This window comes from Aeromonas sp. sia0103 (assembly GCF_963895295.1).
In the GTDB taxonomy this organism is placed as follows: Bacteria; Pseudomonadota; Gammaproteobacteria; order Enterobacterales; family Aeromonadaceae; genus Aeromonas; species Aeromonas encheleia.
The window spans coordinates 56337-112227 of record NZ_CAWQKG010000060.1; the positions used below are offsets into that span (position 1 = coordinate 56337).

General features: G+C 65.9%; 55 protein-coding genes (2 of these 55 only partly in view). 25 read left to right on the forward strand and 30 right to left on the reverse strand.

All coding sequences use genetic code 11. The features are described from left to right. Together cstA and AACW18_RS17900 are read right to left on the reverse strand one after the other, a co-directional pair. Positions 1-1183 carry the 5' portion of a pyruvate/proton symporter CstA gene (gene cstA, locus AACW18_RS17895; protein WP_218389434.1) on the reverse strand. It extends 944 nt beyond the left edge of the window, so only the first 1183 of its 2127 coding nucleotides appear in the window; it begins with the start codon at positions 1181-1183; the stop codon falls past the left edge of the window. A gap of 270 nt (positions 1184-1453) precedes the next feature. Beyond that, the gene (locus tag AACW18_RS17900; RefSeq protein WP_042651975.1) at positions 1454-2359 is read right to left on the reverse strand and encodes a 1,4-dihydroxy-2-naphthoate polyprenyltransferase; all 906 of its coding nucleotides are present in this window, start codon (positions 2357-2359) and stop codon (positions 1454-1456) included. A gap of 210 nt (positions 2360-2569) precedes the next feature. On the opposite strand from AACW18_RS17900, the gene AACW18_RS17905 reads away from it, so the two are divergent. From AACW18_RS17905 to AACW18_RS17940, 8 genes are all read left to right on the forward strand, one after another. Beyond that, positions 2570-3913, forward strand: coding sequence for an isochorismate synthase (locus tag AACW18_RS17905; RefSeq protein WP_218389435.1), 1344 nt, complete (start codon positions 2570-2572; stop codon positions 3911-3913). A gap of 47 nt (positions 3914-3960) precedes the next feature. Further along, complete coding sequence (menD, locus tag AACW18_RS17910; protein WP_218389520.1) at positions 3961-5688, forward strand: 2-succinyl-5-enolpyruvyl-6-hydroxy-3-cyclohexene-1-carboxylic-acid synthase; 1728 nt, start codon at positions 3961-3963, stop codon at positions 5686-5688. Between the two features lie 89 nt (positions 5689-5777). Next, on the forward strand, positions 5778-6521 hold the full coding sequence (gene menH, locus AACW18_RS17915) for a 2-succinyl-6-hydroxy-2,4-cyclohexadiene-1-carboxylate synthase (RefSeq protein WP_339381584.1): 744 nt from the start codon (positions 5778-5780) through the stop codon (positions 6519-6521). A gap of 67 nt (positions 6522-6588) precedes the next feature. After that, a complete protein-coding gene (gene menB, locus AACW18_RS17920) occupies positions 6589-7449 on the forward strand; it encodes a 1,4-dihydroxy-2-naphthoyl-CoA synthase (RefSeq protein WP_218291067.1) in 861 nt (286 codons plus the stop codon). Next, positions 7449-8378, forward strand: a complete 930-nt coding sequence (gene menC / locus AACW18_RS17925) for an o-succinylbenzoate synthase (protein WP_218389436.1) — start codon at positions 7449-7451, stop codon at positions 8376-8378. Before menB ends, menC begins: the two co-directional genes overlap by 1 nt. 10 nt (positions 8379-8388) lie before the next feature. Beyond that, entirely contained in the window at positions 8389-9798 is a 1410-nt protein-coding gene (locus tag AACW18_RS17930) for an AMP-binding protein (protein WP_218389437.1), read from the forward strand. 178 nt (positions 9799-9976) lie between these two features. Beyond that, positions 9977-12721 carry a collagenase gene (locus AACW18_RS17935; protein WP_218389438.1) on the forward strand — a complete coding sequence of 915 codons (2745 nt, stop codon included), beginning with the start codon at positions 9977-9979 and terminating at the stop codon, positions 12719-12721. Between the two features lie 191 nt (positions 12722-12912). Next, complete coding sequence (locus AACW18_RS17940) at positions 12913-13827, forward strand: SanA/YdcF family protein (protein WP_371317046.1); 915 nt, start codon at positions 12913-12915, stop codon at positions 13825-13827. A 68-nt stretch (positions 13828-13895) separates the two neighbouring features. On the opposite strand, the gene AACW18_RS17945 is transcribed toward AACW18_RS17940, so the two are convergent. Both AACW18_RS17945 and AACW18_RS17950 read right to left on the reverse strand, forming a co-directional pair. Beyond that, entirely contained in the window at positions 13896-14510 is a 615-nt protein-coding gene (locus tag AACW18_RS17945) for a superoxide dismutase (RefSeq protein ID WP_218389440.1), read from the reverse strand. A gap of 22 nt (positions 14511-14532) precedes the next feature. After that, positions 14533-14958, reverse strand: a complete 426-nt coding sequence (locus tag AACW18_RS17950) for a DUF2753 domain-containing protein (protein WP_218389522.1) — start codon at positions 14956-14958, stop codon at positions 14533-14535. Positions 14959-15238: 280 nt separating this feature from the next. On the opposite strand from AACW18_RS17950, the gene AACW18_RS17955 reads away from it, so the two are divergent. Beyond that, complete coding sequence (locus AACW18_RS17955; protein ID WP_218328678.1) at positions 15239-16150, forward strand: lipase family alpha/beta hydrolase; 912 nt, start codon at positions 15239-15241, stop codon at positions 16148-16150. Next, the gene (locus AACW18_RS17960) at positions 16147-16899 is read left to right on the forward strand and encodes a lipase secretion chaperone (protein WP_218389441.1); all 753 of its coding nucleotides are present in this window, start codon (positions 16147-16149) and stop codon (positions 16897-16899) included. Before AACW18_RS17955 ends, AACW18_RS17960 begins: the two co-directional genes overlap by 4 nt. A 44-nt stretch (positions 16900-16943) precedes the next feature. Here the strand turns inward: AACW18_RS17960 and AACW18_RS17965 are convergent, their stop codons facing one another. The 3 genes from AACW18_RS17965 to sgrR are packed head-to-tail and all read right to left on the reverse strand — an operon-like array spanning position 16944 to position 19859. Beyond that, positions 16944-17642 carry a hypothetical protein gene (locus AACW18_RS17965; RefSeq protein WP_218389442.1) on the reverse strand — a complete coding sequence of 233 codons (699 nt, stop codon included), beginning with the start codon at positions 17640-17642 and terminating at the stop codon, positions 16944-16946. A gap of 31 nt (positions 17643-17673) precedes the next feature. Continuing rightward, positions 17674-18069: an acyl-CoA thioesterase gene (locus AACW18_RS17970; protein ID WP_042651963.1), complete on the reverse strand. Its 396-nt coding sequence runs from the start codon at positions 18067-18069 to the stop codon at positions 17674-17676. Positions 18070-18119: 50 nt separating this feature from the next. Next, complete coding sequence (sgrR, locus tag AACW18_RS17975) at positions 18120-19859, reverse strand: HTH-type transcriptional regulator SgrR (RefSeq protein WP_218389443.1); 1740 nt, start codon at positions 19857-19859, stop codon at positions 18120-18122. Between the two features lie 100 nt (positions 19860-19959). Here sgrR and AACW18_RS17980 point away from each other — a divergent pair, with 100 nt between their 5' ends. The 3 genes from AACW18_RS17980 (at position 19960) to AACW18_RS17990 (ending at position 22303) form a co-directional block, all read left to right on the forward strand. After that, positions 19960-20136: a hypothetical protein gene (locus AACW18_RS17980; protein WP_126623239.1), complete on the forward strand. Its 177-nt coding sequence runs from the start codon at positions 19960-19962 to the stop codon at positions 20134-20136. Positions 20137-20283: 147 nt separating this feature from the next. After that, positions 20284-21552 carry an O-acetylhomoserine aminocarboxypropyltransferase/cysteine synthase family protein gene (locus tag AACW18_RS17985; protein ID WP_218389444.1) on the forward strand — a complete coding sequence of 423 codons (1269 nt, stop codon included), beginning with the start codon at positions 20284-20286 and terminating at the stop codon, positions 21550-21552. Positions 21553-21676: 124 nt separating this feature from the next. After that, on the forward strand, positions 21677-22303 hold the full coding sequence (locus tag AACW18_RS17990) for a glutathione S-transferase family protein (protein ID WP_218389445.1): 627 nt from the start codon (positions 21677-21679) through the stop codon (positions 22301-22303). Between the two features lie 144 nt (positions 22304-22447). Here AACW18_RS17990 and AACW18_RS17995 read toward each other — a convergent pair whose 3' ends face one another. After that, a complete protein-coding gene (locus AACW18_RS17995) occupies positions 22448-23623 on the reverse strand; it encodes an iron-containing alcohol dehydrogenase (RefSeq protein WP_218389446.1) in 1176 nt (391 codons plus the stop codon). 254 nt (positions 23624-23877) lie between these two features. On the opposite strand from AACW18_RS17995, the gene AACW18_RS18000 reads away from it, so the two are divergent. Further along, positions 23878-24426 carry a hypothetical protein gene (locus tag AACW18_RS18000; protein ID WP_256351938.1) on the forward strand — a complete coding sequence of 183 codons (549 nt, stop codon included), beginning with the start codon at positions 23878-23880 and terminating at the stop codon, positions 24424-24426. 147 nt (positions 24427-24573) lie between these two features. Here AACW18_RS18000 and AACW18_RS18005 read toward each other — a convergent pair whose 3' ends face one another. Continuing rightward, a complete protein-coding gene (locus AACW18_RS18005) occupies positions 24574-25011 on the reverse strand; it encodes a hypothetical protein (RefSeq protein WP_042651958.1) in 438 nt (145 codons plus the stop codon). Between the two features lie 408 nt (positions 25012-25419). On the opposite strand from AACW18_RS18005, the gene AACW18_RS18010 reads away from it, so the two are divergent. After that, the gene (locus AACW18_RS18010; RefSeq protein ID WP_218389448.1) at positions 25420-26892 is read left to right on the forward strand and encodes a C69 family dipeptidase; all 1473 of its coding nucleotides are present in this window, start codon (positions 25420-25422) and stop codon (positions 26890-26892) included. A 63-nt stretch (positions 26893-26955) separates the two neighbouring features. On the opposite strand, the gene AACW18_RS18015 is transcribed toward AACW18_RS18010, so the two are convergent. The 3 genes from AACW18_RS18015 to AACW18_RS18025 all read right to left on the reverse strand — a co-directional run bounded on the left by AACW18_RS18015 (position 26956) and on the right by AACW18_RS18025 (position 28531). Next, positions 26956-27702, reverse strand: a complete 747-nt coding sequence (locus AACW18_RS18015; protein ID WP_042652184.1) for an SDR family oxidoreductase — start codon at positions 27700-27702, stop codon at positions 26956-26958. A 43-nt stretch (positions 27703-27745) separates the two neighbouring features. Then, the gene (locus tag AACW18_RS18020; RefSeq protein WP_042651956.1) at positions 27746-27985 is read right to left on the reverse strand and encodes a DUF3624 family protein; all 240 of its coding nucleotides are present in this window, start codon (positions 27983-27985) and stop codon (positions 27746-27748) included. Positions 27986-28057: 72 nt separating this feature from the next. Beyond that, positions 28058-28531: a GNAT family N-acetyltransferase gene (locus AACW18_RS18025; RefSeq protein ID WP_218389449.1), complete on the reverse strand. Its 474-nt coding sequence runs from the start codon at positions 28529-28531 to the stop codon at positions 28058-28060. Between the two features lie 185 nt (positions 28532-28716). On the opposite strand from AACW18_RS18025, the gene AACW18_RS18030 reads away from it, so the two are divergent. Further along, the gene (locus tag AACW18_RS18030) at positions 28717-30159 is read left to right on the forward strand and encodes a RimK family protein (protein WP_218389450.1); all 1443 of its coding nucleotides are present in this window, start codon (positions 28717-28719) and stop codon (positions 30157-30159) included. Positions 30160-30182: 23 nt separating this feature from the next. After that, positions 30183-30719, forward strand: coding sequence for an MgtC/SapB family protein (locus AACW18_RS18035; RefSeq protein WP_218389451.1), 537 nt, complete (start codon positions 30183-30185; stop codon positions 30717-30719). Positions 30720-30785: 66 nt separating this feature from the next. Here the strand turns inward: AACW18_RS18035 and AACW18_RS18040 are convergent, their stop codons facing one another. Beyond that, the gene (locus AACW18_RS18040) at positions 30786-32399 is read right to left on the reverse strand and encodes an alpha-amylase family glycosyl hydrolase (protein ID WP_218389452.1); all 1614 of its coding nucleotides are present in this window, start codon (positions 32397-32399) and stop codon (positions 30786-30788) included. A gap of 123 nt (positions 32400-32522) precedes the next feature. Then, positions 32523-32777 carry a DUF2442 domain-containing protein gene (locus tag AACW18_RS18045; RefSeq protein ID WP_042651951.1) on the reverse strand — a complete coding sequence of 85 codons (255 nt, stop codon included), beginning with the start codon at positions 32775-32777 and terminating at the stop codon, positions 32523-32525. Between the two features lie 262 nt (positions 32778-33039). Here AACW18_RS18045 and AACW18_RS18050 point away from each other — a divergent pair, with 262 nt between their 5' ends. Further along, the gene (locus AACW18_RS18050; protein ID WP_218389453.1) at positions 33040-35004 is read left to right on the forward strand and encodes an LTA synthase family protein; all 1965 of its coding nucleotides are present in this window, start codon (positions 33040-33042) and stop codon (positions 35002-35004) included. A 71-nt stretch (positions 35005-35075) separates the two neighbouring features. Here the strand turns inward: AACW18_RS18050 and AACW18_RS18055 are convergent, their stop codons facing one another. Continuing rightward, positions 35076-35546, reverse strand: coding sequence for an Lrp/AsnC family transcriptional regulator (locus AACW18_RS18055; RefSeq protein WP_025325515.1), 471 nt, complete (start codon positions 35544-35546; stop codon positions 35076-35078). A 159-nt stretch (positions 35547-35705) separates the two neighbouring features. Between AACW18_RS18055 and AACW18_RS18060 the strand changes: the two genes are divergently transcribed. After that, on the forward strand, positions 35706-36218 hold the full coding sequence (locus AACW18_RS18060; protein WP_042651949.1) for a phosphatase domain-containing putative toxin: 513 nt from the start codon (positions 35706-35708) through the stop codon (positions 36216-36218). 87 nt (positions 36219-36305) lie between these two features. Here AACW18_RS18060 and metA read toward each other — a convergent pair whose 3' ends face one another. Together metA and AACW18_RS18070 are read right to left on the reverse strand one after the other, a co-directional pair. Next, on the reverse strand, positions 36306-37253 hold the full coding sequence (metA, locus tag AACW18_RS18065; protein ID WP_218389454.1) for a homoserine O-acetyltransferase MetA: 948 nt from the start codon (positions 37251-37253) through the stop codon (positions 36306-36308). Between the two features lie 141 nt (positions 37254-37394). Further along, positions 37395-37667 (reverse strand): hypothetical protein, encoded by a 273-nt coding sequence (locus AACW18_RS18070; protein WP_218291047.1) that lies wholly within the window; start codon positions 37665-37667, stop codon positions 37395-37397. A 276-nt stretch (positions 37668-37943) separates the two neighbouring features. On the opposite strand from AACW18_RS18070, the gene AACW18_RS18075 reads away from it, so the two are divergent. Continuing rightward, positions 37944-39107: a competence/damage-inducible protein A gene (locus AACW18_RS18075; RefSeq protein WP_218389455.1), complete on the forward strand. Its 1164-nt coding sequence runs from the start codon at positions 37944-37946 to the stop codon at positions 39105-39107. Positions 39108-39189: 82 nt separating this feature from the next. Here the strand turns inward: AACW18_RS18075 and AACW18_RS18080 are convergent, their stop codons facing one another. From AACW18_RS18080 to AACW18_RS18100, 5 genes are all read right to left on the reverse strand, one after another. After that, on the reverse strand, positions 39190-39705 hold the full coding sequence (locus AACW18_RS18080; protein ID WP_042651946.1) for a metal-dependent hydrolase: 516 nt from the start codon (positions 39703-39705) through the stop codon (positions 39190-39192). Between the two features lie 232 nt (positions 39706-39937). Beyond that, positions 39938-41032 carry an ABC transporter permease gene (locus tag AACW18_RS18085; RefSeq protein WP_218291045.1) on the reverse strand — a complete coding sequence of 365 codons (1095 nt, stop codon included), beginning with the start codon at positions 41030-41032 and terminating at the stop codon, positions 39938-39940. A gap of 112 nt (positions 41033-41144) precedes the next feature. Continuing rightward, positions 41145-41282 carry a hypothetical protein gene (locus AACW18_RS18090; RefSeq protein ID WP_042651944.1) on the reverse strand — a complete coding sequence of 46 codons (138 nt, stop codon included), beginning with the start codon at positions 41280-41282 and terminating at the stop codon, positions 41145-41147. Next, positions 41279-42208, reverse strand: a complete 930-nt coding sequence (locus tag AACW18_RS18095; RefSeq protein ID WP_042651943.1) for an ABC transporter ATP-binding protein — start codon at positions 42206-42208, stop codon at positions 41279-41281. Before AACW18_RS18095 ends, AACW18_RS18090 begins: the two co-directional genes overlap by 4 nt. Before the next feature lie 123 nt (positions 42209-42331). After that, a complete protein-coding gene (locus tag AACW18_RS18100; protein WP_218389456.1) occupies positions 42332-43282 on the reverse strand; it encodes an HlyD family secretion protein in 951 nt (316 codons plus the stop codon). A gap of 268 nt (positions 43283-43550) precedes the next feature. On the opposite strand from AACW18_RS18100, the gene AACW18_RS18105 reads away from it, so the two are divergent. The 3 genes from AACW18_RS18105 (at position 43551) to AACW18_RS18115 (ending at position 47288) form a co-directional block, all read left to right on the forward strand. Then, positions 43551-45218, forward strand: a complete 1668-nt coding sequence (locus AACW18_RS18105; protein ID WP_339381585.1) for a DUF342 domain-containing protein — start codon at positions 43551-43553, stop codon at positions 45216-45218. Between the two features lie 122 nt (positions 45219-45340). Continuing rightward, positions 45341-46150: a sugar-phosphatase gene (gene yidA / locus AACW18_RS18110; RefSeq protein ID WP_218389457.1), complete on the forward strand. Its 810-nt coding sequence runs from the start codon at positions 45341-45343 to the stop codon at positions 46148-46150. 367 nt (positions 46151-46517) lie between these two features. Further along, positions 46518-47288, forward strand: coding sequence for a gamma-glutamyl-gamma-aminobutyrate hydrolase family protein (locus AACW18_RS18115; RefSeq protein ID WP_218389458.1), 771 nt, complete (start codon positions 46518-46520; stop codon positions 47286-47288). On the opposite strand, the gene AACW18_RS18120 is transcribed toward AACW18_RS18115, so the two are convergent. The 7 genes from AACW18_RS18120 to lptM all read right to left on the reverse strand — a co-directional run bounded on the left by AACW18_RS18120 (position 47285) and on the right by lptM (position 52914). Next, complete coding sequence (locus AACW18_RS18120) at positions 47285-47665, reverse strand: hypothetical protein (protein ID WP_218389524.1); 381 nt, start codon at positions 47663-47665, stop codon at positions 47285-47287. The genes AACW18_RS18115 and AACW18_RS18120 overlap by 4 nt on opposite strands. 128 nt (positions 47666-47793) lie before the next feature. Beyond that, positions 47794-48504 carry an HAD-IA family hydrolase gene (locus AACW18_RS18125; RefSeq protein WP_218389459.1) on the reverse strand — a complete coding sequence of 237 codons (711 nt, stop codon included), beginning with the start codon at positions 48502-48504 and terminating at the stop codon, positions 47794-47796. Positions 48505-48791: 287 nt separating this feature from the next. Next, positions 48792-49748, reverse strand: a complete 957-nt coding sequence (gene xerC, locus AACW18_RS18130) for a tyrosine recombinase XerC (protein ID WP_339381586.1) — start codon at positions 49746-49748, stop codon at positions 48792-48794. Continuing rightward, a complete protein-coding gene (locus AACW18_RS18135) occupies positions 49741-50421 on the reverse strand; it encodes a DUF484 family protein (RefSeq protein WP_042651936.1) in 681 nt (226 codons plus the stop codon). Before AACW18_RS18135 ends, xerC begins: the two co-directional genes overlap by 8 nt. Before the next feature lie 82 nt (positions 50422-50503). Next, the gene (gene dapF, locus AACW18_RS18140; protein WP_042651935.1) at positions 50504-51334 is read right to left on the reverse strand and encodes a diaminopimelate epimerase; all 831 of its coding nucleotides are present in this window, start codon (positions 51332-51334) and stop codon (positions 50504-50506) included. A gap of 97 nt (positions 51335-51431) precedes the next feature. Continuing rightward, a complete protein-coding gene (lysA, locus tag AACW18_RS18145) occupies positions 51432-52682 on the reverse strand; it encodes a diaminopimelate decarboxylase (protein WP_218328703.1) in 1251 nt (416 codons plus the stop codon). A 19-nt stretch (positions 52683-52701) separates the two neighbouring features. Beyond that, positions 52702-52914, reverse strand: coding sequence for an LPS translocon maturation chaperone LptM (gene lptM / locus AACW18_RS18150; protein WP_218389460.1), 213 nt, complete (start codon positions 52912-52914; stop codon positions 52702-52704). A gap of 73 nt (positions 52915-52987) precedes the next feature. Here lptM and cyaY point away from each other — a divergent pair, with 73 nt between their 5' ends. Both cyaY and AACW18_RS18160 read left to right on the forward strand, forming a co-directional pair. Further along, positions 52988-53302: an iron donor protein CyaY gene (cyaY, locus tag AACW18_RS18155; protein ID WP_042651932.1), complete on the forward strand. Its 315-nt coding sequence runs from the start codon at positions 52988-52990 to the stop codon at positions 53300-53302. 14 nt (positions 53303-53316) lie between these two features. After that, complete coding sequence (locus tag AACW18_RS18160) at positions 53317-53970, forward strand: alpha/beta hydrolase (protein ID WP_218291036.1); 654 nt, start codon at positions 53317-53319, stop codon at positions 53968-53970. Between the two features lie 82 nt (positions 53971-54052). On the opposite strand, the gene AACW18_RS18165 is transcribed toward AACW18_RS18160, so the two are convergent. Then, positions 54053-55891, reverse strand: partial view of a class I adenylate cyclase gene (locus AACW18_RS18165; RefSeq protein WP_042651930.1) — the 3' portion only. Its footprint extends 681 nt past the window's final position; the window shows 1839 of its 2520 coding nt (coding positions 682-2520); its start codon lies off the right edge, out of view — the gene reads right to left on this strand; the stop codon is at positions 54053-54055.

Genomic DNA, 55891 nt, shown 5'->3' on the forward strand with positions numbered 1-55891 from the left:
TGTTCATGGCGAAGTAGACGCCCGGATCGATGACGCAGGCGGAGACCAGCGCCATGATGGCGACGAAGGACTCCATCAACATGCCACCGTAGCCGATGAAGCAGGCCTGGTTCTCGTTGGCCAGCATCTTGGGGGTGGTGCCAGAGGCGATCAGCGCGTGGAAGCCGGACACGGCGCCACAGGCGATGGTGATGAACAGGAAGGGGAACATGCTCCCCGCCCACACCGGGCCCGTGCCGTCGATGAACTGGGTCAGCGCCGGCATCTGCAGGGTCGGCCGCATGATCAGGATGCCGATGGCCAGGCCGATGATGGTGCCGATCTTGAGGAAGGTGGAGAGGTAGTCACGGGGCGCCAGCAGCAGCCAGACCGGCAACACAGAGGCGACGAAGCCGTAGCCCACCAGCATCCAGGTCAGTTGCACGCCGTCGAAATCGAAATAGGGTGCCCAGGTCGCGCTCTCGGCCACCCAGCCACCGGAGACGATGGCGAAGATCAGGCACACCAGCCCGATGAGCGACACCTCACCGATGCGGCCAGGGCGCAGATAGCGGGTGTAGATCCCCATGAAGAGCGCCAGCGGTATGGTGAAAGCGACCGTATAGGTGCCCCAGGGGCTGTGGGTGAGCGCCTTGACCACTATCATCGCCAGCACCGCCAGGATGATCACCATGATCATGAAGGTGGCGACCAGGGCGATGACCCCGGCGACCGGACCCATCTCCGACTTGATCAGCTCGCCGAGGGAGCGACCGTCCCGGCGGGTGGAGACGAACAGCACCATGAAGTCCTGCACCGCCCCCGCCAGCACCACCCCGGCCAGCAGCCACAGCATGCCGGGCAGGTAGCCCATCTGGGCCGCCAGCACGGGGCCGACCAGGGGGCCGGCGCCGGCGATGGCGGCGAAGTGGTGGCCGAACAACACCTTCTTGTCGGTCGGCACATAGTCCAGACCGTCGTTGTGACGCACCGCCGGGGTCATGCGACTGCCATCGACCCCCAGCACCCGTTTGGCGATGAAGAGGCCGTAGTAGCGATAGGCGATCAGATAGACGCACACCGCCGCGACCACTATCCAGAGTGCGTTGATCTGCTCGCCCCGGTTGAGGGCGATATAACCGAGTGAACTGGCGCCAACCAGCGCCATCAGCACCCATCCTAGGTGTTTCCCTAACTTGTCCATAAGTGTGTTCCCGTCATTGGTTTTTACATATACAACCCTGTACGGTTACATCTCTATAGCAATCACCCCGGTGCCACAATTGGGGCTCGTCACAACTCGGCACCCGGTCGCGAGAATTTATCAATATTGCCGGCCGGATCACGGCCATCTGCCCGCTCATCCACGGAACGATTTTGAATTGATTGAAAAAATCCGCAGGACAGGCCAATAAAAAGGGCCCCGAAGGGCCCTCTCTGGCGTGGAGCTCTGCAGGAGAGCGCCAATCCCTATTCAGGAGAGCGCCAGCCCGATGGAAAGCAGCAGGCTGAACAGGAAGGCGCTGATGGCGGTCTTCTTGAGGGCCCCTGTCAGCACCTCGCCGTCGAAGCTCTCGCGCAGGGTGCGGGCGGCATCGGTGAGCGGCTTCATGGCGGGTAGGAAGATCCAGGCCCAGAGGCTGGTCTGCTGGGTCAGCAGGAAGGCGATGGTGGTCAACAGGGCCGCCCCCAGCAACAGCCAGTGATAGGCGATGGCGCGATTGCGACCGAGCCGCACCGCCAGGGTGACCTTGCCGCTGGCGGCGTCGGTCTCGATGTCCCGCACGTTGTTGATGTTGAGCACGGCGGTGGCCAGCAGGCCGCAGGCGGTGGCGGGCAGCAGCAGATCCCACTGCAGGGTATGGGTGAACAGGTAGTAGGAGCCGAGCACCCCCAGCAGACCGAAGAACAGGAACACCGAGATATCGCCGAAACCCCGATAGCCGTAAGGAGTCTTGCCCACCGTGTAGGTGATGGCCGCGACGATGGCCGCCCCACCCAACCCCACGAAGGCGAGGATCTGCACCCACTCCTCCCCGAAGGCACAGACCAGCAGGGCCAGCCCGCTCACCACGGCCGCCAGCGCGGTCAGCCCCATGGCCACACACATCTGTCGCCGGGTGATGAGACCCGATACCACGGCCCGCTGGGGGCCTATCCGTTCGCCGTTGTCGGCACCCGACACCGCATCGCCATAGTCGTTGGCCAGGTTCGAGAGGATCTGCAACAGGATGGCGGTCAGCAGGGAGAGGCCCATGATGGCGCCATCGAAGGCACCCCGGCTGGCCGCCAGGCCGGAGCCCAGCAAGATGGAGGAGCACGCGAGCGGTAACGTTCGCAAACGCGCCGCCAGCAACCAAACAGAGAAGGTATTTGTCATATTGTGATGGCCAAACAATCAGATATTGATCGTGTTAAGGGTTATCGAACCGGATTTCGGTATACTTGGCTCCGTGGGGGCGCTGCTCCCTCGGGCAATTTACATGGAAGAATGGGCGGATAATATATAGGAAATCATCGCCCTTTGGCATCAACCTGCGCCATCCTCCCCCCAGAGCGATTGCGATTATCCGGCTCAGACAAGACATCCATGTTGGCTCAGACCCATATCAAGCAACAACTGGACGCCCTGCGTCACAGTCATGTCAGCGGCTTCGTCCGGCTGCGCGTGGCGGTCGAAGTACAATCCTTCCTGGGCTGGCTGACGGCGCAGACCCTCTATCCCCGCATCTACTGGCAGGCCCGTGGCCCCAAGAGCCCGGAGTATGTCGCCCTCGGCCGCATCCATGAGCTGAGCCGGCCGGAGGACATTCGGCGGGTCTGTGACAACACCGGCACCGACAGCGAAGACAGCCCGCGCTATTACGGCGGCCTGGCGTTCGATCCGACCCAGCCCGGCTGGCCGGGCTTTGGCCCCTGCCGCTTCGTGCTGCCGCGCATCGAGCTGGTGCGCCGCGGCGAGTGTATCAGCCTCTGCCTGAACCTCTGGTTGCCGGCCCCGGAGCGGGCGAGCGAATTCGACGCCGAGCTGCGGGCCGCCGAGGCCGCCCTCGATGCCCTGCAGTCGGAGGCCCCCCTGCCACCACTGCACAGGCAGGCCTGGCAGCGGGAAGATTGCCCCTCCCCGGCCCTCTGGCAAGCGCTGGTAGAACAAGTCACAGCCCCGGCGGCCCAGGCCCACACCCCCAAGGTGGTGCTGTCACGGGAGAGCCGCCTCAGGCCCCGAGACGGCTCGGCCCACCGCCAGGCCGCCCTCTCTCCCTGGTCCCTGCTGGCGCAATGGGCGCAGCACGCCCAGGAGTGCTTCCACTTCGGTTTCCAGTTCTCCCCCGAGCAGAGTTTCATCTCCTGCTCCCCCGAGCGACTCTACCGGCGGGAGGGGCGCCACCTGTTCACCGAGGCGCTGGCGGGCACCATCCGCCGCTCCGGTGACGAGGCGACCGATGCCGCGCTGGCGGCCGAGCTGCTGACCGACAGCAAGAACCGGCTGGAGAACCGGCTGGTCCATGCCGACATCCTCAACCGGCTGGCACCGCTCACCAGCCGCGCCAGCCTGACCGAGCCACGGATCCTCAAGCTGCGGCTGCTGCAGCACCTCAAGTGCGACATCGAGGCCGATCTCAGCCCCGGCGTGGGCGACTGGCAGCTGCTGGATGCCCTGCACCCGACCCCCGCCGTGGGCGGCGCCCCGCGCGAGTCGGCGCTGGCCTTCATCCGCGCGTTCGAGCCCTATGATCGCGGCTGGTATGCGGGGGCCTGCGGCATGCTGAGCCGGGAGACCTCGGAGTTTTCCGTCGCCATCCGCAGCGCCCTGGTCAGGGAGCAGACCATCACCCTGTTCGCCGGGGCGGGCATAGTGGCGGGCTCGGAGCCTGCCGCCGAGTGGGCCGAGCTCGACAACAAGATCGCCAACGTGCTCTCCCTGCTGGGATAGCGTCTTCTCATCGACCCCTAGCGAGCCTTCCCATGTTTGCGAGCCCCGTGTTTACCAGTAGACATGCCACCTTCAACCACGTCTGGTCTTCCCTCCTGCTGGAGGAGCTCTATCGCCTCGGCGTACGGGATCTGGCGCTGGCCTCCGGCTCCCGCTCGGCGCCGCTCACCATGGCCGCCGCCGCCCACCCCGGCTTTCGTCGCCACCTCCACTTCGACGAGCGGGGCCTGGGGTTCATGGCGCTGGGGCTGGCCAAGGGCAGCAACCGGCCGGTGGCGGTGATCATGACCTCGGGCACCGCGGTGGCGAACCTCTGGCCCGCGCTGGCCGAGGCGCAGCTGACCGGGGTGCCGCTCATCATCCTCTCGGCCGATCGGCCGCCCGAGCTCATCGACAACGGCGCCAACCAGGCCATCCAGCAGCAGGGGATCTTCGGCCACTACCCCGTCTATCAGCTCAACCTGCCGAGCCCCACCCCCAGCATCCCGGCCGCCTTCGTGCTGAGCTCGGTGGATCAGGCGCTGGCGCAGCAGGTGCGCACCCCGGGGCCTGTCCACTTCAACTGCATGTACCCCGAGCCGCTCTACCCCGGTGACGAGTATCAGGAGTTTGCCGACTACCTGGCGCCGCTCGGCGACTGGTTGCATTCAGACAAGCCCTGGAGCCCCTGGCAGCAGGCCGAGCAAGCCTGCCCCCGCCAGCCCGACTGGGCGGCACTGCAGGGCAAGCGCGGCGTCATCGTCGCGGGCCGCATCCAGGATCCCGCCGAGGCACTGGTGGTGGCCGGGCTGGCCGAACGACTCGGCTGGCCGCTGCTGGCGGATCTGCAGAGCCAGATCCGCTTCGATAGCCGCAACCTTATCCACATGGATTTGGCCCTCAACGACCACGACTTCACCGCCGAGCTGGCCCGCGCCGAGGTGCTGCTGCAGTTCGGTGCCCGCCTCATCTCCAAGCGACTCGGCCAGTTCATCAAGCAGCACCCCTGGCAGGATTACTGGCTGGTGGACTCGCAACCGGCGCGCCTCGACCCGGATTATCGGCTGCGCCGCCGCCTGGTCTGCGAGCCCAGCGCCTTCACCGCCGCCCATCCAGTCAACGATCAGCAGCCCTGGCACCGTCTGGCGGAGCGCCAGCAGAGCGCGACCCAGCAGATCCGGGCGGCCTGTGATCGCTTCTCCGAGCTCGGGGTCTGCCATCGCCTCGGCAGCCTCATTCAGGGTCAGCTGTTCGTCGGCAACAGCATGCCGGCCCGGCTGATGGACATGCTCGGCGAGACCGGCAAGGGCCCGAGCCGGGTGATGACCAACCGCGGCGCCTCCGGCATCGACGGCCTGATCGCCAGCGCCTATGGCTTCGCACAATCGATCGAGCAGGGCAGCGACGAGCCCACCACCTTGCTGCTCGGCGATCTCAGCGCCCTGCACGATCTCAACAGCCTGGCCCTGCTCGGCAAGTCGAGCCGGCCACTGGTGGTGATCCTGCTCAACAACGACGGCGGCAGCATCTTCCGCATGCTGCCGGTGCCCACCGGCGATCGGCTGCTGGAAACCTACTACTGCCTGCCCCACGGCCTGAGTTTCGCGCACGCCGCCGCCATGTTCGGCCTCGCCTACCACGCGCCTACCACCCTGGCCGAGTTCGAGCAGGCCTACGCCACCGCGCTGGAAAACCCCTCGTTGGAAAACAGGGCAACCCTGATTGAAATCAAGGTACCGAGCGCCGAGGTGGCCGAGGATCTCAAGGCACTGGGAGCCGCCATCCGTGGCAGCTAAACCAGAGTCAGCAACAGTGCGGATTGAAATCAAGGTGCCGAATGACACCGAGGCGACCGAGAATCTCAAGGCACTGAGGGCGGCTATCCGTGGCAGCTAACATACCGCTAGTGCTGTTGCATGGCCTGCTCGGCGACGGCCGCGACTGGCAAGCGGTGATCGAGGCCCTGCCGGGGATCCCCTGCCATGCACTGGATCTGCCGGGCCACGGCAGCAACCAGGCGCTGCGGATGACCGGCTTCGAGCAGGCCCATCAGTGGCTCTGTGGTGAGCTGCAGGCGCGCGGCATAGTGCGCTATCGGCTGGCGGGCTATTCGCTGGGCGGGCGGCTCGCCCTCTATCACGCCAGCCAATCTCCCGCCGGTTTGCAGGCCCTGCTGCTGGAGAACTGCCACCCCGGCCTGCCGCAGGCAGAGCGGGCCGCCCGCATCAAACACGACGAGGGCTGGGCCGGCCGCTTCGAGCGCGAGCCCCTGGCCGAGGTGCTGGCCGACTGGTACCGACAGGGGGTGTTCGCCGATCTCGACGACGCCGCCCGTGCCCGTCAGGCCGCCCGCCGTCTCGGCAACGATGGCCAGGCCGTCGCCGCCATGCTACGGGCGACGTCGCTCGGCAGGCAGCCGGATCTCGCCCCCTGGCTGGCCGACACATCGCTGCCGGTGACCTGGCTTTCCGGCAGCCGGGATCAAAAATTCCATCGGCTGGCTTGCCAGCTGGTGAAGCTGGGCTGCAATATCAACCACTTGACGCTGGATGGCGGCCATAATCTGCACGCCGACCAGCCCGACCAGTTTGCCCGCTGCCTGCGCGAGTGGCTCGCAGCCACCCCATGAGCCGGCAGATATAATTTGCCCGATGCCCGCGCCAGCGGGCTCATCACCCACAAGAAAGAGAGTGCACATGATTGAAGCAATGACAGAAGCGGAACTTTATGCCGCCGTAGAGTGGCAGGATTGCTCCGCCGGTTACGAGGACATCCTCTATCACAAGTCCCAAGATGGCATTGCCAAGATCACCATCAACCGTCCCCAGGTGCGCAACGCCTTCCGTCCCCGCACCGTCAAGGAGATGCTGCAGGCGCTGGCCGATGCCCGTTACGACGATCATATCGGCACCATCATCCTCACCGGCTTCGGCGAGAAGGCGTTCTGCGCCGGCGGCGACCAGAAGATCCGCGGCGACTACGGTGGTTATCGCGATGACGAGGGCACCCATCACCTCAACGTGCTCGACTTCCAGCGCGACATCCGCACCTGCCCGAAACCCGTGGTCGCCATGGTGGCCGGTTACGCGGTCGGCGGTGGTCACGTGCTGCACATGATGTGCGATCTGACCATAGCCGCCGACAACGCCCAGTTCGGTCAGACCGGCCCCAAGGTCGGCTCCTTCGACGGCGGCTGGGGCGCCTCCTACATGGCCCGCATCGTCGGCCAGAAGAAGGCCCGCGAGATCTGGTTCCTGTGCCGCATGTACGACGCCCAGCAGGCCCTCGACATGGGACTGGTCAACACGGTCGTGCCGCTGGCCGAGCTGGAGCGCGAGACGGTGCGCTGGTGCCGCGAGATGCTGCAGAACAGCCCGATGGCGCTGCGCTGCCTCAAGGCCGCGCTGAATGCCGACTGCGACGGCCAGGCCGGCTTGCAGGAGCTGGCGGGCAATGCCACCATGCTATTCTACATGACCGAAGAGGGTCAGGAAGGGCGTAACGCGTTCAATGAGAAACGCCGTCCCGACTTCTCCAAATACAAGCGGAACCCCTGATGACACTCGCCCTCTATCGCTACCATCTGCCCTTTACCCAGCCCCTGACCTTTCACGGCAAGGTGGAGGTGGCGCGAGAGGGCCTGTTGCTGCGCATCGATGACGGCTGGGGGGAAATTGCCCCCCTGCCCGGTTTCTCCAAAGAGACCCTGGCCGAGGCCCAGACCGAGGCACTCGGCTGCCTGACACAACTGGCAAGGGGGCAAGCCATAGCCCCCCTGCTGCCCTCGGTGCAATTTGGCTTCGACTGTGCCCGCCGCCACTGGCCGGCGCAGACGACACCCCTGCCCGACCCCTATCCCCTCATTCAGGGCTCCCCCCAGGAACTGCTCAAGAACTGGAAGAGCTGGCTGCACGAGACGCCACTCAAGGCCAAGCTGAAGGTGGCCCGCTACCCCATGCGGGACGAGCTGGCGCTGATCCGCCTGCTGCTCGATCGGCGCCCCAACCTGAAGCTGGTGCTGGATGCCAACCAGGGCTGGACCCGCGAGGAGGCCTGGGCCTTCTGCGGTCACCTGGATCCGAACCGGATCGAATATCTGGAAGACCTGTGCGCCAGCTTCGACGACATCGCCTTCGTGGCGGCGCGCACCGGCATGCCGGTGGCGCTGGACGAGCTGCTGACCAGAGGCGAGCCCTGGCAGCCCATACCCCAGCTCAAGGCGCTGGTGCTCAAGCCCACGCTGCTCGGTGCCCTGGCCAACAGCGAGGCGCTGGTGGCCCGCGCCCGTGAGCTGAAACTCAAGGTGATCGTCTCCTCCTGCTTCGAGTCCGGCGTCGGTCTCGGTCAGCTCGCCCGCCTCGCCGGTGAGTGGGCCCCGGATCAGGCCCCTGGCCTGGATACCCGCCGCTGGCTGGCGGGGGATCTGCTGGACAAGCAGGGTCAACCCGATCTGAAGCTGCTCAAGCCCCTGTTCCACCGTGATTGAGGGGGCCCCCATGCCGCCCGCCGCCGGGCCCGACGCCCCAGCCGAAGCCTGCCCGGTGCGCCACTGGGCCAGCCAGGCGCCGGCGCGGATCGCCATCCACGGCGACCATCCCCTCAACTATCGGCAGCTCGATGAGCGACTCAACGGCCTCTGCCAACAGCTGGAACGGGCGGGGCTGATCGCCGGCGACCGGCTGGCCGCCGTGGTGCGCGGCGCCCTGGCCGATGCCCTGCTGGCCTGGGCCTGCGTGCGCAGCGGCATCGTCTTCTGCCCGCTCAATCCCGCCTTCCCGCCGACCCGGCAGGCCGAGCTGGCGCATCAGCTGGCGGTGGCCGCCTTCTGGTCGGCGGACGAGATGCCGGCCGGGCCCTGGCGCCCGCTGCGGCTGGATTTCGGCGCAGAGCTGAGCGCTGATGCCGGTCCCTTGCCGCTGGATCCCGCGCGGCTGTGCAACATGATCCTCACCTCGGGCTCCAGCGGCACCCCCAAGGCCGTGGTACACCGCCTCGCCAACCACCTGGCCTCGGCCCGGGGCTCCGCCACCCTGCTCCCCCTCGATGGCGACTGCGGCTGGCTGCTCTCCCTGCCGCTGTTCCACGTCGGCGGCTACGCCATCCTGTTCCGGGTCTTTCTGGCGGGGGCCTGCCTGGTGCTGGACGATCGCAGCCGGTCCCTCAAGGATCGCCTCGAATGCCAGCCCATCACCCACCTCTCGCTGGTGCCGACCCAGCTCTGGCGCCTGCTGGCGCAGGGCTTCGATCCCGCCCGCACCCGTTTGCGCGAGCTGCTGCTCGGCGGCGCCGCCATCCCTCAGCCGCTGGTGAGCCGCCTCGGCGAGCTTGGCTTCACCCCCAAGTCGAGTTATGGCCTGTCGGAGATGGGCAGCCAGGTCTGCACCGGCCTGCCGGCCGCCCCCGGGGTGGTCGGGCGGCCGTTGCCGGGGCGGGAGCTCTGCATCCGGCAGGGGGAGATCTGCGTGCGCGGCACCACCCTGTTCGCCGGTTACTTCAAGGCCGGCGCCCTGGAACGACCGCTGGACGAGGAGGGCTGGTTCCACACCCGCGACAAGGGCCACTTCACCCCGGCCGGGGAGCTGGTGGTGGAGGGGCGGATCGACAACCTGTTTATCTCGGGCGGCGAGAACATCCAACCCGAGACCATAGAGCAGCGGCTGGTGGATCACGGCGCCGTGGCCCAGGCGCTGGTGGTGCCCATCCCCAGTGAGGAGTGGGGCCAGCGCCCCGCCGCCTTCATCGACTGGCACGGCGAGCCGGTGCCCCATGACGAGCTGGCCGCCTGGATCCGCGCCGCCCTGCCCGGCTTCATGGTGCCGGATCTGTGGCTACCCTGGCCGGATCTCGGCGGCAGCCTGAAGCCCTCCCGCAGCAAGCTGGCCGCCAGCCTGCAACCGCGCCTCTGATACTGGCCCCCCATCTGGGGCTGAGCCCTTGCTATCGATACGGCCCCTTATGGGGCTGTTTTTTTGATGTTGTTCCCCGGCCAGGAGCTCCCCTTGCGCCATCTGGCCAATTGATATTCCTTTGAAGCCCAATATCCTGTCTGGTCCCCCACGTCCACTTTCCACCAAAGGGATCATGATGAACCACCTGGGTACCCGACTGCTGCTATTGGCAGCCCCCGGCCTGCTCGCCACCTCGGCGCTGGCCAACTACTCCCCCGACTGGCAGCAATACCGGCTGAACGGCGAATCGAGCCGCCAGCTGGGGGATGGCATCACCGAAGTGGCCTACGAGCTGAGCGCCCGTGACGCCGGCGCCCCCTATCAGCAGCTGCGGGTCTATCGCCGCTTCGACTGGCGCGAGACCGATCTGGCCGCCCTGGGGGAGCAGCAATGCGGCGAGCCGCGGCTCAGGGTCGAGCAGGGCTGGCAGATCCGCTACCTCAGCTGCGAGCAGGCGGTACCGGCCGGCAAGGCCATCCCGGCCAGCAGCTATGACTTCGGCTATGGCCTGCAGCAGGGGCGCTGGGAGCCACTGGCCGGCACCCCGACCACCCCCCGTCAGGATCGCCTGCCCCTTGCCGAGCGCATCATACTGGGTCACAGCGAGCGAGAGCTGGATCGCTGCGAGCTCGATGCCGAGGGCCGCTGCGCCGAGCAGGTTTGGCAATACAGGCCGCAGGACTGGCAACAGCTGAGCGTGCTGGAGGAGACCCCCAACGAGCGGGATGGCCGGCTCGAGCAGATCTTCTTCCGCCTGCAGCCGGTGGCGGGCAGTCAGGCCGTCCGCCAGGTGAGCGAGCTGCACGTCTGGCGCCAATATAGCTGGCAGCTGGACGAGGCCAAGGCCCAGCAGGAGTGCGACCAGCCCCAGACCCGTCAGGAGGGGGACAAGACCATCAGCTACCGGATCTGCCGCCAGACTCTGCCCGCCGGCAGCGAGGTGCAGGTGGTGCTCAAAGACAGCGGTTATCAATACCCAATCGGTGGCAGCGAATGGCAGGCCCTGCCGGAGACCGCCGAGTGGCAGGAGAGCCGGGTGCTCAATCGCCCCATAGTGCTGGCCAGCGTGGAGGAGCAGCTCGACTGCCGCCGTGCCGATGGCCGCGCCTGCTCGGAGCCGGATCTGCCTGACACCGAGCTGCTGGATGCCGAGGCCAGCCAGATAGTGCAGGACGCCAGCGGCCAGCCCGCTCCCGTCTGGCAGGAGAACTACGGCCACGACGACCGCAAGCTGCTGGCGGTGTCGCGCGGCATCCAGAGCCTGCTGGCGGCCAATCAGCCCGCCCATCCGGCCATGAAGCTGCTGCTGGAATACGTGCGTGCCCACAACTATCACAACTACGGCAAGCACAGGGAAGACGGCCCGGCCGCCGCCGAGGCGCTGGCCGAGGCGCTGACCGCCCTCGGTGCCCATCCGCTGCTCTACCCGGAGCAGGCGAGCGACGAGGTGGGCACCGTCATCGGCGCCTGGAGCATAGCCCTCCATGGCCAGTTCCGGAGCCCGGCAGTGCAGAGCCGCTTCGGCACCCTGCTCGGCCAGTTCAACCAGATGCTGGCCTACAGCACCCTGCATGCCGGCGAGATCAACGGCCAGCATGCCTGGGCCACCGGTCTGTTCGATCTGCTCAACTTCATCGACTTCGCCAGCGACCATAGCGAGGCCTTCGCCGCCGACTTCCGCCAGCAGGATGAGGCGCTGCGCCGCCAGCTGCACGCCCTCGGCATGAGCGAGCTCGCCTTGTGGCAGGGTCGCAGCGGCAAGGATCTGTTCCTGCTCAACAATGTACTGGATGCCTACACCCGCCTCTACCGGGTCGCCCGCCACACCAGGCCCGATGAGAGCGACGGCTATCGCAAGCTGCTGGATGACTCCGTCATCGCCCTGATCCGCCATCACGGCCTGATCCCTGGGGGCACCCAGAGCCAGGATCTGCTGGCAGACATGTCGCTGACCCTCTCCACCTACTACCTGACCTACACGGATCGCACCGCCGAGGCCTGCATCAGCGGAGACTTCGCCGGGCTCTGCACCCCAATACGGGTGGAAGACATACTACCGTTCGAGCACACCTGCTCGCCGACCCTGCGCCTGCGCGCCCAGGATCTGACCCAGACCCAGGCCGACGGCATCTGCCGCGAGCTGGGCGCCGAGGAGCAGCAGTTCCACCAGCAACTGGAGACCGGCTGGCAGCCGGTGGCGGATGACCACAACGAGGCGCTGGAGCTGGTGATCTTCGACTCCTCCGCCGACTGGCAGCGCTACGGCGGCGCCCTGTTTGGCGGCGTCTCCACCGACAACGGCGGCATCTACCTCGAGGGGGATCCGGCCCGCCCCGGCAACCAGGCGCGCTTCTTCGCCTACGAGGCGGAGTGGAAACGCCCCGCCTTCCAAGTGTGGAACCTGCGCCACGAGTACGTGCACTACCTGGACGGTCGCTTCAACCAGTACGGCAGCTTCGGCCACTACCCGCTCAACCGCACCACCTGGTGGGCGGAGGGGCTGGCGGAGTTCGTCGCCCACGGCCAGTGCTTCGCCCGCGGCCTGGACAATGTGGCGGCCCGCCCGGCCACCGAGCGACCCGGCCTGGCCGACATACTGCACCTGGATTATGACAAGGGGGGCGAGCTGGTCTACTCCTGGTCCTACACTGTGCACCGCTTCCTCAACGAGACCGGCCGCGGCGCCAGCTGGCTGGCGCTGGCCCAGGCCCTGCGCAACCCGGATCAGGCGCAGGCGATGAGTGCCTTCGAGGCCGGGCTGGATCAGCTGATCGCCGATGACAGCGAGGCCTACCAGAGCTGGCTGAGTAACGACCTGCTGCCCTGGTGGGAGAGCAACCGGGACTCTGACGACTGCAAGGCCAACGACTCCTCCCACTGAGGAGCGGGCGAACAGACAGGGGCAGCCAGGGCTGCCCCTTCTCTTGGGTCCAGGCTGTGCAAAGATCGCCCGGCCACGACAGTCTCTGCCCGAGTGACGCCATCGGCGGCTATCAGGCCTGACGCCGGACGCCAAGTTGTAATAGAATGGCTCCCTGTTCCCCCTTATTTCAGACCCGAACCGCACCGCGCATGAAGAAGTTTGCCAAGATCCTGCTCGCCGGCCTCTGCCTGCTGCTGGCCTCTGCCATTGCGCTGCTGGGCTACAGCGAGTGGACAGTCTCGGACGCCCGTCACTACACCTATGACGACGTCGATGCTGTGCCCTACAACCGGGTCGCCCTGGTGCTCGGCACCTCCAAGTACCTGATCGGGGGCAGCCCGAACCACTACTTCAAATACCGGATCAAGGCCGCCGCCGAGCTCTACAACAACGGCAAGGTGGACTACATCCTGGTCTCCGGCGACAACGCCACCGTGCAGTACAACGAGCCGCGCCAGATGCGGCGGGCCCTGATCCAGGCCGGCATCCCGGCCAGCGCCATCTACAGCGACTACGCGGGCTTCCGTACCCTGGACTCCATAGTGCGCGCCAAGGAGGTGTTCGGTCAGGCCCACTTCACCGTGGTGTCGCAGGCCTTCCACAACGAGCGCGCCATCTTCATCGCCCGCCACTTCGGCATCGAGGCCGTCGGCTTCAACGCCCTGGATCCCAGCGCCTATCAGGGCATCAAGACCCGGGTACGCGAGGTATTCGCCCGGCTGATGGGGCTGCTCGATCTCTATGTGCTGGACAAGGGACCCAAGTTCCTCGGCGAACCCATCGTCATCGGCGGTCCCATCCCCTGCCAGGCCCTGAGCACCATAGGCGCCAGCCAGCCCTGCCTGCCGATCCCCCCGGTGACGCCGGTGCAGAAGCCGCTCGACAAGGCAGCCAGCGCGGCATCGGCAACCAGCGCGGCAACGGCAACCAGCGCGGCGACGGCAACCAGCGCGGCATCGGCAACCAGCGCGGCAACGGTAACCAGCGCGGCAACGGCGACCAGCGCGGCGACGGCAACCAGTGCGGCAACGGCAACCAGTGCGGCGACGGCCACCGCCCCCTGAGCAGACAGAAACAAGAGACCCGCCTGATGGCGGGTCTCTTGTTTTAGGAGGGCAGAAAAGGAGAAGGCTCAGGCCAGCGCCAACCGGTAGCGACGCGCCACCTCAGGCCAGTCGACCACCTTGTAGAAGGCGGCGATGTAGTCGGGGCGCTTGTTCTGGTACTTGAGGTAGTAGGCGTGTTCCCACACGTCCAGCCCCAGGATGGGTACCTGGCCCTGCATCAGGGGGCTGTCCTGGTTGGCGCTGCTCTCCACCCGCAACTTGCCCTCCTTGTCCACCACCAGCCAGGCCCAGCCGCTGCCGAAGCGGCTCAGCGCCGCCTGGGTGAAGGCCTGCTTGAAGGCATCCAGCCCCCCCAGCTCCCGCGTTATCGCCTCGGCCAGCTCGCCACCGGGCTCGCCGCCCCCCTGCGGGCTCATCACCTGCCAGAACAGGCTGTGGTTGGCGTGGCCGCCACCATGGTTGCGCACCGCCCCCTGCACCTTGGCCGGCAGGCTGTCGAAGCTCAGCAGCAGCTCGTCCACCGGCAGGGCCGCGAATGCGGGCGCCCCTTCCAGGGCGAGGTTGAGGTTGGTGATGTAGGTCTGATGGTGACGGCTGTGATGGATCTCCATGGTCAGCGCATCGATATGAGGCTCAAGCGCATCGTAGGCATAGGGGAGGGCAGGCAGGGTATGGCTCATGTTCGTTTCTCTCTTCTTGGGATCAATGCAGTCGGGAGGCTGGCTCGGCCTGACACAGGCATTGGCCGAGGCAGCGTTGAATGCCGCCGTGGCTGCCGTGCCGACGCACGAAGGCGAGCAGCTCGGTATGGGTGTTGCGGCTGTGACGCAGGGCGGAGGCCCGCAGCGGCACCGGACAGGCGGGGGACTGGCTGGTGGCCAGCAGGCAGTCGTGGATGTGGCACAGCAGGTCGGCGGCCCGGTCCGGCAGCGTCATGGCCACCAGCAGATCCGCTAGGTTGTGGTGCGCCACCACCAGGGCGGCCACGGCTTCGTCCGCGTCGTGCCAGCCGGCGAACTGCTGACGGGCCAGCCACAGCGCCTGCTGGTAATGGTCGAGCGCCCTGGCATGCTCACCGGCATCGAAATGGCGATTGCCGCGGAGCGTCTGCTGCTTCCAGTGCGCCATGCTGTCGTCCCCGTCGGTGGCACCGACCCATCCTTTCACCCAACTTAGCGTCATGGCTTCAACACTTAAATGATAATAATTATTATTTAACTTATTTGACTGACGAACACAAGCGCCGGTTCGCGTGCCCGCCTCTGCCCATATGGGTAGGGTTTTTCCGCAATACCCGGTTTAGTGATCCCTTCCACAGATAGATTCGAGTGTGGCTACCATGCTCATAGGACTGGCATGAGGCCGGTGGCTGTCGGATAGGCAGCCCGTTTTCACAAGGATGATGAAGATGAAGAGATGGCTATTGGTGCTGCTGTGCGCCCTGCCCATGCTGGGCCAGGCGGCAGGTTATACCCAGACCCGTTACCCCATAGTGCTGGTGCACGGGCTGTTTGGCTTCGACAAGTTGCTCGGGGTCGATTACTTCTACGGGATCCCCCAGGCGCTGACCCGGGACGGTGCCCGCGTCTACGTGGCGCAGGTCTCCGCCACCCAGAGCTCGGAGCTGCGCGGCGAACAGCTGCTCAAACAGGTGCAGCAGGTGCTCGCCATCACCGGGGCCGACAAGGTGAACCTCATAGGTCACTCCCACGGCGGCCCCACCATCCGCTACGTCGCCTCGGTCGCCCCCGAGCTGGTCGCCTCCGCCACCAGCGTGGGGGGCGTCAACCATGGCTCCGCGATTGCGGATCTGGTCCGTGCCAAGGTTCAGTCGGGCTCGGTAGCCGAGCAGCTGGCGCTGGCCGCCGCCTCGGCGCTGTCCGGCGTCATCTCGCTGCTCTCCGGTGGCAGCGATCTGCCGCAGGATCCCCTCGCCGCCCTCGATGCCCTGACCAGCGCCGGCGCCGAGCGCTTCAACCAGCGCTACCCGGAGGGGCTGCCCAGCCAGCATTGTGGCGAGGGGCCGCTGCGCGCCGCCAACGGCGTCTATTACTTCTCCTGGAGCGGGCGCGGCAACATGACCAACATCCTGGATCCGGTGGATCCGGCGCTGGCGCTGACCGGCACCTTCTTCGGCGAGCCCAACGACGGCCTGGTCGGGGTCTGCAGCAGCCACCTCGGCAAGGTGATAGGCACCGGCTACCGGATGAACCATCTGGACGAGGTGAACCAGTCGTTCGGCATCCACCACCTGTTTGAGACAGATCCGCTCACCCTCTATCGCCAGCACGCCAACCGCCTGCAGAGGCTGGGACTATGAGCAGGCTTTTGCTCATAGCCGTGCCCCTGGGGGCCGCCCTGCTGCTGGGGGGTGCCCTGTTCTGGCCAGCGCCAGCACCCAGCCTGACGGCGGCCCCCGAGCGGGGGGCGCTGCGCCACCAGCTGGCCCAGCGCCTGGAGCAGGGCGAGGCGGACGAGCAGGATCCGCTGCTGACCCGCTATCGGGCCTTCCTGGCGGCGGAGGGCAGCCTGAGGGTGCCGACGGATCCTGGCCTCGCCAGCCTGCAGCTGCTGTTCGACCAACGCGAGCAGCTGCGCCAACAGCGCTTCACCCCGGCCGAGCAGGAGCAGCTGTTCGCCGAGGATCGGCTGATGGAGCAGTGGACCCTGCGCCGCAAGGCGCTGGCGGAGGCGAACGAGGCAGACAGACAGGGGCTGGCCACCGAGCTGGAGCTCTGGCTGGCGGAGCAGCCCCAGTGGTTTCGGGAGGCCGAGACCAACGGCCGGCTGCTCGGCGAGCTGCAGAGCCTGGATCGGCTGGCGCCCGCCGAGCGCGACGCCGCGCTGCTGGAGCAGCTGGGGCCGGAGGCGGTGGATCGCCTGCACCAGCTGGCGCAGAACCAGCAAGGATTCGAGCAGCAGCTGACGGGCTATCTGGCCGAGCTAGAGCCCCTGCCCCCCTTCGAGTGGGCCGAGCAGCAGCAGGCGCTCCTGGCACGCTGGTTTCAGCCTGAGCAGTGGCGACGAGTCGAGGCGCTGACCCGGCTGCGGCTCGGGGAGCAGCCATAAATGACGAGGGGGCCTGCTGGCCCCCTCGTCTATCCTCGATACCGTTATAGCGGCTTGTTGGCCCCCGGCATGGGCTGCCAGGTGAGGCGGGTCACCTGCGTGCCCTGCACCTCGCACTTGAGGCAGAGATCCTGCCAGCCCTTGTCCTGGCGCAGGGAGACCTCTCCCTCCATGCCACGCTCGCTCAACTTGATCTTCTCCGGCTCGGCGATCACCTTGTCACCCTTGGCCAGCACCATCAGCTTGCCGTTGCAGAGCCACTGGCTCAGCTCCTTGCCCTTCAGCTTGGTGCCCTTGGCGGCCTGCTGCTCCGCCGGACTGGCGGCAAACAGCTGGCTCAGCTCGGCGGCCCGCTTGGTGAGCCAGGCCTCGCGCTGCTGCATGCTCATCTTGCTGACGAACTCGGCCGGCTGGCCCTTGTCGTCCAGCCACTGGGTGAGCACACCCTGGTCATCGAAGGCGAACTGGGCGGCCGGCTCCTTCACCCCGAACAGCTTGCCCCCCTTGAAGTAGTAGCGGCTCTCGCCCTCCAGCTTGCCCTGCTCGTTCATGATAGGCACGGCGATGATGACGGGGACGCCGTCGATCCAGGCCTTGATATCCACCCCGTCATGACTGAACAGGCGGGTGTCGAGGGCACTCTGTGCCCCCTTTTCCATCAGGGTAAACTGCTCGGCCAGGGTGGCGGCCAGCGAAGGTAGGGAACAGAGTCCCAGGGTCAGAGCGATCAGGGTATTGCGCATAAATGTCCTGTGATGGGCCCGCGGGCCAGGATTAACTCTCTACCAACCAGGCCCGCAGCCCCTCCCGGTGCGTCTCACTCAGGGGACGGGATTGGCGGGTCCGGTAGTCAAAATGGATCAGGGTCGTCTCGGCGGTGACGGCCAGCTCGCCGCCCTGCCAGGCCTCCTGCCAGGCCGTGAAGGAGCTGGTGCCGATGCGGCGCACTCCGGTCTTGATCGATACCTGCTGACCGTAAAACAGCTCCCGTTTGAACTGCACCGCATAGCCCGCGATGATCAGATGCCAGTCATGCACATCCAGCTCGGGAGAGAAGAGACGGAACAGGGGATCCCTGGCCGACTCGAACCAGACCGCCGGCACCGTGTTGTTGATGTGGCCGAGGGCATCGGTTTCTTGAAAACGGGGTTGGATCTGCATTTCCAGCATGGATATCGACTCCTTGTCGTTGGACCGCGCACAGGCTAGCGCGGTCGCCCTCACGACTCAAGCGTCCCTGCATCCGGGTGGGAGCCGGCTCCGGTTTCCTCCTGCTCTCCCCCCTGTACGGGTTTTAGCCAGGCACTGCGAAAATCGAACCAACCGAGCGCCGTCATGCGCACCCCGTGCACCCCGACCCGGCTCTCCAGCTCCAGCCAGTGATGGAACAGCGGCACGAACCAGCCCTGGCGCTGCACTTGTGCCAGCAGGGCGCGCGGCCCCGGCTCGGCGCCGCCGGCACGCCACTGCGTCAATCCCTGCCACAACCCCGGCTGGCGACCCCATACCCGCTGCAGCAGCGGCGTGCCCAGCAACCAGGCATAGGGGGCGAACGCCTGCTCGTGCTCGAGGTTGAGAGTGCCGAGCCAGAGATCCACGTCCTCATCCTCCCCGCTCACCCAGCGGTCGTAATCCAGGGAGCGCACCTCCAGCCGGATGCCCTGCTCTGCCAGCAGGCTGGCCATGGCACCGGCGCACTCGTTGAACTCCAGATGCTGGTTGAAGCAGGCCAGCACCAGCCGCTCCGGCCGTTGCGCGGGGCTCGGCTGCGGCGCCGGCAGGGCCTCACGCCAGTGCGGCAGCAGGCCGAGGGCACTGGTCCAGCCCCGTTGCAGCTCGGGGGCGACCCGTGCCATCAGGGCGATAGGGTTGAGCAGGTTGGTCAGCCACTGGCGCAAGGCCGGATCCTGCAAGGGCCGGGATCTGTCGTCCTGCAGCAGGAAGTAGCAGCCGGACTCCAGCTCCGACTCGCCGCGCATGGTGCCGAGCTCAGGGCTGTCGTGGCCGAGCTGCAGGTGGCTCTCCAGCCGCTCCGCCAGCTCCGGCAGCATCCAGATGTCGATCTCGTCGAGCAGGGCGCGCAGACCGAAGTAGTCGTCGAAGGCACCCAGGCACAGCTGCAGGTGATCGTTGGCGGTCACCCGGTAGGGGCCGGTGCCCACCGGCTGCAGGGCGAAGCCCGGTTCCCCCTTGAGCTCCCGCGGCAGTATGGCCGCCACCGGCTCGGCCAGCAGATGGGGCAGCCAGGGATCCGGGCTGTCCAGGTGCAGATCCAGGGTGCGCGGCCAGGGGCTCTCCAGCCGGAGCAGATGGGCGAACAGCGGCCGCTCGCGCAACGCCAGCAGGCTCTCTATCACATCCTCCACCCCCAGCTCGCGGCCGTGGTGGAAGCGCACCGCCGGTCGCAGGTAGAAGCGCCAGTGGCAGGGGCTTAGCCGTTCCCAGTGGTGGGCCAGATCCCCCTCGATTTCCCCATTTTCCTCATTTCGTCGGGTGAGGCCGTTGAAGATCTGCCGGCTCAGGTGGATTTCGGAGCGGCGCAGCGGATCCGTGGGCAGCAGCATGGGCAGCGGACGGTAGTAGGGCACCCGCAGGATCTGGCGCCCCTCCCGGGTGGCCTGGCCGAGCTGCTCGATTAGCAGCGGGGTGAGCAGATCCAGCCGATCCTCCGCCAGCCGCACCGCCTGAGCGAGCTGGCCCTGGCTCAGCAGCGCCCGCAGCCGGCGCCGGATCAGGCTCTCCTGGCTGTCGAGCAGCAGCAGCCGGGAGCGGCGTCCCCGCCCCGCCTCGGCCGACCAGCTGAGCCAGCCCTGATCCTGCATGCGCCGCAGCAGCAGGCGGGCGTTGCGCGGGGTGCAGCACAGCAGCTCGGCGACCTCGGCGAGACTGATCTCCCGCTCCTCGTTGCCGACCTGCTGGGCGAGTCGTTGAAATTGCTGATGGAGGCGACTGGTGGGCATAAAAGAGGAAATCCTTGATAGAGAAGTCGTCAGTTTTTACTTCCGCATTTTAGCTCAATACTGTTGCCGAACATGAGAGCCACAGCACAGGAGCACCATCATGAGCCAACAAACCGCCCCCACCCCGATCCGGATCCAGCAAAGCCTGCGCCGCTACTTCCGGCGGATCCTGCCCCGCCCGCTGTCGCTGGTGGAGGATCCCATGACCCAGCTCAACCGCTTGATGCAGTGGGACATGAACCAGATCGACGACAAGGAGTATCGCCGCCGCCTCTGAGGCGGACCCGGCCAGGCCAGCAGGAGGCCGGCAAGGCCACCGCAATTGCTTTGCCGGATCTGGCGGTTTACATCGCATCAGGGCCTGTTAGATTGGACATCTATCCATCCGAGACCGCGACGAGCGACATCCAACAAGGAGTGTGTGATGAAAGATGCGACCCTGGCCCTGCACCACGGCTTTTCCCACGATCCCACCACCAAGGCGGTGGCCGTGCCCATCTACCAGACCGTGGCCTACGAGTTCGACAGCGCCCAGCACGGGGCGGATCTGTTCAACCTGGCGGTGCCCGGCAACATCTACACCCGCATCATGAACCCCACCAACGACGTGCTGGAGCAGCGGATGGCCGCGCTGGAGGGGGGCATAGCCGGGCTGGTGGTCTCGGCGGGCTCCGCCGCCATCACCTACGCCATCCAGGCGCTGACCGCCGCCGGTGACAACATCGTCTCCACCCCCCAGCTCTATGGCGGCACCTATACCCTGTTCGCCCACATGCTGCCGAGCTTCGGGGTCGAGGTGCGCTTCGCCGCGGATGACAGCGCCGAGGCCATCGCCGCCCTCATCGACGACAGAACCAAGGCGGTCTACTGCGAGAGCATCGGCAACCCGGCGGGCAACATCGTCGATCTCGCCGCCTTCGCCAAGGTGGCCCACGCCCGCGGGGTGCCGCTCATCGTCGACAACACGGTCGCCACCCCTGTACTGTGCAAGCCCATCGAGCACGGCGCCGACATAGTGGTGCACAGCCTCACCAAGTATGTGGGCGGCCACGGCAACTCCCTCGGCGGGGTCATCGTCGACTCGGGCAAGTTCCCCTGGGCGGATCACGCCGCGCGCTTCCCCCAGCTCACCCAGCCCGAGCCCTCCTATCATGGGGTGGTCTATACGGAAGCCTTCGGCCCGGCGGCCTTCATCGGCCGGGTGCGCACAGTGCCGCTGCGCAACACAGGGGCGGCGCTGGCCCCCATGAACGCCTTCCTGCTGCTGCAGGGGCTGGAGACCCTGAGCCTGCGCATGGAGCGCCACGTGGACAACGCCCTGCGGGTCGCCCACCACCTCAAGCATCACCCCAAGGTGGCCTGGGTCAGCTACGCCGGCCTGCCGGGCCATCCCCACTACCCGCTGGCGGAGAAGTACATGGGTGGCCGCCCCTCGGCCATCCTCTCGTTCGGCCTGAAGGAGGGTTACGAGGCCGGCATCCGCTTCTACGATGCGCTGAAAATCTTCAAGCGGCTGGTCAACATCGGCGACGCCAAGTCCCTGGCCTGTCACCCGGCCTCCACCACCCATCGCCAGCTGAACGAGGAAGAGCAGGCCAAGGCGGGAGTCAAACCCGAGATGATCCGGCTGTCGGTGGGGATAGAGGCCATAGAGGACATACTGGCGGATCTGGACCAGGCGCTGGCGGCCTGAGTCGACCGAGCCCGGAGGGCGAGCCTGGCGCCCGCCCTCCGTTTTTTGCCTTTTTGCACGGCGGAGTGAACCGACCGGCTCGCCGGCGCGTATGACTGCCTCCTGCCATCGAATCGAGGTTCTTATGATTGTCCTGCACCACCTGAACAAGTCCCGCTCCCAACGCATCATCTGGCTGCTCGAGGAGCTGGGGCTGCCTTACGAGATCAAGGCCTACCAACGCGATGCCGCCACCTTCCTGGCGCCGCCCGAGCTCAGGGCCATCCACCCCCTCGGCAAGTCGCCGGTCATCGAGCTGGAGGGGCGGGTGCTGGCCGAATCCGGCGCCATCACCGAATACCTGATCGCCCGCCACGGCGCCGGGCAACTGGCCCCGTCCCAGGAGAGCCCCGAGTACGCCGAGTACCTGCAGTGGCTGCACTTTGCCGAGAGCTCCGGCATATTGCCGCTGCTGCTCGACATGTTCGTGCGCAAAGACGGCAGCCCGATGCGCTTCCTGCCGGGCTATGCCAAGGCGGAGTGCGCCAAGGTGCTTGGCTATCTAAATGCGGTCTTGAGCACTCGCCGCTATCTGGTGGGGGATCGCCTCTCCGGCGCCGACATCATGAACTCCTTCCTGGTGGATCTGCTGGCCCAGAGCGGGCAGCTGGCCCAGTTCCCGCACCTGCAGGCCTACTGGCAGCGGCTCAACGACCACCCGGCCCGGCAGAAGGCGGCGGCGCTGGAGCGCGAGCTGGATCGGGGCGCCTGAGCCACGGCCCACAGTCCCTCACCACAGGATGCAAAACGCCCCGATCAACGGGGCGTTTTTTGGCTCGGGCTCGACCCGAGGATCCACAGGTCTGAGGGAGGATCCTGGCCAGCCGGCCCGGATCCTCGTCGGGCAGCTTCGGACTCAGCGGGCGTGGGAGAGGATCCGCGCCACCTTGTCCGGATCTATGTCCTGCTGCTCCCCGAGCGAAGTCAGGCCGAAGCGCTTCAGGTTGGAGCAGATGGCCGGGATGCAGCGCTCGTCCAGGCCATAGTCGGCGAGGCGGGTGCCCACCCCCATCTGCTGGAAGAACTGCTCGGTGCGGATGATCGCCTCCTCGATGCGCAGCGCCTTGTCCTCCCGGCTGGAGTGCCAGACCCGCTCGGCAAACTGGGCCAGCTTCTCCTGCTTCTGGGCGGCCTGCGCGCGCAGCAGGGAGGGCAGCACCACCGCCAGGCTCTGGGCATGATCCAGCCCGTGCAGGGCGGTGAGCTGATGGCCGATGGCATGGGTGGCCCAGTCCTGGGGCACGCCGCGGCCGATGAGACCGTTGAGCGCCAGGCTGGCGGCCCACATCAGGTTGGCCCGCACCTGATAGTCGGTGGGATCGCTCAGTGCCTTGGGGCCGTTATCCACCAGCACCTGCAACAGTCCCTCCGCCAGCCGATCCTGCACCTCGCCCCCCACCGGGAAGGTGAGGTACTGCTCTATGATGTGCACGAAGGCATCCACCACCCCGTTGCCGACCTGGCGCACCGGCAGGCTGTAGGTGGTGGTGGGATCCAGCACCGCAAACTGCGGCAGCACCAGCGGATTGTAGAAGGAGAGCTTGGCCTCCCCCCGGCTCACCACGGCGGCGGGGTTGCTCTCCGAGCCGGTGGCGGGCAGGGTCAGCACGCAGCCGAGCGGCAGCGCCGCCTTGATCGGTGCCTTGTGCTGCAGTATGTCCCAGGGATCCTCCCCCTCGAAGCAGGCGGCGGCGGCCACGAACTTGGTGCCATCCACCACTGAGCCACCCCCGACCGCCAGCAGGAAATCGATGCGCTCGCGTTTCACCAGCGCCACCGCCTCCATCAGCTGATCGTATCTGGGGTTGGCACCTATGCCGGGAAACTCCAGCCACTCCCGCCCCGCCAGCGCCTCGGTCAGCTGCTCATAGACCCCATTCTGCTTGATGCTGCCACCGCCATAGAGCACCAGCAGGCGGCTGCCGCTCGGTATCAGCTCGGACAGGCTGGCGATCTGGCCCGCGCCGAAGCAGATGCGGGTGGGGTTGGCATATTGGAAGTTGTACACGGCAGAGCCCTCGGTTGAATGCATGCAGGGGAATTGTGCGCCCGCACTCCCGCGAGGTCAAAAACGGGAGCTTGTTACCAAAATGGGGTGGCGGTTGTTGCCGGCATAGGTACTCAGCTGTGACTCTGCTATGGTGGTCACCGGGCAGGGCCATAACCCCTCCCATCGTCAATCGTCATGGCGCCACCGCCGTTTCGCCATCGGGCGCCTCTCACGGGGTTCCGTTTTCTAGCCATAGGGTCTCAATCATGAAACTGAAACACGCATGGATCGCTGGTTTGTTTGCACTCGCATCCGCTACACAGGCCGCCGAGGTCATCACCAACGTGGCGATCACCCCAGGCCAGGCCCAGCTGGCGGAAGAGGTGACAGCCAAGGCCACGGTGACCGCCATCGACATGGCGACCCGCAAGGTCAGCCTGAAGAATACCGAGGGCGAGAGCTTCGATATCGTCGCCGGGGACGAGGTGACCAATCTCAAGAACGTCAAGGTGGGTGACGAGGTCGCGCTCAGATACCTGCAACTGCTGGATCTGGAGCTGCTCAAGGGCACCGCCGGGGTGAGAAAACGTGTGGTGGAGACCGAGGGAGGCAAGGCCGCCGCGGGGCAGAAACCGGCCGCCGGCGCTGGCATGCAGGTCACCATCTATGCCGACGTCATCGATCTCGACAAGCAGCAGCAGACCATCAAGGTCAAGGGCGTGGACAAGACCCTCACCCTCAGGGTGAATGATCCGGCGCAGTTCGCCCTGATCGCCAAGGGTGACCAGATCAAGGCCGTCCAGACCACGGCCGTTGGCATCGGGATCGAGCCGCAGACGAAATAACCGCTGACATCCCCTTCACTCATGCACAGGGAGGGCCCAGGCCCTCCCTTCTTCATGCAGGGCGCTCGGCGTCCATACCCTGATCGCCGCCGGGCAAGCGCTTGCCCCCCGTCACCAAAGATTGCCGTTTGAGCCATGATCCGCGGCTTATGCGCTCTGCTTCTCGCCCGTCTGCTTGCCGCTGAGGCGATCCATGGCCGCCTTGAGCATGGCGTCGCGCTGCTCGGTCAACGCCTTGGTCTGCTGCTCCCGCTGCTCGCTCGACAGCTGCTGGTTGTCGGCCACCCCCTTGAGCTGGCTCTCGAGATCGTCAAATTTCTTGCGATCGAAGCCGAGCGCCTTGTCCACCAACTGCTGCATCCCCAGGTTGTTGACGCCCCCCGTCGGGGAGGAGCCCTTGCCGCTCTTGGCCAGGTGCTCGTAGGTCAGCACCTGCTGTGCCTTGCCGGTCAGCCGCTGGCTGGAGAGGCTGACCTGCTGCTCCCAGCCGCCGCCCTGCGGGCCGTCGTCGGCGCCTAGGGTGGCCAGGGCGCGGTTGTGGGACGCACTCTGGGCGAGTTGCTGACCATAAGGTTTGATATCCATGAAGGCTCCAAGCTGTCTGCCGGCCGATCCGGCGTGCGGGGAGGGATCCCCGTCATGACCGACAAGGTGAGCAAGTTACAGGCCAACTTGCCCTCCCCACCCGGATAGCAGTATCCCCATCACCGATCTGCGGCCGCAGGAGGCCATCTCAACAGATGTCACCAATAGGGTCAGTGCTGACCAGACAAAGATCAATAATGAACACGTGATCACAAAATAAACAACCACAGAGGCATACCATGCCGGCGCACAATACAGTCAGGACGCCGTATTGTGGATGATATGTTTGCAAAACCAATAATATGCAGACCAATTCACCGGCATCTTCCCCTTGCCGCATCCGGCCTGTGGCAACCCGCATCTCATCCCTCGCCTGACTCTCACTCACCTCAACGTTCGGGCAACCTCATGAAAATACATACCTTGAGTCTCCTCTCCGCCACCCTGATCGGCCTGCTGGGTACCCGCGCCGACGCCTGTACCGGCCTCATCGTCGGCAAGGGCGCCAGCGCGGATGGCAGCATCATGATCGCCAGAAATGAGGACTTTGGCGTCAACAACTGGAACAAGTACCTGGTCTTCCGCTCCGCCCAGCAGAACGAAGGCAAACGCTGGAGACTGGGCAACGGCCTGGAGGTGCCCATGCCCAAGGCCTTCCTCGCCTACTCCGCCATCCGCGACTGGGATGCCGCCACCAGCGATCCGGCCGGCAAGTATTACGAGGAGCGTGGCATCAACGAGTTCAACGTCGCCCTCTCGGCCACCACCAGCGCCGAGGTCAACGAGCGGGCGCAGAAGGCCGATCCACTGATCGAGAAGGGGGTCATCGAGGCCATCATCCCCAGCCTGATCCTGCCCCAGGCCAGGACGGCGAAGGAGGGGGTAGAACTGCTCGGCCACTACGTGGAGACCCATGGCGCCGGCGAGGGTAACAGCCTCTATCTGGCGGATGTGAACGAGGCCTGGCTGATGGAGATAGGCTCGGGCCACCACTGGATCGCGGTGCGGGTGCCGGACGACAGCTACGCCATGGTGGCCAACGGCCTGCGCATCCACGGCGTCAATCTCGATAGCCCGGATGTGCTCCACTCCCCCAGGCTGCTGGAGTTCGTGCGAGAGCACAAGCTGCTCGACAAGGCAGATCCGAGCGATTTCAACTTCGCCAAGGCGTTCGGGGTCATCGCCGACCCCTACAACGTGGACAGGGAGTGGCTCGGCCAGCAACTGCTGACCGCCTCCCATCAGCAGCCCACCCGTCAGGCGCAGTATCCGCTGTTCATGAAGCCCGATGCCCCCATCGCCGTGCCGGATGTCACCCGCCTGCTCAGCGCCACCTACCAGGGCACCCCGCTGGAGGGCAAGGCGGATCGGCCGATCCGCATCGATCGCCAGCTGGAATCCCACATCATCCAGCTGCGCAAGGAGATGCCCAAGGAGCTGCAGGGGCTGATCTGGCAGAGCTACGGGGTGCTGGCCGAGTCGGTGATGGTGCCGCTCTACAATACCCTTGAAAGCTACCCCCTGCCCTATAGCACCGGCAGCGACAGCTACTCCGATGACTCCGCCTACTGGCAGTTCCGCAGCCTGACCGCGCTGTCCAGCACCCAGCCGGACAAATACCTGCCGCTGCTGCGCGGCGTCTGGGGCAAGCAGAGCGACAAGCTCTACAAGGAGGTGGCGGTGCTCGACCAGGCGCTCAAGCAGACCTATGCCAGCGACAAGGGGACGGCGCTGCGCCTCGCGTCGGACTACTCCTACGGTCAGCTGGAGCAGAGCTATCAGCTGGCCAAGGATCTGCGCTACAAGCTGATGACGGATCTCACCAAGCGCAGCGAGAAGAAGTACTCGGAGGCGGAGTTCAAGAAGATCATGAGCCTCTGACCGGCTCGCCAAAACAGAAGAGGCACCCTGGGGTGCCTCTTCTCATTTCGTCAAACGGGGCAATCAGCGGCGGCTGATCTGGAGCGGACCGAAGGTCTGGGCCACCGGCATGATCTCGATGCTGTTGATGTTGACGTGGGCGGGCTGCTGGCTGACCCAGAGCACTGTGCTCGCGATGTCTTCCGGCTGGATCGCCTGCACCCCCTGATAGACGGTGGCCGCCTTGGCATCGTCACCGTGGAAGCGCACGTTGGAGAACTCGGTGCCGCCGCACAGGCCTGGCTCCACGTTGGTGACGCGGATGGCGGTGCCCGCCAGATCGGCGCGCAGGTTCAGGCTGAACTGCTTCACGAACGCCTTGGTGGCGCCGTAGACGTTGCCACCCGGATAGGGGTAGGTGCCGGCGATGGAGCCGATGTTGACCACGTGGCCGCGGTTGCGCACCACCATGCCCGGCAGCAGCAAGCGGGTGAGCAGGGTCAGGCCACTGATGTTGGTGGCGATCATCTGCTCCCAGTCTTCGAGGTCCGCCTTGTGGGCGGGCTCCAGCCCGAGCGCCAGACCGGCGTTGTTGACCAGTAGATCCACCTCTTGCCAGGCGACCGGCAGGCCGTCGATGGCGGCCTGGGTCCCGGCCTTGTCCTGCACGTCGAACACCAGCGGCAGGAAGTCATCCCCCAGCTCACCGGCCAGGGCGGCCAGCCGCTCGGCACGGCGACCGGTGCCGATCACCCTGTAGCCCGCATTCACCAGCAGGCGACTGATGGCCTCCCCGAAACCGGACGAGGCGCCCGTTACCATTGCTATCATCTGAACCTCCATTGTTATCTATCTTGTTGAAACAAAAATGAATTTATTCATCCAGCCCGCGACCACCCCGGCGCCAGAGGAAGGCCAGCAGGTGCAGCAGCAGCAGGCCGCTGCCCCCCAGGGCGAACAGCAGGCCGGTGAGGGCATTGACCGAGGCATCGGCGCCGAACCACCACCAGGCCAGCCAACCCGCCAGCCCGATGACCAGGGTCTGGAGGGCGCAGGCCCGGCAGCGCCCGAGCTTGGCCCTGATGGCGGTAGCGAGGCAGTCGTCACAGCTCATGCCGGCCCCTCGATGCCGAGACCGCGCGGCTCATGCTGACCCCGAAGGCGGTGGCGAGGCAGTCGTCGCGGCTCATGCCAGCCCCTGCTCACCGGATCCCAGCGGCAGCACCAGCCGGTGCGCGTGCAGGCCTGGCCCATAGTAATCCGGCAGCCGGAGCCGGGGACGGAACCCCAGCCCCTGGTAGAGAGTCTGGGCCTCGGGGTTGGCATCGGCGACCTCGAGCCGGATGGCGCCCCAGCCTGCCTGTCGGCCCTCCTGGATCACCTGCTCCAGCATGCGGCGGGCCCAGCCCTGGCGGCGCACCGTCCAGCGGATGGCGAGGGTCTGGATCACCAGCCGATCCCAGCCCCTGTGCTCCAGCACGCTGAGATAGCCCATCAGCTGGGCCTTGTCGTCCAGCAGCAAGAGGGTACGCCCCTTGGCCTGGGTGAGCAGATAGTGCCAGCGGCTGCGGCCGAAGGCGACCTCGGGGGGAAAACAGTAGCGTTCCAGCTTAACGATGGCGCCCAAATCATCGGTTCGGGCGGCGCGCAGGGTCAACACGGGGAGTCCTTGTTCGGTTATTTATCCTCAGCACCAGAAATGCGACTTGTATCACAAGTTACCAAGGCGGCATATTAGGCACTGTAACCTCTTGTTTCCCCTCGCGCCATTGTCGTGCTTGTCGGTGCATCGAAGCCCACTGGGGATCCTGCCGTCCAGGCAGTCTGATCTGTGGAGCCGAAAATATGAGTACCTATGTCATCGTCGAGGAGCTGGGCGACTGGCCCTGCCATGCCGATTATCTGCTGACCGCCCGCACCTACCTGCAACACGGCCTGCCCACCACCGGTGGCCGCCCCCGCATCATCAACCTCTGCCGCAGCCTGGAGCACCTGAGCGCTGGCTATTACTGCTCCCTGCTGGCCCAGGCCCGCAGCCACCACTGCCTGCCCGGCCTGCAGGCCATCAGCGTGCTGCAACCCCAGCAGCCGCCGGCCAAGCTGTGGCGCAAGCTGCAGGGCTGGCTGGTCCAGCAGAGCGAGGACAGGATCCGGGTGCGCGCCATCTTCGGCCAGTGCGAGCAGAGCGAGCTGGCGGGGCTGGCCCGCTACTACTACGGCCTGAGCCAGCTGCCGCTGCAGGAGCTGACCCTCAAGCGCGGCCGCCACGGCTGGTCGGTGCGCCAGCAGCAGAGCCTGTCGCCGCTGGCACTGAGCCAGAGCGAGAAGGCGCTGATGCTGCAACACGCCCAGGCGCTGGTCGGCACCGGGGATGAGGAGCAGGCGGCGCCGCGCTACCAGCTCGCCATCCTGATGGATCCCAACGATGGCCGCGCCAGCAGCGATGCCCTGGCGCTCGAGCGCTTCATCCGGGCCGCCGCCGCTCAGGGGATCCAGGCCGAGCTGCTACCCCCCTCTGCCATCGAGCGGCTGCCGGAGTTCGATACCCTCTGGCTGCGCGCCGAGACCGCGGTCGGCCACTACACCTTCGAGTTCGCCCGCCGCGCCGAGCAGCTCAAGATGCCGGTGATCGACAGCTCCCGCGCCATCCTCGCCTGCAGCAACAAGCTCTACCTCTACGAGCTGATGGTGCGCAGCGGCGTGCCCATGCCGCCGACCATGGTGGTGACCCGCCGCGGCCGCCACCAGGTGGACGAGCTGGTGCAGCGCCTCGGCCTGCCGCTGATGGTGAAGGTCCCCGATGGCGCCCAGGGCCGGGATCTGGCCATGGCCAGCGACGAGACCCAGCTCGCCCGCCTGCTGGACGAGGGGCTGGGCCGCTCCGCCCTGCTGCTGGTGCAGAGCCGGATCCCCGCCGAGTTCGACTGGCGCATCGGCTTTCTCGACGGCTCGCCGCTGTTCGCCTGCCGCCGCTTCCGGCCGGAGCCGGGCAACCGCATCCGCCGCCGCAAGCACCCCCTCGACCTGAGCCGGATCGAGGCGCTGCCGCTGACCGAGGTGCCGGAGCGGGTGCTGCAGACCGCCCGCCGCGCCGTGCATCAGCTCGGCAACGGCCTGTTCGGGGTCGACCTGCGCCAGCAGGGTCGCGACTGCGTGCTGCTGGAAATCATCGACAATCCCTGGATACGTGGCGATATTGAAGACAGAGAGGCCAAAGATCTCTACGAGCGCCTGGCCAGGGCCTTCCGGCAACGGCTGGAGAACCGGGGGCAGAGCGCGGCAGGATAACGAGCAGGGTGGCAGAGGTGGATATGATGACAACGCAGTGGTGGGACATAGCGCCCCTTGGCTGGGATAACATCCTGGCCTGTCTGGTGTGTGGCGGTCTGGTCGGGCTGGAGCGGCAGTTGCACGGCAAGCCGGTCGGCATTCGCACCTCCTCCCTCATCGTGGTCGGCACCTACTGCTTCCTCGCCATCGGCGCCGCCGTCAGCCCGCTGCCCGCGGATCAGGCGCGGGTGCTTGGCCAGCTCATCACCGGCATCGGCTTCCTCGGCGCCGGGGTCATGATGACCCGGGATGGTCAGGTGCTGGGGGTGACCTCGGCGGCCACCATCTGGATGCTGGCCGCCCTCGGCGCCCTCATCGGCATGGGAATGCTGCGCCAGGCGCTGCTGCTCACCGGTGTGACCCTGGGGATCCTGGTGGGGGTCCACTATCTGGAGACCAGCTTCAAGAGCCTGCGCCGCGGCGTGCACAACCGGCTCGAGCACTGGCGCAGCGGCACTGAGCACGGCGCCCAGGCCAGCACCCGTCAGGAGGAGCTGGGCAGCGGCATCGAGAAGTGACGATCCCCTGCGCCTGGCAACAAAAAGGGCTCCGCGATGGAGCCCTTTTTTGTGCTTGTCCCGTCACTACTGCAGTTGCAGGAAGCGGCCGCTCAAGGGGGGCAGCGCCACCGTCAGGCTGCTGCCACCGATGGGGAGGCGCTCGCCGCTCTGCAGATCCACCAGGGCGCTGCCGCCGCGCAGCCTGGCCACCGGCAGGCTGTAGCTCTGGGGGGTGCTGGAGACGTTGAGCAGGTAGACGATCTGCTCCGTCGCCGTCTGCTTGATGTCGCCGTAGACGCTGCCCTCGGCCACCAGCTTGACCCGCTCCCCCTGATAGAGGGCGGGATGCGCGGCGCGCAGGGCCAGCAGCTCGGCGAGCCACTGCTTGAGCTCGGCCTGCTCGCCGTCCGGCACGAAGCCGGTGACACCCGGCACCTTGCCGTCGCTGCGGGCCACGTGATCGTCGCACAACCCCTGGGCCGCACAGTCGCCGCTCACCTGCTTGGCAAAGCCCGGCACCTCGTCGCCAAACTCCTCGCCGTAGTAGAGGGTGATGGGGCCGGAGCGGGCCGCCAGGAAGCTGAAGGCCGCCTTGTGACGCAGCCAGTAGTCCGCCGGATCGAAGTTGCCGCGCTCCAGCAGATCACCGAAGCGCACCAGATCGTGGTTGCCCAGCATCAGGTTCGGCATGGCGTGATCCGGGTAGTTCTCCACCTTGTTCCAGCTGGCGTCGAGCACGCTGGCCCCCTGCCCGCCCTTGCCGGACTCCTCCACCGCCAGCGCCTGCATCAGGCCGTAGCGCAGCGGGAAGTCGAACGCCGAGGAGAGCGCCGGGTTGTCGCTCGGGCCATAGGCCTCGGCCCGGATCTCGTCCGCCCCATTCCACACCTCGCCCACCAGGTAACCGAGCGTGCCCCACTGCTGGCCGGCCGCCTTGCGCGCCGCACTGGCCTGCTCGACCTCGGCGCGAATGGCCCGCCACTCGTCCAGCCCGAGCTGGTAGGCCTGATCGAGGCGCCAGCCGTCGATGCCGTACTGCTCGACCCAGTGACGCGCCACCTCCTCGAAGTAGGCGAGGCTCTCGGGCTTGCCGTAGTCCACCAGCTGGCCCGGATAACCGACGCCGCCGCTCTTGAGGGCCGGCAGGCGCCCCTCGGGCGAGGGCTTGCTCACCCCCACCTTGTTGACGTGGCCGAAGACGCCGTCGAGGAAGACATAGAGGCCGCGCTGGTGCGCCGCCTCCACCAGCTGCTTGAGCTGGGCGTTGCTGCCAAAGTTTGGATCCACGTTGAAGAAGTCGCAGGCGAAGTAGCCGGTGGCATCCAGCCTGTCGTCGCCGCCCTGACCGGCGCAGGAGTCGAACACCGGGGTCAGCCAGATGGCGTTGACGTTGAGGCTCTTGATGTGATCCAGGCTGGCGATGATGCCCTGCAGATCGCCGTTGTGCCGGGAGGGACCGTAACCGACGCCGTAGTTGGCGGCGCCATCGCCGTCGACGAATGACTCCACCATCACCTGGTAGATCCTCAGGTTGCAGGCGGGCTGATCATCCCCATAGCAGGCGCGGCTGCTGGCCGCAGGAGGGGGATTGACGATCGGCGGCTGGGTCTCGGCGCCGGAGCCGCCCCCGCTGCCGCATGCCGACAATAACAAGGCGGCCCCGAGCAGACCGCCATAACGCAACTTTCCCTGTTTCATTGTCATCTTCCCGCTGTGGTGGCATGGACGCAGATGCGCCGCATCTGGGACCATGATAACGGTCGGAACGCATGGGGTATGTGACTGAAAACGTTATCTGGCTCAACGAGTTAGCATGTCAGCTCAGTGCAGGTTGCGCTCGTCGACGGGCTGGATCAGGTGATAGACCTCCTGGGCGGCCAGCACGCAACCCCCCGGCCACTCCAGCTGATGGCGGCGATTGATGAAGACCCGGGCGCAGTGGCGCGCCGAGGGGATACTGGCAAACAGCGGTTGCTCGCGCCAGGGAGTCAGGTCCAGCACCCCAGTGGTGCCGTCGGAGAGCACCACGAACAGGCACCACTCCCGCAGATACTCGACATCGAGAAAGACCGGCATGAATTCGGCTCCGATTGAGAGAGTTCGGCGCCATTATAGAAAAGCCCTTCTCCCCGCTTTGTAGCGGGGATCACACTAATCCCAGTCGTTTATGCTGTCTTTTGACCCGACCGGGATTGCTCATTAAAAAATTAATATTATCAATAGCTTGCTTTTCATCACCCCGCCGCAACCTTTCACCGCCCCCACTGTCATAACCCTGCAATATAAGAAAAAGTGCCCTCGGATGGGCATCAAGAAATTGGCTTTATCAGGAATAACAATGACAAAAATAAGACATTGGCTGGGTCCATTTTGGCCCATCGCCATTTTTTCGGCGATCGCGCTCATCGCCCTCTCCGCCAGCCGGATAGCCCTCGGACTCTGGCAACAGGAGCGGGTCGATGCCGTCGCCGGCTGGTCACAGCTGCTGCTGCAAGGGCTGCGAGTCGACTTTGCCACCCTCTGCTGGCTGTGGGGCGTCCCCGCCGTCTTCACCCTGCTGCTGGCCAGCCCCCATGCCCTGGGCCGCGCCTGGCTGCAGCTTATCCGGGTCTGGCTGACGCTGGGACTCTGGCTGATGCTGTTCCTGGAGATCTCCACCCCCTCCTTCGTCACCGAGTACGGGGTGCGCCCCAACCGCCTCTATATCGAATACCTCATCTACCCGAAGGAAGTACTCGCCATGCTGTGGGCGGGCCGCAAGGGTGAGCTGCTGCTGGCCCTGGTGTTCAGCCTGCTGACCCTGGGGGGAGGCTGGTGGCTGAGCGGACGCCTGATACGGCACCTTAGCTTCCCGCGCTGGTACCTGCGCCCGGCCTTCGCCCTGCTGATCCTGGCCATCGGCTTCCTCGGCGCCCGCTCCAGCCTGGGCCACCGGGCCCTCAATCCCGCCATGGTGGCCTTTGCCAGCGATCCCCTGATCAACGCCCTGACCGTCAACTCCTCCTACTCCCTGTTCTTCGCCATCAAGCAGATGGGCAACGAGGAGAGCGCCGGCGAATTCTATGGGGAGCTGCCCCGGGAGCGGATCCTGGAGCTGGTGCGCCGGGAGAGCGGTCGCCCCGACCAGGATTACAGCTCCGAGACCCTGCCCAGCCAGACCGCCAACGAGGCCAGCTATGCCGGCAAGCCGAAGAATCTGGTGATCCTACTGCAGGAGAGCCTCGGCGCCCAGTTCGTCGGCTCCCTCGGCGGCCTGCCGCTCACCCCCAACCTAGATGCGCTGTCACAACAGGGCTGGGCCTTCGAGCAGCTCTATGCCACCGGCACCCGTTCGGTGCGCGGTATCGAGGCCGTGCTCACCGGCTTCACGCCGACTCCAGCCCAGGCCGTGGTCAAGCTCGGCAAGAGCCAGACCAACTTCTTCACCATCGCGGATCTGCTCAAGCAACGGGGCTACAGCACCAGCTTCATCTACGGCGGCGAGAGCCACTTCGACAACATGCGCAGCTTCTTCCTCGGCAATGGCTTCACCACCATCATCGAGCAGAAGGACTTCGAGAATCCGGTATTCGAAGGCTCATGGGGCGCCTCGGACGAGGATCTGATGGCCAAGGCCGACGAGACGTTCCGGGCCCTGAGCAAGCAGGGCAAGCCCTTCTTCAGCCTGGTGTTCAGCTCGAGCAACCACGATCCGTTCGAGTTTCCCGACGATCGCATCGCGCTCTTTGAGCAACCCAAGCAGACCCGCAACAACGCCGCCAAGTACGCGGACCATGCCGTCGGCGAGTTCTTCAAGCAGGCCCGCCAATCGGACTACTGGCAAGACACCCTGTTCCTGGTCATCGCCGATCACGACAGCCGGGTCAGCGGCGCCGATCTGGTGCCCATTCCCCGCTTCCACATTCCCGGGGTCATCGTCGGCGAGGGGATAAAGCCTCGCCAGGACTCGCGGGTCGTGAGCCAGATAGACATGGCGCCGACCCTGCTCTCCCTGATGGGGATAAGCGCCGACTATCCCATGCTGGGCAAGGATCTGACCCGCATGCCGGACGACTGGCCGGGGCGAGCCATCATGCAGTACGACAAGAACTTCGCCCTGATGAGGGGCAAGGACGTGGTGATACTGCAGCCGGAGCGGCCGGCCGAGGGCTATCGGTATGATGCCGCCAGTCAGCGCCTGCAACCGGCGCCCCAGCCCGATGAGCTCAAGGAGGCGGCGCTGGGCCTGGTGCTCTGGGGCAACCTGGCCTATCAGCAGGGACTCTACCAGACGGCGCCGGACAGCCGCCTGGTGCTCAACTGAGGGTCAGCCACCGCCAGAAAAAAACCGCCAGCAGGCGGTTTTTTTCTTCCCTCTGTGCGCCGCGCGGGCGCTCAGGGATGGGTGAAGCAGGGCAGTGAGCGGCTGAATCTGTGCTCGAACACCAGCGAGGTCTCGAGGTGCACCACCTCCTCCCGCGAGGTGAAGTGATCGAACACGAAGTTGCGCAGGTGCTCGGTGTCCGCGACGCAGAGATGCACCAGGAAATCGTCCTTACCACCCATGTGAAACAGGCTGATCACCTCGGGCAACGCCAGTATGGCATCGCGGAACGCATCGATGATCTGACGGCTGTGGCGCGCCAGCTGCAGGGAGACCATGGCCTGAATGTGGCCACCCAGCGCCTGATAATCCACCTCGCAGTGGGCTCCCTTGAGCACCCCATCCTGCTGCAGCTTGCGCACCCGCTCCAGGCAGGTGGACGGCGCCACCCCGACCAGGGCCGCCAGGTCCTTGTTGGTCATGCCCGCATCGCGAAACAGATGGGCCAGGATGTCCAAATCCAGTTGATCCAGGTTTCTCATCTTTACTCCTTGCATCGCTCAATTTTTTTAGACTCTGCCCGTAAACCGGGCCGAACACAACGCAGATTGACATCGTGGCGCCGCCCCCTATGCTTTGCCGCACTTCGCCACGGCGCAAAAAACTCGTTTGACACCATGTCAGACTCGACAAGGAAATCCATGCATCCCTCCCACCCCTTCTGGAGCCTGGAGGTGCCACGCCTCGATGGCCAGCTCCTGCTGACCCCCTGCCCCGGCACCCAGCAGGTCCCCCCGGCGCAGGTCCTGGACCAGTTGCAACTGGCCGGGGCCCATGGGGTCATCAGCCTGATGACGGAGGCCGAGCTGGCCAGCGTCGGGCTGGAGCGGCTCGGCCCGCAGCTCGACGCCAGGGGCATGAGCTGGTTCCACCTGCCCATCGAGGACGACGAGGCCCCCGATGCCGCCTTCGAGCAAGCCTGGCAGCAGGCGCTGCCCCGGCTGATCGCCCTGCTGCGCGACGGCAAGCAGCTGGCCATCCACTGCAAGGGGGGCAGCGGGCGCACCGGGCTGGTGGCCGCCGCCCTGCTGATGACGCTGGGTCAGTCGCAGCAGGAGGCCATGGCCGCCATCCGGGCCAAGCGGCCCCGCGCCTTCACCCTGGCCTGCCATCGCCACTGGCTCGACGCCCTGGCGCACCGGCTGGCCGGCTGAGCCTGGGCCCTAGGAGTTGGGCTGCTGGTAGGTGAACACCTTGCCGATGTCTTCCACCCAACTGCTAGTGAGCTGTCCCGATGGCACCTATGCCTTGGGTTGCTCGTAGGTGAACACCTTGCCGATGTCTTCCAACCGGTAGCTGGTGAGCTGGTAGACGTAGTAGTTGAGCCAGTTGGAAAACAGCAGGTGGCCGTGACTGCGCCAGCTGGCGCGCGGAGTCTGACCGGGATCGTTGTCCGGGTAGTAGTTGACCGGGATGACGGGGGTGAGCCCGGCCGCCAGATCCCGCTGATACTCGCCATCCAGGGTCAGGGCATCGTATTCGGGGTGGCCGGTGACGAACACCTGGCGGCAATCCTTGGTCGCCGCCAGATAGACCCCCGCCTCCTCTGACTCCGCGAAGATCTGCAGATCGGTGTGGGCGCGGATGAGATCCCCGTCGAAGGCGGCATAGCGGGAGTGCGGCGCGACGAACTCGTCATCGAAACCGCGCAGCAGCGGCTCGTGCTCGTCGAGGCGGTGGTGGCGATAGACCCCGGACAGCTTCTCGCCGTGGGTCTGCTTCTCCATGCCGTACAGCGCCTTGAGCGCCGCCTGCACCGCCCAGCACAGGAACAGGGTCGAGGTCACGTGCTGGTGAGACCACTCGATGATCTCGACGATGCGCGGCCAGTAGACCACCTCCTCGAACTCCACCAGCCCGAGCGGCGCCCCCGTGATGATCATGCCGTCGTAGTTGTTGCCACGCACCTGCTCGAAGTCGTGATAGAAGTTCTCGAGGTGCGCCTGGGGCGTGTTCTTCGACTCCCGATCGTCGATGCGCAGCAGATCCACATCCACCTGCAACGGCGAGTTGGAGAGCATCCGCATCAGCTGGATCTCGGTCTCTATCTTCTTGGGCATCAGGTTGAGGATGAGCACCCGCAGCGGACGGATGTTCTGGGTGACGGCCCGGGATTCCGTCATCACGAAGATGTTCTCCTGCCCCAGCACTTCGGCGGCGGGCAACTGGTCCGGGATCTTGATCGGCATGCTTACTCCCTGTACTGCATCGGTAAATATGTCTGGACATCTAGAAGCCTATAATAAAGCGCCCAGCCTGTCATCAGTTACCTGTGCATTCGTCCTCCCTCGACGGCACTGACAACAAGGGCGCCTGTTGGCGCCCTTGTATCACTTGTTCTTGGCCTTGTTGTGGCCCTTGCCGGGGTTATTGTCCCCGTGCACGCTGCTGTTTTCCTTGTTCTTGCCCTTGCCGTCACAGCCCTCGCTGCTCACCTTGACGTCGCCGACCGCGATGCTCGAGCAGTCATCACTGTGCTTCTCTTTCCACTCGTCGGCTTCATCGCCGTCCACATTGATGCGCACGTCGTTGGAGTTGATCTGCAAGCCGGCCCAGGCGGGGGAGCCCACCAGCAGGGCCAGCAACAAGGCTGCGTGTTTCATGGTCATGACCTTTTTTTGAACAATTGAACAATTGGTGAGCATTTTACCCCACCTCTGTCATGGAACGTGACTGTTGCCACAGGAAAACATGCCCACGCTTAAGCCAGGGTTCACCCTTGTTACTGGCTGGTTAACAAAGAGGTGTCTGATCCTCATTCCGCTCCCGTCACGACGCCTGGATATCGCCAGCGGCAGGGGGATCTGGGTACAATTGCACTCTATCCAGCCTGCCCCATGGCGCCTTCCAGCCAGCCTGTTCAACCCGAGGAAACCAGCATGCGTATCGAGATCATCAGCACGGGAGACGAGATAGTCACGGGCCTGGTGGTGGACACCAATGCCGCCTGGCTCAGCGCCCTGTTGCTGGAGCAGGGCTGGCAGGTGCGCCGCCGTGCCACAGTGGGGGACAACCTCGCGGATCTGAAAGCCGTGCTGCAGGAGAGCGCCGGGCGCGCCGAGGTGGTGCTGGTGTGCGGCGGCCTGGGCCCCACCGCGGACGATCTCACCGCCCAGGCGGCGGCCGAGGCCTTTGGCCAGCCGCTGACCCTGTTCCCCGACTGGCTCGCCACCATCACCGCGCGCTACGCCAGCCGGGGCCGTCCCATGCCGGCGAGCAACGCCAAGCAGGCCTGGCTGCCCCGGGAGTGCGAGATCCTCGACAACCCGGTCGGCACCGCCTGCGGCTTCCTGGTCCATCACCCGGCCGGGCACGGCCAGAGCAGGATCTTCTTCACCCCGGGCGTGCCGTTCGAGTTCAAGCAGATGGTGCGCGAGCAGATCCTGCCGCGGTTGAAGGTACTGGCCGGGGCGCAGGCCGACACCGAGCTGCGCCGCTTCTACAGCTTCGGCATCTCGGAATCGGCGCTCAGCGACAAGCTGGACGCCACCCCCTGGCCGAGCGGCATCGAGCTCGGCTATCGCTCCTCTATGCCGCTCATCGAGCTGAAACTCATCGGTCATGGCGCCTCGGCGGCGGACATGGCGGCCGCCGAGGCGCGCCTGCTCGGCGAGACTCGGCCCTGGCTGGTGGGGCGCGGCGACGAGGAGCCGGCCAGCCAGATCCTGGCCCTGCTGGGGGACAGGCCGCTGACCCTGTTCGAGGGGGAGAGCCGGGGTGCCCTGCTCGCCCTCTGCCATGAGCATTCACAGCTTGAGGCCCATTTCAGCGGCGAGCTCGCCGGCGAACTCGGCCAGTTGACGGGGGTCGAGCGGGGGCTGAGCCTGACCATAGGCATGGCGGGCGCGGATGGCGTGCCGCTGCTGCTGTGCGCCGACGGGCAGCAGATCGGCCAGACGCTGCGGCTCAGCCACCCGGATCCACTGAGCGGCCGCCGGATCCTCGCCTTCGCCGCCCTCGACATGCTGCGCCGCCACCTGCTGGGGGTGCCGGTGATCGCCGACTACCTCACCCTGCCGAGAACGGCGCAGCGGGCCGACTAAGGCGGATATTTTGGGTACCGGCTTGCGTCAGGGCCCCAGGCCGGCTCCCCTGATACACGAGGCAGATGAGCCCCAAGCCACGCTAGAAGGCGTTGAGCGCCATGCCGCCCTGGGTCCAGAACCCGGCGAGCGCCAGGGTCAGGACGCAGAAGGCCGTCTCCACCCCGCCCCCACACCTGAGCGACAGGTAGGGCAGCCTAAAGCGCTGGCGCATCGGCCAGAACAGCGGGATGCCGGCCGGGGTGAGCCAGTCCCCGAGCAGGTGGCTCAGATAGCCGATGATCAGCGCATCCTTCACCCCCACCGGCAGCAGGCCGGGCGCCTGAAACTGCGCCAGCCCCCAGACAGCCATGCCGACCGCCAGCAGGCTGTGGGTAAAGCCGCGATGGCCGAACAGGCGGGAGAGCGGCCCCGAGATCCAGGGCAGGCGCCGGCCGAGCAGTGAGTTGGGATGATCCAGATCGGGCAGCAGGGCGCTGGCCAGCGCCGCGGGCACTATCTGCCAGAGGCTGGCCTCGGCCAGGGCCGGGGTGAGCGGTAACTTGTGGGCAAGCAGGGCGCAGGTAACGGAAAACAGCAGATGGCCTTGGGCGGTCATGATGGCTCTATGGGGCAAGGGGATAAAGGACGGTGCTAAGCCCAACGGCGTTGGGCGGCAGATTAGAGTCCCTCGGGGCGCAATGAGCAAGGTGAATCGCGCCTCTGCCCCGATATTTTCAGCCATTTATCCCGAAATCGATGCCATAGCCGGCACCGGCCAACATGAATGACTCATACAGCACCCAATCAAGCCACCCCATAGCCCAGAGCCGGGATCGCCGGAATAAGGGTCAATCCAGGCTCTTCTTGAAGCGGCGGGCGGCCAGGGTCAGCATCAGCAGGGTGAAGCCGAGCAGCCAGAACACATCCGGCAGCAGATCGGACAGCTCGCCCCCCCGCAACACCACCCCCCGGATCAACCGCATGAAGTGGGTGGCGGGCAGCAGCTCGGCGAGCCACTGGGCCGGCACCGGCATCCCCTCGTAGGGGAACATGAAGCCCGACAGCAGGATGGAGGGCAACAGGATGAACACCGTCATCTGCATCGCCTGCAACTGGGTCTGGGCCAGGGTGGAGATGAGCAGCCCCAGGGTCAGGCTGGCGGCGATAAACAGCAGGGTCGCCAGCAGCACCTGGCTCAGGGCGCCGTTGATGGGCACCGCGAAGATGAAGTGACCCAGGCCGAGGATGATGACCACCTGGATCAGGCCCACCCCTATGTAGGGCAGGATCTTGCCGATCATCAGCTCCATCGAACTGACCGGGGTGGTGATGAGCAGCTCCAGGTTGCCACGCTCCCGCTCCCGCACTATGGCCGCCGAGGTGAACATGATCATGGTCATGGTCAGGATCACCCCGAGCAGGCCGGGCACTATGTTGACCGCCGAGCGGCGGGACGGGTTGAAGTAGAGCACCGTCTCGAAGGTGGGCGGCAGGGGCACCAGATCCGGCTTGAGATCGGAGAGCGGCATGGTGCGCAGGCCGAGCAGGGCCCCCGCGATCATGGTGTCAGAGCCGTCCACCAGCCACTGGCCCGCGCTCTCGCCGGCGCTGAGCCGGCGGCTCAAGTCGGGAGGCAGCACCAGCACGGCCCGCACCTCGCCCCGGGTCAGCGCCGCTTCGGCCTCCTGCAGCCCCACGTAGCGCTGCTTGATGCTCACCACCTGGCTGGCCTTCACCGCCTCCACCAACAGCCGACCCGGCACGCTCTGGCTCATGTCCACCAGCCCGGCCGGGATGTGGCGCACGTCCGTGTTGATGGCGTAGCCAAACAGCAGCAGCTGGAGCAGCGGTATCATCACCACCATGCCGAACGTCAGCCGGTCCCGCGCCAGCTGCCTCAGCTCCTTTTGGGTAATTGCCCATAACCGCCTCAGACCGTCCATCGGCTTGCCCTCAGGGTTCGACGGGGCAGGATCATCACCGCCAGGGTGCCAAAGGTCAGCCGGTCTCGTGCCAGCTGACGCAGCTCCTTCTGGGTAATGGCCCATAACCGCCTCAGACCGTCCATCGGCTTGCCCTCAGGGTTAGACGGGACAGGATCATCACCGCCAGGGTGCCAAAGGTCAGCCGGTCCCGCGCCAGCTGCCTCAGCTCCTGCTGGGTAATTGCCCAGAGCCGTCGCAGGCCGTTCATGTCCTTGGCTCCTGACCGGTGCAGCTGACGAACACATCCTCGAGGCTAGGCCTGACCAGCGCCATGGCGGCGCCAGCCAGGGCCGGACAGGCCTGCTGCAGCCAGGGCACGGGATCCGCCAGCTGCTTGTCCACCAGCACCCGCAGCCGCTGGCCGAGCTGGGCGGCGGAGCGCACCGGCTGCAGTTGCAACAGCTGCTGCTTGAGCAGCCGCAGATCCGGGGCCAGCACCTCCACCACCTGGGTATTCATCCCCTCCATCAGCGCCTGGGGCGAGCCCTGGGCCCGCACCTTGCCCGCTTCCATGATGGCCAGCGCGTGGCAGCGCTCCGCCTCGTCCATGTAGTGGGTGGTGACCAGGATGGTGGTGCCCGCCTCGCTGAGATCGAACAGCTTCTCCCAGAAGTCGCGCCGATTCTGCGGGTCCACCGCCGAGGTGGGCTCATCGAGCAGCAGCAGATCCGGGCGGTGGATCACCGCCGCCGCCAGCGCCAGCCGCTGCTTCTGGCCGCCGCTCATGGCCCCGGCCCGACGCCTGGCCAGCTCGCTCAGCTCGTAGGTCGCCAGCAGCTCGTGCAGCCGGATGTTGAGAGGCGCGCCGCCCATGCCGTGGATCCGGCCCATGAACTCCAGGTTCTCCCAGCCGGTCAGCTCGTCGTAGAGGGAGAACTTCTGGGTCATATAGCCGATGCGCCGGCGCAGCGCCTCCGCCTGTTTCGGGATGGCGAGGCCCAGCACCTCGATGTCGCCGGCGGAGGGGGTGAGCAGGCCGGTCAGCATCCGCAAGGTGGTGGACTTGCCGCAGCCGTTAGGGCCGAGAAAGCCCTGGATCTGCCCCCTCGGCACCCTGAGATCCAGCCCGTCCACGGCGAGAAAGTCGCCGAAGCGGCGGCTCACGCCCTCAGCCCGGATCGCCAGTTCACTCATGGGAAGACCCTCGCCGGCATGGGCGCAGCCGGTCGAGCGACGACTCACTTTTATCCCCAGCCCGGATCGCCAGTTCACTCATGAGAAGACTCCGCTGACGTCGGCACTCGATCGAGCGACGGCTCACTCATGGGAGGGCTCTGCCTGCACCGGCAGGCCGCTGGGCAAGTCCTGTGCCCCGGGCAGGTCTATCTCCGCCAGATAGACCAGCCGGGCCCTGTCCTGCTCGTTGAGGGCGTAGTAGGGGGTGAAGGCGGGCTCCTTGGAGATCCAGCGCAGCCGGCCGGTGAGGGGCGCAGGCACGCCGTCCACCCGCACCGCGATGGACTCGCCAATCCGGTAGCGGGCCAGCGCGGGCTCGGGCACATAGACCCGGGCGTAGGGCGCCTGATCCGCCTGCAAGGCGGCCAGCACGGCGCCCACCGGGACCCGCTCTCCCAGGTTGTAGGGCAGGCTGTCGAGGCGACCGCTGCGGGTCGCTATGATGGTGAGATCCGCCAACTCCCGCTCGGCCAGCACCACATCCGCCCGGGCCGCCGCCAGCTTGGCGGTGGCCTCGTCGATGTCCTCGGTCCGCACGCCCCGGGTCAACTTGTCGAACTGTTGGCGGGCGCCATCCTGCTCGGCCAGGGCGCCGTCGCGCTGGGCGCGGGCCTTGTCCAGCTCGGAGGGACTCAACAACTTCTGCGCCACCATACGATCGATGCGCCTGAAGTTGCGCTCGCTCTCGATGACCGCCGCCTGCGCCTTGTCGAGGCTGGCGTGGGCCGCGGCTATGTCCTCCGGCCGCTCGCCATTGGTCATGCGGGCCAGCGCCGCTGTGGCGCTGGCCTCCTCGGCCCTGGCCCGGGCCAGCACCGCCTGCTGGCGGCTGTCATCGAGCCGCACCAGCAATGTCCCCTCGGCCACCGGGCTGCCCTCGGCCACCGGCAGGGCGCGGACTATCTCGTTGGCGGTGGCGGTCAGCAGCACCCGGTCCCGCTCCAGGGTGCCGAGGGCCGTGCCCTGGGTCGTGGGCTGGCAGGCGCTGAGCAGGCCAAGCAGGGTGGCCGACAGCAGGCAATGACGTCGCATCTGGGCTCCTTTCGCAAGCCATTTTCCCATCCCGAGGTGGTGGCACAGGGGAATGAGGCGCAATTGATACACTCGTCGCCAGCATACCCCTTGTCACCCTGGATTTCCTCCACCCAGCTCACCCATTTGCATTCAGCTCGTTGACCCGGAAAGAGAAATGCCCGAATACTGCGATTCTGAGCCGCCAAGACGGTCGCGGCTTGCGACAAGGATCCCGCCCTGGCCACCAGGGGAACCAGCCGGATCGGGACCAGGGAGAGCTGCCCCAGTGTTGAACAAAGAGTGGTTACTGTTATCGGCCGACATGACGCTGGTCTGCCTGCGCATCGCCCCCGGCCTCGCCCACCCCATCACCGAGGCCCAGGTCCTGTCCCTGCTGCTGGCGTCCAACTGTCGGCGCTATCAGCCGCTGAGCGAGGGGATCCGGCAGGCCATCGGCCTGCTCAACGCCCTGCTGGCCAACCCGGACGCCCGCCCCCATCCCCCCGTGCCTATAGCCCAGCGCCACGACGCCTGCGTGCTGGTGGTGATCGAGAAAGACGCCATGAGCGCCACCGCCCAGCTCACCGCGGACTGGGGCGGCAAATGGCTGACCCAGGCCCAGTTGCAGGACGCCGTGGTGGCGAGCGGCATCAAGCAGGGGCTGAGTGACAGCCTGCTCGCCGCCGCCATCCTGGCCAGCAAGGAGGCCGCGCCCGGCGCCCAGCTCAGGCATGTCATCGCCCTCGGCCGGCCGGTCGAGCACGGCCTGGATACCCGGCTGGAACGCCTGGTCGAGACGCCGGCCGAGCGGATCCTCAGGCCCCAGGAGCTGGATCATGGCAGGGTCGACATGCGCGATCTGGGCGCCCTGATCACCGTCAAGGCGGGCGCCCCGCTGATGCGGCGCCATCCCGCCACCCGGGGCATCGACGGCTTCACCGTGACCGGCCAGGCGCTGCCGGCCAGAGCGGGCAAGGAGAGCCAGATGACTGTGGGGGAAGGCAGCTGCGTCTCGGCGGCGGATCCCGACCTGCTGCTGGCGAGCCGCAACGGCCTGCCCTGCCATGAGAAGAGCGGCATGCGGGTCGACGAGGTGCTGAGCGTCAAACAGGTGGATGCCCGCCACGGTCACGTCATCTTCGAGGGATCGCTGCTGGTCACCGGCGACGTCATGCCCGGCATGCGGGTCCAGGCCAGCGGCGACGTGGTGATCGGCGGCTTCGTCGAAAATGGCACCGTGGTGTCGGGTGGCAGCATCACGGTGCGCAACGGCATCATAGGCCGCAAGCAGGAGGACAACGACGAATACCCGTGCCAGCTCAGCGCCGGCGGCGAGATCCACGCCAGCTATGCGCAGTACGCCAGGCTGGAGGCCGATGGCGACATCCATATCCAGAGCCAGCTCAGCCACTGCTACTGCCGCAGTGGCCAGGATCTCAGGGTCGGCGACAGCGCCATGCGCAAGGGCCACCTGATCGGCGGGATCAGCATCGCCAACCGGCTGGTCATGGCCCCGGTGATCGGAGCCTCGGCGGCGAACCGGACCCGGCTGCAGATCCTCGGCGGCTACTTCAGCCACAAGGAGCAGGAGCAGACCCTGCGCCAGCGCAAGCAGGCCTGTGGGGAGCAATTGCTCAAGCTGCAGGATCTCATCCTCAAGCTGCTGCAGTTGCCGAGGGAGAAGCGCAATCCCGAGACGGTGCAGAAGATCAAGACGCTGCGCATCCGCCAGCTCGACGAGGCCAAGTCGCTGAACGAGCAGTTGGTGGCGACCCAGGCACAGCTGCAACTGCTGATGGCCGGCATGAACATAGTCGCGACCCAGCGCCTGTTTCCCGGGGTCGAGGTGGAGATGGCCCACCATCACAACAGGGTCGACATAGAGCACGGCCCCATCAGCTTCGTCATCCGCGACGAGCAGCTGCAACTGACCCCCTATCAGGGCCACAAGTGAGGGGCACCCCACCACCGGCCCGATCCATGGGACGCATGGCGTGATCCCGGCGGTGAATTTCGCTACACTCGGCCTCCCCTTGGCCCCATCGGGTGGGCCGGCCAGACTCAGGTAGTGAGAAGATGTACAAGCTGATCGCATTGGATATGGATGGCACCCTGTTGAACCCTCAGGGTCAGATCACCCCGCGCACCCACGCCGCCATCGCGGCGGCCCGCGCCAGGGGCGTCACTGTGGTGCTGACCTCGGGACGGCCGCTGGAAGGCATGAGCGCCTATCTGATCGAGCTCGGCCTCACCGGCCCGGATGACTATGTCATCTGCTACAACGGCGCCCTGGTGCAACAGGTCGCGGATCACCGCATCCTGCGCAGCCAGCTGCTGACCGGCGCCGATGCCCGCGCCATCGCCCACCTGGCCGATGAGCTGGGGGTGAACATCCACGGCTTCTCCGTCCGTCAGGGGCTTATCAGCCCCAGAGTCAGCACCTATACCGAGCACGAGTCCCGCCTGGTCGACATGCCGATCAACCTGGTGGACTTCGCCACCCTGCCCCTGGACGAGCAGATCATGAAGGTGATGATGATCGACGAGGAGCCCCTGCTCTCCCGCGCCATCAGCCAGCTGCCCGCCGAGCTCTACCAGCGCTACACAGTGGTGCGCAGCTCCCCCTACTTCCTCGAGTTCATGAACAAGCAGAGCAACAAGGGCACCGGCGTCGCCGCCCTGGCCGAGCACCTTGGCCTCAGCGCCGCCCAGGTGATCGCGGTCGGCGATGCGGGCAATGACCGCCACATGATCGAATACGCCGGACTCGGGGTCGCCATGGGCAACGCCACCGAGGAGATCAAGGGGCTGGCGCAGCACACCACGGCCCGCAACGATGATGAGGGCGTGGCCAAGGTGATCGAGCAGTTCATCCTGAACGCCTGATCCCTAAGGGGCATCCCTGGATGCCCCTTCGCTTTTCCCCTCCCGCCGAATGTTTAATATATCCACCATGCCTTGCCCACACGCCCCCGCCCATTGCCGCTCAGGCCCCTGATACAGGGACTCAAGACGGCTTAGTCATTATCATGATTAACATTTTTGCATCATTTCGTTTGACATATTGAACGGCCTTGGCAGACTGGGATCAGGATCCAGGCTGTCACTGCCCAGGCTGACCGACGATTCTGGCACCGCGGCACGACCCGGATCCCATGACCATGCCTTGAGGCATGCCCTTGCTGCTCAGCCGCGGCAAGGGCCTTCCCAAGGCGCAGGATGAGACACCAGACAAGGATAGCCAAGGTGACCTATGCCCAACCCCAGTTCCCATACCAAACCCGTCGTGTTGATGACCATGGGGGCCCAGCCCCGTAACGGCCACCCTTACCAGGTGATGACCCACAAATACATCACCCCCCTGGTGGAGATCAGCGGCTGTATTCCCCTGCTGGTGCCGACCTGCTGCGGCACCGACGATCTGGAGCAGTACCTCAATCTGGCCGATGGCGTCTACCTGAGCGGCGCCGGCTCCAACATAGATCCCGCCCTCTACGGCCAGGAGAACCTGACCCCGGAGAAGCCCCAGGACAGGGACAGAGATCTGTTCGACATTCCCCTGGTGCGCGCCGCCATCGATCGCGGGCTGCCGCTGCTCGGCATCTGCCGCGGCATGCAGGAGATCAACGTAGCGCTCGGCGGGGACATTCATCAGAAGGTCTATTGCGAGCCGGGGTATGACGATCATCGGGAAGACGCGGACGATCCGGTGGAGGATCAGTATGGTCACAGCCACCAGGTGAGCCTGGTGGCCGGCAGCTGGTTTGCCGAGCTGATGGGGGAGGAGGAAATTCCGGTCAACTCATTGCACGGCCAGGGGATCAAGACGCTGGCCAAGGGACTGGCCCCGCTGGCCTATGCCGAGGATGGGCTGATCGAGGCCCTTCACGCCCCCGAGCTGCCCCAGTTCACCCTGGCGGTGCAATGGCATCCGGAGTGGAAGGCGACCGAAAACCCCCACTCCATCAAGCTGTTCGAGGCCTTCGGTGCCGCCTGTCGCCGGCACAGGATGCTGGCCGGCTAGTCGCCGAAACCCTTGCCCTTCAGCCTGGGCAGCGCCCCGCGATCGGGGCGCAGGGTACGGCAGAGATCCAGCCCCTTGAGGCCGCGCTGGACGTGATCCGGGGCCTGACCGAGCACCATGCCGTTGCTGCGGTACAGATTGGCGTCGTCCAGCTCGAACAGCTCACCGCCGATCAGCAGTTGTTGCCGCGCATCGACCCGCTTGCCCCGCTTCAGGGGCAGCGTCATGTCGCTCAGCACCTCGCCGCTGGCGCAGCCTTCCCGCCAGCGGGCCTCGTCGGAGAAGGGGGAGATGGCGATCTCGCGCCAGGATCCATCCCTGAACTCCATCCGGTACTTGTCCGTCAGCAGATCGCAGCCCGCCAGCGGCAAGAGCATCGCCAACCAGAAGATGTTCTTCAAACGCAATCCTTGTACTCCCTGGTCGACCCGCACCAGACCGCCATCCATCACCGCCTCTTCGTCTCGGCTGCCCGACAGACGCTGAAGCCTCTTCTGCCACGCCGTCACAGCAGCAATTCTGCCAGCTCGCCGAGGGCGCAGAGCTCCACATCCGGCAGTAGTTGTAGCTGCCGCCAGGGCTGCTGGCGATCGTTGAGCCAGGCGGCCTTGAAGCCGTGCAGCAGTGCCCCCAGCACGTCCGTCTCTGGGTGATCCCCTACGTGCAGGATCCGGTCGGCCGGCAGGCCGAGCGCGGCCTGCGCCTGGGCGAACATGTCAGGCGCCGGCTTCATCCTGGCGCCCACCCCGGCCTTGCAGACCAGGGTGAAATAGTCGCTCAGCCCGGCCTGGGCCAGATCCAGGTTGCCGTTGGTGATCACCACCAGCGGGTAGCGGCCGGCGAGGCGTGCCAGCAGGGTGTGGGTGGCGGCGCTCACCTCTATCTTCGAGCGCTCGACGAGGAAGCCGGCAAACACCCGCTCGGCCTCATGACTGGCCATCCCGGCCGCCATGCCCCCCTGCACCAAGGCCTCACGGATACAGTGCCGGCGCGCCAGGCTGACATCCTGACGCAGCTCGGGGTGGGCCAGCAGCAGGCTGCGCTTGAGCGCCAGCCAGCGCGGCTTGTCCAGCATGGCGGTGGCCAGGTATTCGCTGCGCAGATGGGCCAGCATCCACTGCTCGGCCCGCAGTATGGCGGGGCCGTTGTCATAGAGGGTGTCGTCGAGATCGAACGAGATGGCGGCCACCGGCTGCCAGCGGCGATAAAACTGCATGTGCTCTCCTCTGCTTGATGGCCGGGCCAGCCCGTTATTCACAGTCCCGGGGAGTCAGGATCCCGCTTGGCCCTGGCGGCTTGGACATTGTCATAGACGGCCGTCCGTGGCGACGGGAGTCACTCATCCCCCGGGGTGGCGGGATCCCGTTTGGCCCTGGCGGCTTGGACATTGTCATAGACAGCCGTCCGTGGCGACAGGCGTCACTCATCCTCCGGGGTGGCGGGATCCCGTTTGGCCCTGGCGGCTTGGACATTGTCATAGACGGCCGTCCGTGGCGACAGGCGTCACTCATCCTCCGGGGTGGCGGGATCCCGTTTGGCCCTAGGGTGGGCATTGTCATACACCTTGGCCAGATGCTGGAAGTCGAGGTGGGTGTAGATCTGGGTAGTGGAGAGATCGGCGTGGCCCAGCAGCTCCTGCACCGCCCGCAGATCGCCGGACGACTCCAGCATATGGGTGGCGAAGCTGTGGCGCAGCTTGTGAGGATGGACGTGGGCGTTGAGCGCCTGCTTGTTGCCCCAGCCATCGATCCGCTCCTGCACCGAGCGGGCCGACAGCCGCTGTTTGCGCTTGGAGACGAACAAGGCCTCGGCCTCGTCCCCCGCCAGCAATGGCCGCACCCTGAGCCACTTGTGCAGCCACTCCACCGCCATCCGTCCCATGGGCAGCACCCGCTCCCGCGAGCCCTTGCCGGTCACCTTGAGCTGGCGCTCGTCGAGCTTGATGTCCGCCAGGTTGAGCCCCACCAGCTCGGCGAGGCGCAGGCCGGAGGAGTACATCAGCTCCATGATGGCGCGATCCCGCACCGCCAGCGGATCCTGCTCGTCGGTGATGTTGAGCAGCTGGTACATCTCGTCCACATCCAGGTTCTTGGGCAGCGGCCGCCCCTGCTTGGGGGTCACTATGCCCCTTGCCGGGTTGGCCACCAGCCGCCCCTGGCGCACCTGCCAGTCGCAGAAGCTGCGCAGGGCCGAGACCTTGGTGGCGAGGGAGCGGGGGGCGAGGCCAGCCTTGTGCATCCGGGTCACCAGGCTGCGCACCTGGCTCGCCTCGAGCCGGGCCCAGTCGTCGAGACCGAGGCGCACCAGCTCGGCGGTCATGGCCTGCAGGTGCGCCTCGTAGTTGCTGCGGGTGTGGGGGCTGAGCTGGCGCTCGACCCTCAGGTATTCGATAAAGGCAGTGAGTTCCCCCACCAATACGGGAGGCAGCGGCTCGGTGGCGGGTTGCGGCGTCTTAGCCACGAACCAGCTCGGGCAGACGCAGTTGCAGCAAGCGGCCCAGCTGACCCAGCAACAGGGTGTCGTTGTGGGGGGCGAAGTGGCTGGGATCCGAGCTGGCGAAGGCCAGCACGCCGAGATCGCCGAGCCGCATCAGGGCCACCGAGTTGACCAGCACGTCGCTGCCAAACAGCGCCTGTTTCTCGCTCTGGTTGAGCCGGCCGAAGTAGTAATCCGATCCGGGCAGGCGCTGACCCAGCAGTTGCTCGAGCTGCTTGCCCTGTGCCAGGAAGCGCTGCTCCGGGCCGCTCAGCTGGAACTTCTTCGGGTTGAGCCAGAGCCGCAGCTCGGTCAGCCGCAGCCGCTGCACGAAGGCCTTGCCCATGGCCACGCTCATCTCGAACAGGGTCTGGCAGCCGTAGAGCTCGCCATAGAGATCCGCATAGACCCGGAAGATCCGCTCATTCTCGCTGGCGACCCCCATCAGTTCGGTGATCTCCTGCTCCAGCTGATCGATGCGCTCGCGCTGTCGATCCAGCTGGCGCTCCACCAGGGAGACGGTGCCCTTGCGCTCATGGGGAATGCGGATCCGGTCCAGCATGGCCGCGTGGCGCTGGAAAAACTCGGGATAACGGGCCAGGTACTCCAGCACGCTGGCTTCGTCCACCAGTGTCTCCTGCCGTTTGAGTTCGCTCATAAATTGGTTGGTCCATCATAGAAAAAGGGCACAGGGCCCTGACATTACCGCTTGGCAGGGCGGGGTTGCCCCCGCTCGATGCCTATAACTCTATCTGGCCATCGAACACGTGCTCGGCCGGCCCGGTCATATAGACCGGCTGGCCCGGCCCCTTCCAGGCGATGGTCAGCTTGCCGCCCGGCAGGCTGACGGTAACCCGCTCCCTGAGCTTGCCCTGGCTGATGCCGATCACCACGGCCGCGCAGGCGCCGGTGCCGCAGGCCAGGGTCTCCCCCACCCCGCGCTCGAACACCCGCAGGCGGATTTCGGTGGCGTTGACCATCTCCATGAAGCCGACGTTGACCCGCTCGGGGAAACGCTCGTGCCGCTCCATGATGGCGCCCAGGGTCTGCACGGGCGCGTCGTCCACCGAGGGCACCTCGATGACGCAGTGCGGGTTGCCCATGGAGACGACCCCGCACATCACCGTATGCTCCTGCGCCCGCAGCAGATAGGTCTTCTCCGCCTTCTGGGCACGGAATGGCACCTTGCCCGGCTCAAACTGGGGCACCCCCATGTTGACCGTGACCTGGTTCTCCCCCTCCAACTGCAGGGTGATGCGGCCACGGGCCGTGCTGACCGCGATGCGATCCCGGTTGATCAGCCCCTTCAGCCGCACGAAGCGGGCGAAACAGCGCGCCCCGTTGCCACACTGCTCCACCTCGCTGCCATCGGCATTGAAGATGCGGTAGTGAAAGTCGAGCTCAGGATCATAGGGCGGCTCCACCAGCAGCAGCTGGTCGAAGCCGATGCCGAAGTGGCGATCCGCCAGCTTCTTGATGACGTCATTGCTGAAGAACACCTTCTGGGTGACACCGTCCACCACCATGAAGTCGTTGCCCAGGCCATGCATCTTGGAAAAATCTATCAACATCCTGCGTTCCTGTACCGTTAATCACGCTCTCACATGGAGGAACGCTTGGAATCCCGACCGGCAAACATCATCACCGTCTCGCGTGCCTGTACCTTGCTCAGGGCAGCAGGTGCTCGCCCTGCCAGAGCGATTCCAGCGGCTCGCGCTCCCGGATGAGAAACGCCTTGTCACCGTCCACCAGCACCTCGGCCGCACGGGGACGGGTGTTGTAGTTGGAGGACATGGTGAAGCCATAGGCACCGGCGGAGCGGACCGCCAGCAGGGAGCCCTCGCCTATGGCCAGGGTGCGCTCCTTGCCGAGGAAGTCGCCGGTTTCGCACACGGGTCCCACCACATCGTAGACCGCCTTCTCATGGGTCGTGCGGCTATCCACCTCAATGATGTTCATCCAGGCGCCATAGAGGGAGGGGCGCAGCAGATCGTTCATGCCGGCGTCGATCAGCGCGAAGTTGCGGGTCTCCCCCGGCTTGAGGTATTCGACCCGGGTCAGCAGCACGCCGGCGTTGGCGACGATTGCACGGCCCGGTTCGAACAGCAGGGTCAGCTCCCGGCCCGCCAGCTTCTGCTTGAGCGCCTGCGCATATTCGGTGGGATGGGGTGGCTGCTCGGCGCCGTAGTTGACCCCGAGGCCACCGCCCACGTCCAGGTGATGGATCTGGATGCCTTCGGCGGCCAGCTCATCGATCAGCCGCAGCAGCTTGTCCGCCGCCTCCATGAAGGGAGTCAGTTCGGTGAGCTGGGAGCCGATGTGGCAATCCACCCCCTTGATCTCGATGTGGGCCATGGCTGCCGCCTTGCGGTAGATGGCCGGGGCCTGCTCGATGGGGATGCCAAACTTGTTCTGCTTGAGCCCGGTGGAGATGTAGGGATGGGTGCCGGCATCGATATCCGGATTGACCCGCACCGAGACCCGCGCGGTCTTGCCCATGCTGCCGGCCACCCGGTTCAGGCGCTCCAGCTCGGCTTCCGACTCCAGGTTGAAGCAGAGGATCTCTTTTTCCAGCGCCAGCCGCATCTCGGCCTCGCTCTTGGCCACGCCGGAGAAGACCACCTTGGCGGGATCGCCCCCCGCCGCCAGCACCCTGGACAGCTCACCGCCGGAGACGATGTCAAAACCGGAGCCCAGGCGGGCCAACAGGTTGAGCAGCGCCAGGTTGGAGTTGGCCTTGACCGCGTAGCAGATCAGGTGGGGAATGTCGCCAGCCGCCTGATCGAACGCGTGCCAGTGACGCTCCAGGGTGGCGCGGGAGTAGACATAGAGCGGGGTGCCATGTTGCTCGGCGAGCCGCTGCAGCGGCAGCTGTTCGGCCTGAAGCTGGCCGTCGGCGTCGTAGTTAAAGTGATCCAAGGGGCGGTTCCTTCCTAGATTATTGCGACGCGGCCTCGGGGGCAGCTTCTGCGGTCGCCGGCGAGGCGGCTTGCGGTGTACTCTCTGTCTTGGGCTGTGCCGGTGTCTTGGGTTGCTCGGTAGACACGGGTTGCTCGGCTGGCGGCATATAGAGTGGCCCCGTCAGGCCGCAGGCGGCCAACCCGAGCGACAAGGACGCGGCAAACAGGCACTTGGTAAACTGGCTAATCATAATGGTTCGCTGCGAAAAAATTTTTGGCCCTCTATAATCGCACTCACATTGTTAAAAGCAACAGGATAAACCGATGAAGGATCACGAGTATCACGCCCTGACCGACGCCTTTTTCCAGTATGTGGAAGACGTTATCGACGAGGGTTATCCGGATATCGACTGCGAACGCGCCGGCGGGGTCTTGACCCTGAGCTTCGAGAACAAGACCAAGGTCATCATCAACAAGCAGGAGCCCCTGCACCAGATTTGGGTCGCCACCCGCGAGAACGGATTCCACTTCGAGCTGCACGGCGACAACTGGATCGACAACCGCTTCGGCGATGAGCTGAAAGCCCTGCTGACCCGGGCCTGCACCACCCAGGCGGGCGAGCCCGTACAGTTCCCATGATGGACCCGCATCCCATGATCGATCTGCATCCGCAGGGTGCCCGGCACGCGGTGATCTGGCTGCACGGGCTGGGGGATTCGGGGGCCGGGCTCGCGCCCCTGGTCGATGCCCTTGACCTGCCCGCCACCCTGCCGGTCCGCCATCTTCTGCCCGATGCGCCGGAGCGGCCCATCACCATCAACATGGGCTACAAGATGCGCGGCTGGTACGACATCAAGAGCTTCGACAACCCGGCGGATCGCGCCGTGGAGTCCCATGTGCGCGAATCGGCCACCCGCATCCAGGGGTTGCTGAACGACCTGATCGCCGAGGGCTTCGCCCCCGAGCGCATCATCCTGGCCGGCTTCTCCCAGGGGGGGGTCATCGCCTCCTTCACCGCCCTGCGCTCCCCGACGCCACTGGCGGGCCTGCTCTGCATGTCCACCTATCTGGCGGCGCCCGATGTCCTGCTCGGCGAGCTGAGCGAGGCCGCCCGTGCCCTGCCCATCTGCTACATGCACGGCATCTATGACGACGTGGTGGCGCTCTCCATGGGCTGGGACGCGAAAAATCGGCTGGAAGCGGCAGGGCTCAGCCTCGAGTGGCACGAGTACCCCATGCGCCACGAGATCTGCCGCCCTCAGCTCGGCGACATTCGCAGCTGGCTGCTGGCCCGCCTCGACGCCTGAAACCGCTCGACCACGAATAAGACAACGGCCTGCATCTGCAGGCCGTTTGCGTCTCGGCGGAGTGGATTGGGCGAGTGGGTACTCAGCCCACCTCGCGGGCCGGGCCCGGATTGTCCCGCTGCGGGCTCTGGCTGCGGTAGGGGATCACCTCCAGCGCGTCTCCCATCAGCACGATCTCATAGTACTGGGGCAGGTTGAAGTTGCTGAACTGGCCCGCATTGCTGAAGCGCTCGTGGCCAGAGGTATAGAAGCGGTTCACCCCCTGTACCAGCTCATCCTTGTTGCCGGCGAAGTGCTGGTAGATCTCCACCCGGTTCGCCTCGTCCAGGATATAGATGTTGGTGCCCGCGTCTCTGGTGTCGAAGAAGAACTGCACCAACCCCTCGCTGGCATAGGCATCGACGATGCCGGGCAGGTGCTGGCTGTGAGTCTTGTCGAGCCGCAGCGGCAGGTGATCCAGCTTGTTGTGGGAGATGTGGCGGTAGAAGTCGATGGCGTTTTCCAGCTTCTTGACCGAGACCCCGCGCCGTTCGAAGAAGATGCCGTACTTCTCTTTGCCGAGCGCCAGGGTCTTGACCAGTTGCTGCTTGTCGCGGGCGAGGCGCAGCTCGATGCACTCGGCCAGCAGCAGCTGGAAGCGGGAGCGCACCAGGGAGCGGAAGTGCTGGCTGTAGCAGAACACCTCGATCATCTCGGGGGCGGCGGCATCCTGGTGCATCTTGCCGAGTATGGTGGTGAGGGCGTCCACCACCGCCTCCTCCCCCTGGAAGTGCAAGGTACGGATCTCGCTCCAGGAGTTGCGATAGACCAGATCCACCGAGCCCACCAGGCACTCCTGATTGCGGCCGAACGAGAACACATCGGCGGCGTTGGCGTCGAACTCGATCACCTGCCCCACCCAGTGGCTGGTGGGATCCGTCTCCAGGTTGAGGAAGATGGAGAGCTGATGGATCTCGCAGGGGCGGCTCAGGGCCAGGTTGGTGGCGCGCGGATACTTGACCGGGAAGGTGCCGGACAGATCGCGACAGAACTGGTGCAGGTTGTCGATGTGCAGATCCGAGCCCTGATTGAACAGGTGCACCCGGGACTCGGGCGTCAGCAGGCCGTTGAAGTAGGCCCAGGCCATCAGCTTGCTGATGTAGCCGTTATATTCGAGCGGCGCCCGACCTATGATGTCCGCCGGCTCGAGGGAGTGCTTGTAGAGATACCAGCCGGCGCGGTTGAGGCGGCCGTGGGGCACCTGCACCAGGCTGAGATCCGGCTCGCTCAGATCCGGCGCTATCTTGAGGTTGATGCGCTGCACCTTGCCCGGCAGGCTCTCGAACGCGGCATAGAGCTTGCGCGACAGTATGCCGATGTCCTCCGGGTTGATGGACTCGCTGATGTTGTTGCGGCGGGCGAACTGGATCAGGTTGCGATAGCTCTGCATCAGGGCTTCCAGCAACTCGGCGTAGGCCACCTTGACGTCCTCGACCTTCCACTCCTGGCGGTGATCCAGATGGTGCAGCCGCTCCGGGCTCCAGCCCCAGTAGGCCACCAGCTGGGCCATCTGCTCGCGGCGCCAGCTCGGGGAGTGCTCCTCCTTCGGGTGACTGAGACCGTCACACACCTTGAGATAGAAGCAGCGGCGCACCAGGTCCAGACGCTGCATGTCGCCGATGGACTTGAGGTAGTTGGTCACCTTGTCCAGCATCAGGCAGTAGTTGTCGAGCCGGTAGTGCATGCCCTCGTTGTGCTGGAACCAGTCACGACTGGTCACCGACAGCAAACGGGTATCGGGATACTCGTGGGAGTAAGCCTCCATCAGCACCGACTTGAGCACCGCCTTGTAGGGGGAGTCGATGCCCTTGTAGAGCTGCCACAGGGCAGAGCCGAAGTACTCCTCGGCCGGAATGCGATCGAAACCACCGAGATCGAGCCA

Excerpts from the sequence above, each read along its gene's own strand:
- AACW18_RS17900 (WP_042651975.1), bottom strand. The coding sequence starts at position 2,359 with ATGACAAATACCTTCTCTGTTTGGTTGCTGGCGGCGCGTTTGCGAACG.
- AACW18_RS17905 (WP_218389435.1), top strand. The coding sequence starts at position 2,570 with ATGTTGGCTCAGACCCATATCAAGCAACAACTGGACGCCCTGCGTCAC.
- menB (WP_218291067.1), top strand. The coding sequence starts at position 6,589 with ATGATTGAAGCAATGACAGAAGCGGAACTTTATGCCGCCGTAGAGTGG.
- menC (WP_218389436.1), top strand. The coding sequence starts at position 7,449 with ATGACACTCGCCCTCTATCGCTACCATCTGCCCTTTACCCAGCCCCTG.
- AACW18_RS17930 (WP_218389437.1), top strand. The coding sequence starts at position 8,389 with ATGCCGCCCGCCGCCGGGCCCGACGCCCCAGCCGAAGCCTGCCCGGTG.
- AACW18_RS17935 (WP_218389438.1), top strand. The coding sequence starts at position 9,977 with ATGAACCACCTGGGTACCCGACTGCTGCTATTGGCAGCCCCCGGCCTG.
- AACW18_RS17940 (WP_371317046.1), top strand. The coding sequence starts at position 12,913 with ATGAAGAAGTTTGCCAAGATCCTGCTCGCCGGCCTCTGCCTGCTGCTG.
- AACW18_RS17945 (WP_218389440.1), bottom strand. The coding sequence starts at position 14,510 with ATGAGCCATACCCTGCCTGCCCTCCCCTATGCCTACGATGCGCTTGAG.
- AACW18_RS17950 (WP_218389522.1), bottom strand. The coding sequence starts at position 14,958 with ATGGCGCACTGGAAGCAGCAGACGCTCCGCGGCAATCGCCATTTCGAT.
- AACW18_RS17955 (WP_218328678.1), top strand. The coding sequence starts at position 15,239 with ATGAAGAGATGGCTATTGGTGCTGCTGTGCGCCCTGCCCATGCTGGGC.
- AACW18_RS17960 (WP_218389441.1), top strand. The coding sequence starts at position 16,147 with ATGAGCAGGCTTTTGCTCATAGCCGTGCCCCTGGGGGCCGCCCTGCTG.
- AACW18_RS17965 (WP_218389442.1), bottom strand. The coding sequence starts at position 17,642 with ATGCGCAATACCCTGATCGCTCTGACCCTGGGACTCTGTTCCCTACCT.
- AACW18_RS17970 (WP_042651963.1), bottom strand. The coding sequence starts at position 18,069 with ATGCTGGAAATGCAGATCCAACCCCGTTTTCAAGAAACCGATGCCCTC.
- sgrR (WP_218389443.1), bottom strand. The coding sequence starts at position 19,859 with ATGCCCACCAGTCGCCTCCATCAGCAATTTCAACGACTCGCCCAGCAG.
- AACW18_RS17980 (WP_126623239.1), top strand. The coding sequence starts at position 19,960 with ATGAGCCAACAAACCGCCCCCACCCCGATCCGGATCCAGCAAAGCCTG.
- AACW18_RS17985 (WP_218389444.1), top strand. The coding sequence starts at position 20,284 with ATGAAAGATGCGACCCTGGCCCTGCACCACGGCTTTTCCCACGATCCC.
- AACW18_RS17990 (WP_218389445.1), top strand. The coding sequence starts at position 21,677 with ATGATTGTCCTGCACCACCTGAACAAGTCCCGCTCCCAACGCATCATC.
- AACW18_RS17995 (WP_218389446.1), bottom strand. The coding sequence starts at position 23,623 with ATGCATTCAACCGAGGGCTCTGCCGTGTACAACTTCCAATATGCCAAC.
- AACW18_RS18005 (WP_042651958.1), bottom strand. The coding sequence starts at position 25,011 with ATGGATATCAAACCTTATGGTCAGCAACTCGCCCAGAGTGCGTCCCAC.
- AACW18_RS18010 (WP_218389448.1), top strand. The coding sequence starts at position 25,420 with ATGAAAATACATACCTTGAGTCTCCTCTCCGCCACCCTGATCGGCCTG.
- AACW18_RS18015 (WP_042652184.1), bottom strand. The coding sequence starts at position 27,702 with ATGATAGCAATGGTAACGGGCGCCTCGTCCGGTTTCGGGGAGGCCATC.
- AACW18_RS18020 (WP_042651956.1), bottom strand. The coding sequence starts at position 27,985 with ATGAGCTGTGACGACTGCCTCGCTACCGCCATCAGGGCCAAGCTCGGG.
- AACW18_RS18030 (WP_218389450.1), top strand. The coding sequence starts at position 28,717 with ATGAGTACCTATGTCATCGTCGAGGAGCTGGGCGACTGGCCCTGCCAT.
- AACW18_RS18035 (WP_218389451.1), top strand. The coding sequence starts at position 30,183 with ATGATGACAACGCAGTGGTGGGACATAGCGCCCCTTGGCTGGGATAAC.
- AACW18_RS18040 (WP_218389452.1), bottom strand. The coding sequence starts at position 32,399 with ATGAAACAGGGAAAGTTGCGTTATGGCGGTCTGCTCGGGGCCGCCTTG.
- AACW18_RS18045 (WP_042651951.1), bottom strand. The coding sequence starts at position 32,777 with ATGCCGGTCTTTCTCGATGTCGAGTATCTGCGGGAGTGGTGCCTGTTC.
- AACW18_RS18050 (WP_218389453.1), top strand. The coding sequence starts at position 33,040 with ATGACAAAAATAAGACATTGGCTGGGTCCATTTTGGCCCATCGCCATT.
- AACW18_RS18055 (WP_025325515.1), bottom strand. The coding sequence starts at position 35,546 with ATGAGAAACCTGGATCAACTGGATTTGGACATCCTGGCCCATCTGTTT.
- AACW18_RS18060 (WP_042651949.1), top strand. The coding sequence starts at position 35,706 with ATGCATCCCTCCCACCCCTTCTGGAGCCTGGAGGTGCCACGCCTCGAT.
- metA (WP_218389454.1), bottom strand. The coding sequence starts at position 37,253 with ATGCCGATCAAGATCCCGGACCAGTTGCCCGCCGCCGAAGTGCTGGGG.
- AACW18_RS18070 (WP_218291047.1), bottom strand. The coding sequence starts at position 37,667 with ATGAAACACGCAGCCTTGTTGCTGGCCCTGCTGGTGGGCTCCCCCGCC.
- AACW18_RS18075 (WP_218389455.1), top strand. The coding sequence starts at position 37,944 with ATGCGTATCGAGATCATCAGCACGGGAGACGAGATAGTCACGGGCCTG.
- AACW18_RS18080 (WP_042651946.1), bottom strand. The coding sequence starts at position 39,705 with ATGACCGCCCAAGGCCATCTGCTGTTTTCCGTTACCTGCGCCCTGCTT.
- AACW18_RS18085 (WP_218291045.1), bottom strand. The coding sequence starts at position 41,032 with ATGGACGGTCTGAGGCGGTTATGGGCAATTACCCAAAAGGAGCTGAGG.
- AACW18_RS18090 (WP_042651944.1), bottom strand. The coding sequence starts at position 41,282 with ATGAACGGCCTGCGACGGCTCTGGGCAATTACCCAGCAGGAGCTGAGG.
- AACW18_RS18095 (WP_042651943.1), bottom strand. The coding sequence starts at position 42,208 with ATGAGTGAACTGGCGATCCGGGCTGAGGGCGTGAGCCGCCGCTTCGGC.
- AACW18_RS18100 (WP_218389456.1), bottom strand. The coding sequence starts at position 43,282 with ATGCGACGTCATTGCCTGCTGTCGGCCACCCTGCTTGGCCTGCTCAGC.
- yidA (WP_218389457.1), top strand. The coding sequence starts at position 45,341 with ATGTACAAGCTGATCGCATTGGATATGGATGGCACCCTGTTGAACCCT.
- AACW18_RS18115 (WP_218389458.1), top strand. The coding sequence starts at position 46,518 with ATGCCCAACCCCAGTTCCCATACCAAACCCGTCGTGTTGATGACCATG.
- AACW18_RS18120 (WP_218389524.1), bottom strand. The coding sequence starts at position 47,665 with ATGCTCTTGCCGCTGGCGGGCTGCGATCTGCTGACGGACAAGTACCGG.
- AACW18_RS18125 (WP_218389459.1), bottom strand. The coding sequence starts at position 48,504 with ATGCAGTTTTATCGCCGCTGGCAGCCGGTGGCCGCCATCTCGTTCGAT.
- AACW18_RS18135 (WP_042651936.1), bottom strand. The coding sequence starts at position 50,421 with ATGAGCGAACTCAAACGGCAGGAGACACTGGTGGACGAAGCCAGCGTG.
- dapF (WP_042651935.1), bottom strand. The coding sequence starts at position 51,334 with ATGTTGATAGATTTTTCCAAGATGCATGGCCTGGGCAACGACTTCATG.
- lptM (WP_218389460.1), bottom strand. The coding sequence starts at position 52,914 with ATGATTAGCCAGTTTACCAAGTGCCTGTTTGCCGCGTCCTTGTCGCTC.
- cyaY (WP_042651932.1), top strand. The coding sequence starts at position 52,988 with ATGAAGGATCACGAGTATCACGCCCTGACCGACGCCTTTTTCCAGTAT.
- AACW18_RS18160 (WP_218291036.1), top strand. The coding sequence starts at position 53,317 with ATGATCGATCTGCATCCGCAGGGTGCCCGGCACGCGGTGATCTGGCTG.